The sequence below is a fragment of the Paenibacillus nanensis genome, assembly GCF_003583765.1.
Classification (GTDB): Bacteria; Bacillota; Bacilli; order Paenibacillales; family Paenibacillaceae; genus Pristimantibacillus; species Pristimantibacillus nanensis.
Map to the genome: position 1 here is coordinate 1 of NZ_QXQA01000025.1, position 57,459 is coordinate 57,459.

Genomic DNA, 57,459 nt, shown 5'->3' on the forward strand with positions numbered 1-57,459 from the left:
GTCTTACAGGCAGGTTACCTACGTGTTACTCACCCGTCCGCCGCTAAGCATCGTGAAAGCAAGCTTTCACTTAGCTCCGCTCGACTTGCATGTATTAGGCACGCCGCCAGCGTTCGTCCTGAGCCAGGATCAAACTCTCCATAAAAGTGTTTGATTGCTCATTACGTTTGTTGCTTGAAGCTTTTCGCATCGGCTAAAGCCGAGTACGAAAACTTCTTATATCTATTAACTCGTTACCGAATTAACAGGGCAGTTTCGCTCGTTGTTCAGTTTTCAAAGAACAATCTTTTTCTTCCGTGTCGCCCGTGTCTCAGCGGCGACTTAGATAATATATCACGTTTGCCTATACGAATGCAAGTGTTTTTTTCTTTTTTTTATTTTTACAAACAATGGGGCCATTTATTCCTTCCTTGCGAGGAAAGAATAAATGGCCCGTCCATGTTTTATTTGATGACTTCTTTGATATGAAGATGTCTCTCGATCGTTAAGTTCACAATCGCTCCGCCGACGGACACCCATGGTCGTGTCGGATTTGTGCGGTCTGAGAATATGATTTCACCAATTCTCTCATCGCTCAATCGAACAACGGTTCCGTTATGGAATGCCGTCACTTTCTCGATAAAGATTTGAACGTATGCAGGGTCCAGCTTACCAAACGATTCGCTAAGGAGCTGCTCCAACACCAAATAAGGCGAAGCTGCTTTACGATAAGCTTTATTCAGCGTCATCGAATGGAATATGTCCGCTATGCTTACGATCTTGGCGTATGGATGGATCTTTGTCGAGTCAATGCCGAGCGGATATCCTGTTCCGTCAACCTTTTCATGATGCTGCAAAGCTGCAAGCTTTACCCCTTCATTAAGCGCCGCGACATTTTTGAGGAGCTGATAACCAAAAACGGTATGCCGCTTCATCTCCTCATTTTCTTCCGGCGTCAGCGCATTCGGCTTGGACAAGATACTTTTATCGATCCGAACATTGCCGATATCCTTCAGTAACCCGGCTAGCGCGACTTGCATCCACTCTTTCTGCGGTTGTCCGACCCATTGCGCTATAAGATAGGAGGTCAGGGCGGAAGTTACGCTCTTATGGAGCAGATAGTCGTCTTGCTGGAACACTCTTGGAATAAACGTAAGGATTTTATAGTCGGCTATATGCTGCAGAAGACGTTCTAACTGCACCCGGATATCCATAACGGGCATACCTTGTACGGTAGACGAGTTGAACACTTTCCGCATGAGATCAATCATTTTTTCATACTCGTTCTGCAGATTGGTCGCAGGGAGCTGAACCTTTTTCACTGCAGCCGAGTTTTCTTTCTTCTCTTCCCCGCTCTTCGCTTCGCCCTGCTGGTTCTCTATGGTCACCTCAGCTACGAGGAACGCTTGCAGAATATCAATATCCTTAGGCGTTAAAATCTTACCCTTGTGCATTAATACACTACCAAGCGGGGTGAGGACATCCTCTATAATTTTGTCGCCCAGCTTCACCTTCGATACCGCTACTACACTCATGGAAGTCCCCTCCCTCTGCTTGCTAGTCCGTTATTGGATCCGTTGATGAAGGCTCGTTATCTTGGCCTTCTTCTCCCGTCTCCGCTTCAGCCTCTTCACTGCGTGCCACGCGAGTTACAGTTGCAACCGTATCGTCTTCGCGCGTATTAATCAGCTTCACGCCTTGCGTATTACGGCCCATGGTCGAGATTCCTTCCATGCTTGTCCGAATGAGCGTGCCAAGGGCAGTCATAATCATAAGATCCTCGTCATTCTCAACCACTTTGAGGGAGACGATCGGACCGTTCTTTTCTGTTACGTTAAGCGTCTTGATACCTTTGCCGCCGCGGTTCTGGATCCGGTATTCGCTTACCGGCGTACGCTTGCCATAGCCCTTCGACGTCACGATCAGTACGTCTCTATCCGGAACCACAACATCCATATCGATAACGGTGTCGTCATCGTCCAGGCCGATACCTTTCACGCCGGTTGCCGAGCGTCCCATCGATCGAACATCATGCTCCGAGAAACGAATGGACATGCCTTGCGCCGTGCCCATAATAATTTCTTGGTTGCCGTCCGTTAGCTTGACGCCAATGAGATCGTCGTCCTCACGCAAGGATATCGCGATTAGACCTACCTTACGGATATTGCTGTAATCATCAAGCGGCGTTTTCTTCACGACGCCCTGTCTCGTTGCAAAGAACAGGTACTGCTCGGAATCGAATGCCTGAACCGGAATGACCGCATTGATCGTCTCTCCCTGCTCGATTTGGATCAGGTTGATGATCGGCGTTCCTCTAGCCGTACGGCTTAGGTCCGGAATTTCATAGGCTTTCAGCTTATAAACCTTGCCCTTATTGGTGAAGAAGAGCAAGAAATGATGCGTGTTGGATACAAAAAGATGCTCAACGAAATCATTTTCTTTCGTATCCATGCCGACCACGCCTTTGCCGCCGCGTTTTTGGCTGCGGTAAGTCGTTACCGGCAGACGCTTTATATAGCCGGAATGCGTAATCGAGATGATGACATCCTCGCGAGGAATTAGATCCTCGTCCAAGATTTCTTCGTCGCTCGCCGTAATTTCGGTGCGGCGCTCGTCGCCGAATCTTTCTTTGATCTCATCAAGCTCCTTGCTGATAATATCCAGCACGAGCTGCTCGTCCGCCAAAATCGCTTTGTATTCCGCGATCTTGCGCATAAGCTCCTCGTATTCCGCCTCGATTTTGTCGCGTTCCAAACCTGTCAAGCGCTGGAGACGCATATCGAGAATCGCTTGCGCCTGATCATAAGAAAGCGCAAACCGGGCAATCAAGCCTTCGCGCGCTTCATCCGTCGTTTGCGAAGCACGGATCAAAGCGATTACCTCATCCAAGTTATCAAGCGCAATACGCAAGCCTTCCAGGATATGCGCGCGTGCCTCCGCCTTCTTCAGATCGTATTCTGTACGACGGCGAATAACCTCGATTTGGTGCTGCAAGTAGTGATACAGCATATCGCGCAGATTAAGCGTCTTCGGCTCGCCATTTACAAGCGCGAGCATGTTGATGCCGAAGTTGGATTGAAGCTGCGTCTGCTTGTACAGGTTGTTAAGAACGACGTTCGGATTAACGTCCCTCCGAAGCTCGATAACGACGCGCATGCCGTTGCGATCGGATTCGTCGCGGAGATCGGTGATCCCTTCGATTTTCTTCTCGCGGACCAGCTCGGCGATTTTTTCAACAAGACGCGCCTTAATGACTTGATAAGGCAGCTCGTGAACGATAATGCGAGCTTTGCCGTTATTCTCTTCGATGGTCGCTCTTGCCCGCATCGTTACGGAACCGCGTCCGGTTAAATAAGCCTGACGGATCCCGCTACGGCCCAAGACGAACGCTGCCGTCGGGAAGTCAGGTCCTTTCACATAGTCCATCAGCTCAAGCGATGTAATATCCGGGTTACGGATGAGCGCCTGAGCGCCGTCAATGACCTCATTCAGGTTATGCGGCGGAATATTCGTCGCCATACCTACGGCAATACCGGTCACCCCGTTCACCAGCAGATTCGGGAACCTTGAAGGCAATACGACCGGCTCTTGCTCTTCTCCGTCATAGTTCGGAGCAAAATCTATCGTTTCTTTGTTTATATCGCGAAGAAGCTCCATTGCCATCTTGGACAAACGGGCCTCTGTATAACGCATGGCCGCCGCCATATCACCGTCAACCGAACCGAAGTTGCCGTGTCCTTCAACAAGCATATACCGCATGGAGAAATCCTGCGCCATCCTGACCATCGATTCGTATACCGCCGAATCGCCATGTGGATGGTACTTGCCGATAACTTCGCCAACGATTCTGGCTGATTTCTTAAAAGGCTTGTCCGGTGACATGCCCAGGTCGGACATCGCGTACAGAATACGGCGATGAACCGGCTTCAATCCGTCTCTCACATCAGGCAAAGCGCGGCTTACGATGATGCTCATCGCATAATCCATAAAGGAATCTCGCATCTCTATGCCGATATCACGGTCTGTCACTGACATTCGTTGTTCTTCCGCCATGCTTAACCTCCCTGACGTCATCTATCTGTGACTCAATGACTCTTTCCATATATTACTTTCACAAATGAAGCGCATATAAACCTTGCCTAAAGCAGCGCTTCCGGGTCCAAGGCCCTATTCTAAACGATTCGGTAAAAATAGGCCGACGTTCATCTCCATAAGAAAATATTAGACATAAAGTAAATAGACCCAACTTTTATTATACCATTCATTCCAGTGTCTGTCTTGTCTCTTGCCTCTTACTTACGAGAAAAATTGCTTTCCGTTCGTCAATCCGGAGGCTATATATTCGGGTGTGCTCAAACATCGTTCGACCCTGACTTAGACTAAAAGGAAAGGTGGTTTGACATTGGCGATTCGAAGAGTAAGGAGCAAATGGGCGAAAACAAAGGCCCTGCTGCAATCGCGGGAGCTGCGGCCCTATGTTCCGCTCACCAAACGTTTCAGCCGGACCGCGCTCCATGCCATGCTGGAACAATTCGACATGGTTTATATAAAACCGATTGAAGGCACGTTCGGCAAAGGCGTTATCCGGGTTGAGAGATTTAGTGAGCCTTCTCCAGGCTATCGCTATCAAATTCAGAACAGAGAATACTCCTTTGAAACGTTCGACGAGCTTTACTGGGCACTGCAGGATTACACAGGCAGAAAAGGCTATCTCGTGCAGAAAGGCATTGATTTGCTGACGTACCGCAACAGGCGGTTCGACATCCGAGTCATGATCCAAAAAAACTTAAGCAACCGCTGGGAGACAACCGGATTCATCGGCCGGCTGTCGCATCCGGATCACGTCGTAACCAACTATCACAGCGGGGGAACCCTCCTGCCTCTCGAGCGATTGCTGTCCGAGCATTTAAGCGCGGCCGATGTGGCGACCTACAGAAGAGACCTGAAAACGCTTGGCGTTATGATTGGCCGCCAGCTTAGCAAAGCTTATCCCGGATTGAAGGAGCTTGGCGCGGATATCGCGATCGACACCGATTTCCATCCCTGGATCCTTGAAGTGAATACGAAGCCGCATTTGTATGCCTTCAAGCAGATTGACACAAGTATGCAGCGAAAAGTAACGCGGTACGCCAAGGCCTACGGCGGAATGAAGTAAACTATCCGGCGCAAGAAGCGCAAAAAAAAGAGCAGCCCATTCCGATGAATGGCTGCTCTTCCTCGCTTAAATATCAAGATTGGTTACATATTTCGCGTATTTCTGAATAAACTCCCGACGAGGCTCTACATTATCGCCCATTAGCGTATCAAAAATTGTGTCCGCTTCAATCGCATCCTGGATCGATACTTGCAGCATCGAACGGCTCTCGGGATCCATTGTAGTCTCCCAAAGCTGAGTCGCGTCCATCTCGCCGAGACCTTTGTATCGCTGAATGTTCACCTTGGCGCCCTCGCCGAACTCGGCGATAATGGCGTCCCGCTCCTTTTCCGTCAGCGCGTAACGAACGACCTTATTGCGCTCGATCTTAAAGAGCGGCGGTTGCGCGATATACACAAAGCCGGCTTCGATAATTTGACGCATATAGCGATAGAAGAAGGTCAGCAGCAAGGTGCGGATATGCGCCCCGTCGACGTCGGCGTCCGTCATGATGATGATCTTATGATAACGGGCCTTCGAAATATCAAAGTCATCGCTAATGCCGGTTCCAAGCGCCGTAATAATGGCGCGGATCTCGGCGTTGCCGAGAATACGGTCAAGACGGGCCTTCTCTACGTTCAAAATTTTACCCCGCAGCGGCAGAATCGCTTGGAAGTGGCGATCGCGGCCCTGCTTCGCGGAACCGCCCGCGGAGTCGCCTTCGACGATATACAGCTCGCTGATCGACGCGTCCTTGGAGGAGCAGTCCGCCAGCTTGCCTGGCAGCGATCCGACCTCGAGCGCGCTCTTGCGGCGAGTCAGCTCGCGCGCCTTACGCGCAGCTTCGCGCGCGCGGGCGGCTTGCAAGCCCTTCTCAACAATCTTGCGGGATACCGTCGGGTTCTCATCCATAAATTCCTGGAATTTCTCCGCAAAGAACGACTCCACGATACCGCGCACTTCGCTGTTGCCCAGCTTGGTCTTCGTCTGTCCTTCGAATTGCGGCTCCGGAATTTTGACCGAAATAATCGCCGTAAGCCCTTCACGCACGTCATCGCCGGAGAAGTTGGAGTCATTATCCTTGATCAGACTCGACTTCCGGGCGTAATCGTTAATGATCCGGGTTAACGCGCTCTTAAAGCCGGATTCATGCGTACCGCCCTCATGCGTATTGATATTATTGGCGAAAGAATAAATATTCTCCGAGTAGCTGTCGTTGTACTGAAGCGAAACCTCAACCTGAATATTATCTTTCGCTCCTTCAACGTAAATCGGCGTCTCATGGAGCACTTCGCGGTTACGGTTCAGGAACGTTACGAATTCGTTGATGCCGCCGTCGTATTTGAACGAATTGGAAACACCCGTCCGCTCGTCCGTCAGCGTGATCTCGATTCCCTTGTTCAGGAACGCCAGCTCGCGAATCCGGTTCTGAAGCGTCTCGTAGTCATAGACGGTCGTATCCGTGAAGATCTCGGGGTCTGGCAGGAACGTCGTGCGTGTTCCCGTAGTATCCGTATCGCCTATAACCTTCACATCGTATTGCGGAATGCCTCTGCGGTACTCCTGCTGATAAATCTTGCCGTCGCGGCTAACCTGCACGCGGACATGTTCCGACAAGGCATTCACAACGGAAACGCCGACGCCGTGCAAACCGCCGGACACTTTATAGCCTTCGCCTCCGAATTTGCCGCCTGCGTGAAGAACCGTCATGACGACTTCCAGCGTCGACTTCTGAAGCTTCGCGTTCATACCAACCGGAATGCCGCGGCCGTTATCGATGACGGTAATGCTGTTGTTCTCGTGAACAATAACATCGATCTTGTTGCAATAACCGGCAAGCGCTTCGTCAATACTATTGTCGACGACCTCCCATACCAGATGGTGAAGGCCTTTGCCGCTGGTGGAGCCGATATACATCCCGGGGCGTTTGCGTACCGCCTCTAGTCCTTCCAGAACCTGTATCTGACTCTCGTCATACGTATGCTGTTCCAAAGACATGCAAGTTCACTGCTCCTCTCAACTGCTCTTCCTGTTCGTTATCCATTCGCCGCAAAATGATGCGCTCGCTTCTTCAGCGTAGAGGATGAAATCGGCGAATAGTAAATTTTTCGTTGTGTCACTACGATCGACTTCGGATCTTCCTCGCCAATCGTCTCGACGTCCTTGCGCTTAAGCGCGCCGGCTACGAATTGTTTGGACAGCTTGGAGGATTGCTCGATCGATATATCGAAAATCGCTACCAATTCGGCCGCGCGGATAATCTTCTCTCCGCCCAAGTGAATGTACATCCCGCAAATCACTTCTCCCTTAATCGCCCGATTAGACTGTCACTTTGCCTTCCCGCACATAATAGATGCCGGCATCATGGAGCTTGCTCATGTTGACGCTCTCCAGGCCGGTCGTCGTAATAAAAGTTTGGACTTTGCTCTGAAAGGTTTCTATCAGCTGCGTCTGCCGATTCTGATCAAGCTCGGACAAGACGTCATCCAGCAGAAGCAGAGGGTATTCGCCGATCTCCTCGTTAATCAGCTCGATTTCCGCGAGCTTCAGCGATAGAGCCGTCGTGCGTTGCTGACCTTGCGATCCGAATACCTGGGCTTCCTTGCCGTTAATAAAGAAGGCCAGATCATCGCGATGCGGGCCCGTTAAGCTTACCCCTCTTCGAATCTCCTGATCTCTCACCTGTGTTAACTTTATCATAAATTGCTCAAATAAAACAGATTCATCTTGCTGGGCGTCCGTATCGAAAGAGGGACGATACTCGATCGTCAGCTGCTCCGCGCCGCCCGTAATGCCGGCATGAATTTGCTCCGCGAACGCTTGTAATTTATTTATAAAGTGTTTCCTCTTTTTCATGATTTTAACACCGAACTCCGCCAGCTGCATATTCCATACGTCCAGCATGGCGTTATTGACACTGCCCGGCGAAGCGGTTTTCAAATAATTGTTACGCTGCTGCAGCACCTTGCCGTATTGCGTAAGGGTATGCAAATAACCGGGCTGCACTTGCCCGATTTCCATATCGAGAAATCGGCGGCGAACGCCCGGTGAACCTTTTACAATCTCCAGATCCTCCGGCGCGAACATCACGACGTTCAAGGACCCGATGAAATCGCTAAGCTTGCGCTGCTCCAGTCCATTGATCTTCGCTTTCTTGCCTTGCGAGGAATAGATTAAGTCGAGCTTGACCGTGCCGTACCGCTTGTTAACCTCTCCTCCGACTCTCGCCGAATCGGCCTGCCAGCCGATTAATTCCTTATCCTTCGACGTTCGGTGCGATTTCGACAAGGCCAAGACAAAGATTGCCTCAAGCAGATTCGTCTTGCCCTGCGCGTTCGGCCCTAAGAACACATTCACTTTATTCGGAGTCGCAAGCTTAAGCTCGCTGTAATTCCGATAGTTTTGCAATTCGATGCTGTTTAAAAACACGTTACGAGCCTCCCGGCGGTCCGCCCTCGCTTACTTGCCTGCCGCTACGACGAAAGTGCCGCAGCCTTCAACTTCTACCTTATCCCCAACATAGAGCTTGCGTCCGCGGCGGTTATCAGCCTCACCGTTTATGTGGATAGCTGTCTCCTGGAGAAAAAATTTCGCTTGTCCACCTGTGGATATACAGTCCGCCAGCTTCAAAAACTGTCCGAGCGCAATATATTCCGTCCGAATTTCGATTTCTTTCATGCTTTCGCTTCCTCTCTGGCCTAGCTTGTTGTGCGGTAAGGCAGGATGACATACATGCTGTAGTCATGATCCATCGGCCGAATAATGATCGGTCTCATCGCGCCGGTAAACCCGATGAACAGCTTCTCGCTGTCGAGGACTTTAAGCACATCAAGCATATATTTGGAGTTGAACGCGATGCGAAGCGGCTGGCCGGTCATGCTGGAGGCTTCCAGCTGTTCCGTAACCCGTCCGAGCTCCGTAGAGCTGGAGGAAATCTCGATCATGCCGTCATCCATCGTCGTTAACCGCACAATATTCGTTTTTTCCTCGCGGGACATCAAATAAGCGCGGTCGATCGCGTCCGTTAGATTCTTAGTATCGAGCACAAGCTCCGTTTCGAATACCTGTGGAATAATTTTCGACGTATCCGGATAGGTGCCGTCCAGGATGCGGGTATAGAACAAGATATTATCCACTTTAAAAAGGACCTGGTTGTCGGCCACAACGATATCCACAACCGTGTTTTGGTCCGGAATCAGACGGGACAGCTCGTTGAGCGTTCGAGCGGCAATAACGACATTGCTGAAATTGAAGGAGCTTTCTGCATCTACCTTTGTCGTGCGGCTGGCAAGCCGGTGGCGGTCCGTCGCCACGAACTTCAGTTCGCCGTCATGCAAATTCCAGAGCACGCCTGTTAGAATCGGGGTTTGTTCGCTGGTGGAGGCAGCCAGAATCGTCTGCCGAATCATGGCTTTGATCAGGTCTCCCGGCACCTGGAGCACTTCATTTTGTTCAATGGAAGGCAGCACCGGGAACTCTTCCGGATCGAGGCCAACCATTTGAATTTCGGTGGAGCCGGAACGAATGGTCGTCTGGAAGTTCGCGCCGACTTCAATAACGACTTGGTCGGAAGGCAGCTTCTTGACGATCTCGGCAAAAAATTTGGAAGGAAGAACGACGCTTCCCGGCTTTTCAATCGTTGCAATAACGAGATCTTCTTGTTCTACGGTAATAAAGCTTTGAATAGATATATCAGTATCACTTGCCGTTAGCGTGACGAATTGATGATTTACGTCGATTTTGATACCGCCAAGGATTGGAATGGCCGGTCTTGCGGAGGCTGCTTTAGCGACTTGTTGAATCGCGTCGTTCAACTCGTTTTTGGAAATGGTCAGTTTCATTTCGTCACCCGTTTCTGCTGTTTTTAGAAGATATTTTTTATAAAAATCTTAGTAGACGTAGTAGTAGGGGCCCTGAATATGTGGATAACCCCGTCTAACAGGGATAAAGCAAGCCTATCCACATGTGCATAGCGTGTGCATAGGCTTGCTTGGTTGTTCACATTTGATTTTTTATTTTCTCAGTCAGGTTTTGAATGATTTTGAACAGCTCTTGGTCTTCCTTCAGCTGCTGCGAGATTTTCTCATGGGCATGAATGACGGTCGTATGGTCCCTTCCGCCGAACGCCTCGCCGATCTTCGGCAGGGAGTAGTCTGTCAGCTCCCTGGACAAGTACATCGCGATTTGTCTTGGATAAGCGACCGCTTTCGTGCGCTTCCGCGCCTTAAATTCCTCAAGTCGAAGCCCGTAGAACTCGCCGACTTTCGCTTGAATATCGCTGATCGTGATCATTCTCGGGCGCCCTGACGGTATGATGTCCTTGAGCGCTTCCGCCGCAAGATGCGAGGTAATATCGGCGTTTATGAGCGAGGAGTAAGCGACTACCCGGATCAGCGCGCCTTCGAGCTCGCGAATGTTCGTATTGATCTGGTTCGCGATATAGTTCATCGCTTCATTCGGAATGTCCAGATTCTCGGCCTTCGCTTTTTTCCGCAGAATCGCGATTCGCGTCTCGAGGTCCGGCGGCTGGATATCCGTGATGAGTCCCCATTCGAACCGGGAACGCAGCCGATCCTCAAGGGTCGGAATTTCCTTCGGCGGCCGGTCGCTGGAGATGACGATATGCTTGCGTTCCTCGTGCAGCGCGTTGAAGGTATGGAAGAATTCCTCTTGCGTCTGCTCTTTGCCGGCCAGGAACTGAATATCGTCAATCAACAGAACGTCAATATTGCGGTATTTGGTACGGAAGCTTTCGCCTTGATTGTCCCGAATCGCGTTAATGAATTCGTTCGTGAACTTCTCCGAGGAGATATAGAGGACCTTCGTATTCGGATTATGGTCCATAATATAATGCCCGATCGCATGCATGAGGTGCGTCTTGCCGAGTCCAACGCCGCCATATAGGAAGAGCGGGTTATAGACCTTGGCCGGCGCTTCCGCGACCGCAAGCGACGCTGCATGCGCGAACCGGTTATTGGCGCCGACAACGAACGTGTCGAACGTATATTTCGGATTCAGCATATGCGAATGCGTCTCTTCCACAATAACGGGCGCTTTCTGCGGCTTCGGCGGTTGAACGACGCTTGGGTCGGCAGATTTCGGCTCGCCGACAGAGAATTTCACATCAATCTGCCTGCCCAAAAATTCGTAAAGGGTCGACCGAATGAGCTTGGTATAGCGTCCTTCCAGCCACTCTGCGGCAAAGGTTGTGGGCGCGGTTATTTCAAGTACGGAATCATCGACAAACGAAGCCTTTGTTTCCTTAAACCAGGTATCATAACTTGGTTTGCTTAGCTTCGTTTGGATAATTGACAATACTTGCTGCCACAAATCGTAGGTATGGCTGTCCACAGATTGTCACTCCTTATTCATCTTCGCGCAGATCGCGCAGTAAAGCAGAAATATGTCGAAATGGAATCGTTGCTCACGATTTCATCCACATTATGACGGATTAACGTACTTTGAGTTATAAATAGGGGATAAAATTGTTCACAATGTTATCCACAGCCTGTTAATAAATCGGGGGTATAAACCTTTACATCCACAACGAAAACATATCCATCATAGCAAATGACGCCTTATATTTCAACGGAATTGAGCATATTATCCACATCGTCAATAAGTTGTGTATAAAAGTTATCGACAATACTAGATATTGTTTATATCTTGTTAAGATTTCGACAAAGTTTTCATTCGGCCTCGGAAATTTGTCCACATGTTATTAATTTTCTGCCGGAGGTATACACCTTGCATTTTATCCACAGTTTAAATAGGGTATGAATTGCCAGACGGGCTGGGAGCCTCCAAGACATTGACTTTTGGCCGCCGGCGTGCTTTAATAGTAAAAGTGATTTTTGAGGAATGTAGCGGCTTTGGCCGAGTACGCTTTTCATATGTAATATAGGAGGTGCAGCATAAATGAGACCTACATTTAAACCGAATGTAAGCAAACGTGCGAAAGTGCATGGCTTCCGTAAACGGATGAGCACGAAGAACGGTCGTAAAGTTTTGGCGGCTCGTCGTCAAAAAGGCAGAAAAGTACTGAGCGCGTAAGATGAAGACCACGTCCGGTGGTCTTTTTTTTTGCTCAGATTTAGATAAAGGCTTATCTGGTGATACTAGTAAGATGGAGGAAGGGGACGGTGGAAAGCTGTTATGCGCAGAGCATTGCGTCTTCGAAATCGAGAGGATTTCAACCGGATCTACAGGGGCGGCAAATCTTTTGCGAATGGACAGTTCGTGGTCTATTGGTCGAAGCAAAAGGCTGCGGAGCCGTTCCGCCTTGGCGTATCCGCCAGTAAAAAAATCGGAAATGCCGTCATGCGCAATCGAATGCGGCGGATGGTGAAGGAGATTGTGCGCCATTTGGAGGATCGCGTGCTGCCGCACACCGATTTTATTCTCATTGTGCGAAAGCCAGCCACAACGATGGGCTATAAAGAGATGGAGAAGAGCGTTATTCATGTGCTCAAGAAGGCCGGCTTGTTGAAGTAAGGAAGCCGCTTGCCGAATTCGAAGTGATTTTGTATGAAAATGACTTATTCACAGCTCTTTTTTGTACCATATTGGCTGTGGATTGTGATGAAATGCAGCACGTCTGGAAATGAGCCTGTGGACAGGTCCCCGGCTTGTTTCTTTGCGCTGTAAATTATGGTATAGTCTATGGTGGAATAGAATGTTAAAGAAGCTCTCAGAGAGGAGATTGCATGTTGTTTCGGAATTCAAAACGAAAATGGCTTCTTGTAATAGGTTTGATCATGCTTGTGGGTCTGCTTGCAGGTTGCGCGCCCGTTAACCATACGGTGGATACGGAAGACCTTACAGAGGGTAACTTTTGGGAGAAAAACGTTGTTTATTATTTCGCGATAACGCTTGATACGTTCGCCGATTGGATGGGCGGATCGTATGTGCTTGCGATTCTTCTTCTGACGATTGTTGTTCGGACGCTGATCTTGCCGCTGACGATTAAACAATACCGGAGCTCGAAAGCGATGCAAGCGCTTCAGCCGCAAATGGCGGAAATTAAGAAGAAATATAAGGATAATCCGCAGAAGCAGCAGGAAGAGACGATGAAGCTGTTCCAGACGCATCAGGTGAATCCGATGGCGGGCTGTTTGCCGCTGATCGTGCAGATGCCGGTATTCATCGCGCTCTATAACGCGATTTATTGGAATCAGGATATCCGTACCGAGAAATTGTTCGGTATTGTTCTTGGCGAGCCGAGCCCGTGGTACTTCCTTCCTGTCCTTGCTGCGGCTACGACCTTTATTCAATCGAAGATGATGCAGAAGACGCAGACGCAGGCGGCTCCGGGCATGGGGATTATCCTGACGATTTTCCCAGTTCTGATTTTCGTGATGTCGTTATCGTTCCCTGCGGCTCTTCCTATGTATTGGGTATTCAGTAACATCTATACGATCGTTCAAAACTATTTCCTGTACGTACGTTCATCAGACAAGGGTAAGAAGGAGGTCCTTGCGAAATGAAGAAAATCGTTGCATCGGGCAAGACGATAGACGATGCGGTGCGTAATGGATTGGCTACTTGGCAAGTAACGGAAGAACGCGTGAAAATTGTTGTGTTGGAGCAGCCTTCGAGAGGGCTGTTCGGACTGTTCGGCGCCAAGGATGCGAAGGTGGAGCTGGAGCTTATCCCGGATCCGCTGGAGGAAGCCGAGCAGTTTCTACAGGATGTAGCAAGAACAATGGGCTTGTCCGTCAGCGTTGAACGCAAGCTGACGAAAGAAGGCGCTTTGCTGTCCGTATCGGGCGGAGGTGACCTTGGCATGCTGATCGGCCGCCGCGGCGGCACGTTAGACGCTTTGCAGTACTTGGTCAATATTGTAGCTAACCGTTATTCAAACAGTCATCTTCGAATCGTCCTTGATGCAGAGGATTTTCGCGAGCGTCGCCGGAAGACGTTGGAGGAGCTTTCCGAACGTCTGGCAGGGCGCGTCATCCGCACAAGAAAGGAAGTCGTTCTTGAGCCCATGACCTCGCATGAACGCAAGGTTATCCATTCGCAGCTGCAGAATCACCCGAAGGTGAAGACGTTCAGCAAAGGCGACGAGCCGAACCGGAGAGTCGTTATTGCGCTGAAGTGAGCGGCGATATGTTTGGTTGTACGAGCTTATAATTTCAACGCGCAGGGCTGTGCCTTCTGGAGAAGGTCGGCAGCAGCCCCGCGTATGTATGCAGCAATGGCTCCTTCGGTCATTGCTGTTTTTCCATTTATGTTGGCTTGAGAGGTGCTGATAAAGCATGGTGCATGATACGATTGCAGCGATCTCTACTGCGGTAGGGGAAGGCGGAATTGCGATTATCCGGGTAAGCGGCCCGCAAGCCATAAGCGGGATCGACCCGATTTTTAAGTCGAAAATAAGTCTAAAAGACGCCGATACGCATACGGTGCATTACGGGCATATCATAGATCCGTCCTCCGGCGAGAAGGTGGAGGAAGTGCTGGTCACTTTAATGAGAGGGCCGCGTTCGTTCACGGCCGAGGATGTCGTGGAGATTAACGCGCATGGCGGCGTGATCGCCGTGAAGAAGGTGCTGGATGTTGTCCTGCAGCAGGATGGGATTCGAACGGCGGAGCCAGGCGAATTTACGAAGCGCGCTTTCTTGAACGGCCGCATCGATCTGATGCAGGCGGAGGCGGTTATCGATTTGATCCGTTCCAAGTCGGACCGCGCGTTCTCCGTCGCGAGAAAGCAGGCTGAAGGGGCGTTATCGAAGCGGATTAAAGCGCTGCGCCAAACGGTGATCGAGCTGCTTGCGCATATTGAGGTCAATATCGATTATCCGGAGCATGATGTCGAAGAGATGACGAGTGCGTATATTCGCGAGCAGTGCCAGTCCGCCATTGCGGAAATCGATAAGCTGCTAAAAACGGCGAATGAAGGCAAAATATTGCGGGAAGGCATTATGACAGCCATTGTCGGCCGCCCGAATGTAGGCAAATCGTCTCTTATGAATATGTTAACGCAGGAGAACAAAGCGATCGTGACGGATATTCCCGGCACGACGCGGGACGTCATTGAGCAATTCGTGACGCTGAACGGTATTCCGCTGCGGCTGCTCGATACGGCAGGCATTCGCGAAACAAGCGATGTGGTGGAGCGGATCGGCGTGGAACGGTCTAAGGATGCGCTGCAGGATGCCGATTTGATCTTGTTCGTGTTGAACTATAATGAACCGCTGGGCGAGGAAGACCGGCAGCTGCTGGAGCAGCTGAAGGACCGTTCGGTGATCGTTATTATTAACAAAATGGATCTTCCGGCCCGGTTGGATTTGGAAGAAGTCAAGCGGTTCGTGTCGAAGGACTCTATCGTAAAAATGTCGGTGCTGCAGGAGCAAGGACTCGATGCGCTGGAATCGACAATTAGCGAGATGTTTTTCGAGGGGCAGCTGGAGGCTAACGACCTGACTTATGTCAGCAATGTTAGACATATTTCGCTGCTGAAGAGGGCAAGGCAATCGCTTACCGACGCGATTGAAGCGACGCACGCCGGCATTCCGATTGATGTAATTCAGATTGATGCAAGATCAGCGTGGGAGTCCCTTGGCGAAATTTTAGGGGATGAAGCGGGAGATTCGTTGATAGACCAAATATTTTCACAGTTCTGTCTTGGAAAGTAGGGATATGGAATGGGATATGTGGCTGGTGAATTTGATGTCATCGTTATTGGAGCGGGTCACGCAGGCTGCGAAGCCGCGCTTGCTTCAGCCAGAATGGGCTGCGAGACGCTGCTCTTGACGATTAACTTGGATATGGTGGCGTTTATGCCTTGCAATCCGTCGATCGGCGGACCGGCGAAAGGCCATGTCGTACGCGAAATTGACGCGCTTGGCGGGGAAATGGGGCGCAACATAGATAAGACGTTTATCCAAATGCGGATGCTTAATACGGGTAAAGGACCGGCCGTTCACGCGCTGCGCGCGCAAGCGGATAAGTTCTCTTATCAGCATATTATGAAGAAAACGATCGAGGAGACGCCTAATCTGACTTTGCGTCAGGGGATGGCGGAGGAGTTGATCGTAGAGGACGGCAAATGCGTCGGTATCGTGACCAAGACGGGAGCGGAATATCGCGCCAAGGCTGTCGTGGTGACGACGGGAACGTATTTGCGCGGCAAAATTATTATGGGCGAGCTCATGTACGAGAGCGGACCGAACAACCAGCAGCCGTCTGTCCGGTTGTCCGCATCCCTTAAAGAGCACGGCCTCGAGCTGATCCGCTTTAAAACGGGTACTCCGCCGCGCGTGCATAAGGATACGATTGATTTCTCCAAAACGGAGATTCAGCCGGGCGACGAGAAGCCGAAGTTCTTCTCTTACGAAACCGAGTCTTCGGATAATGAGCAGCTGCCTTGCTGGCTGACGTATACGTCGGAGAAGACGCATCAGATTATTAACGATAACCTGCACCGCGCGCCGATGTTCTCCGGAGCGATCGAAGGGACGGGTCCGCGTTATTGCCCGTCGATCGAGGATAAAATCGTCCGCTTCGCGGATAAGCCGAAGCATCAAATTTTCCTGGAGCCGGAAGGCAAAAACACATCCGAATATTACGTGCAAGGATTGTCCACAAGCATGCCGGAGGACGTCCAACTCGATATTTTACGTTCAATTCCAGGATTGGAAAAAGTTGAGATGATGCGTACAGGCTACGCGATTGAATATGATGCAGTTATCCCCACCCAGCTGTGGCCGTCCTTGGAGACGAAGAAGATCGACAGCTTATTCACAGCTGGACAAATTAACGGCACCTCGGGCTACGAAGAGGCAGCGGGACAAGGCATTATGGCCGGTATCAATGCGGCGCGTAAAGTGCAGGGCAAAGAGCCGGTCATTATCGGGCGTTCCCAAGGCTATATCGGGGTAATGATTGATGATCTCGTAACGAAAGGAACGAATGACCCGTACCGGCTGCTGACATCCCGCGCGGAATACCGGTTGCTGCTCCGCCATGACAATGCGGATCTTCGCCTTACGCCGATTGGTTATGAGATCGGATTGATTCCAGAGGAACGTTACCAGCGCTTCCTGCGTAAGAAAGAGCTGGTGGAGATGGAGGTAGAGCGGCTAAGCACGACGAAGATCAAGCCTGACGATGTAGCGGAGATGCTGGCGTCCGCAGGATCCGCACCGCTTACGCAGGGCGGAGATATTTTGTCATTGCTGAGAAGACCGGAAGTGACGTATGCGCATCTTGAATCGGTTTCGCCTTCTCCTTTTGAATTGACGGACGAGATGAAGGAACAGGTCGAAATTCAAATCAAGTATGCGGGCTATATAGAAAAGCAGCTGCTGCAGGTAGAGCGTCTGAATAAGATGGAGAAGAAGCTTATCCCGGACGATATTAATTATGCAGAAGTAAACGGGCTTGCTTCCGAAGCGAAGCAGAAGCTTAGTGTCATTCGTCCGCTGTCGATTGGCCAGGCATCTCGTGTTGCCGGCGTTACGCCTGCTGATATTTCAATCCTGCTCGTGTATTTGGAGCATTATAACCGCGTGAAGGCGGCAAGAGGATAGAGGATGGATAAGACGACGCAATGGTTTGTTGCCGCGCTGGAGGAGAAAGGGATTTCTCTTTCTCCCCGCCAGCTCGAGCAATTCGAGACGTATTTCACGATGCTGGTTGATTGGAACGATAGAATGAATTTGACGGGAATTACCGAACGTGACGCTGTCTATGAGAAGCATTTTTACGATTCGGTTTCTCTCTCCTTCTTTGTAGACCTTAACCAAGTTGGCAGCATCGCTGATATTGGCTCTGGAGCGGGCTTTCCAAGCATTCCGCTTAAAATTTGTTTCCCTCACCTTAAGGTACTTATCGTAGATTCCTTAAATAAGCGAATCGGTTTTCTAAAGGCGCTTTCTGAGGCGCTCGGCCTGGAACAGGTTGAATGCGTTCATGGCCGCGCGGAGGATATTGCAAGAATGCCGGAATATAGAGACCGGTTCGATTTGGCGACTGCTCGAGCGGTTGCCAGATTAAATGTATTGAATGAGTTTTGCTTACCTTTTGTGAAGCCGGGCGGTTTCTTCGCGGCAATGAAGGGCTCTCAGTCTGATGAAGAGGTGAAGGAGGCTGCAGTTAGCCTGCGCGAGCTGAAAGGACGTTTGAAATCCGAGTTTGGATTCAGCCTGCCACATGAGCAAGCGGAACGTCACATTGTACTCGTTGAGAAGAAAGAACCGACGCCGCGCAAATATCCAAGAAAAGCAGGTACACCTTTGAAGCAGCCTTTGATTTAATACGTAAAAGGTAAAATGTTTCACGTGAAACATTTATATCGTCAGTTTATGGATGATGCCGGTAGTGCCAGAACGATTTGCCGATCTAGGATTAAGGCAGAGTGATGGACAAGCTCCTGACTTTGAGAGGTTTTTGACAGAAAATCAGCTCAATCCAAAGGAAGACGTTTCCGAGCCTTCATTGTTTAAACGAAAAGATCTATTGTCAGGACTTGTCTAAAAAGCTTAAGCGGCAATACTTTAAGCAAGTTGTGACAAAATTTTGTTTGGAAATATATTTAAAGTGAAAATCGCGCATCAAATCACTCTGTCAAGCAGGAGATTACTCGAAGAGAGTCGAATTTAACTATTTGACGGAATTTCCTCTCAACAATGAGCGGGTCTTTCTCTTCGAAACATACCTAAGTGTCGATGCTATGCTACATAAGTATGTGCGGCTTAGGATATACCACATAAGACTTTATAGGCTTCCGGACAGACGGAACGCTAATCTCTTATTGGCGATAATACCTGCCTCTATGCTTGCGAATCGAGTTTGTTACGCGAATTCATTCGATAGAGGTTTACTCATCACATAATTGGGTGGTAGTAATCGATATGAAAGAACAATTCTCTCGTTTGTTCGGTTTGAGTGAACAACGCTCGGGTCAAGAAGAAGTGAGACAAATACCGGTTGGCGACATTGATACGAGTCCTTTTCAGCCTCGTACGGTGTTCGATGATGAACGGATAGACGAGCTGTGTCAGACTATTAAGACACATGGCGTCATCCAACCGATCGTTGTTCGTGTCCGCAATAATCGGTATGAGATTATTGCAGGGGAGAGACGTTGGCGCGCAGTCACGAAGCTTGGATATGAAACCATTCCGGCGATTGTGCGTGAATTCAATGATTCGCAGACAGCCTCCATCGCTCTAATAGAGAATCTTCAGCGGGAAGGTCTAACTGCCGTTGAAGAAGCGGTCGCTTATCAGAAGCTGATCGAGCTCCATCATTTAACGCAGGAGAGTCTTGCACAGCGTCTGGGCAAAAGTCAGTCAACGATTGCGAATAAACTTCGTTTGCTTGCGCTGCCGGAATCGGTCAAGCTTGCTCTAATGGAACGTAAAATAACGGAACGTCATGCGCGCGCTCTGCTTTCGCTTGATTCCGAGGAGCTTCAATTGAAGGTTCTTGAGGAAATTTTGACGAAAGAATTGAATGTGAAGCAGACAGAGGTCCGCATTGCTTTTCTGAAGGAAGCGGCAAAAGCAAAAAAAGTGAAACGCATCTCGTTTACCAAAGATGTACGTTTGGCATTAAATACGATTAGACAATCGATCGAAATGGTGTCCGGCTCTGGTCTTCAAATTAAGACAAATGAGAAGGATCATGAGGATCATTACGAAATCGTCATTCAAATTCCAAAACGTTAACCCTTATTGACCTCATTAAACTTCATTTTCATCCATTCCAAGTGCCGCCTTCACTGAAGGCGGCGATGCCATTTGTACAAAAGTTTCACTTATGAGGTGAGTTAGATTGTCGAAAATTATTGCAATTGCCAATCAGAAAGGCGGTGTCGGTAAAACGACCACGTCTGTTAACTTAGCGGCGTGTCTCGCGTCTCTGGGCAAAAAAGTGCTGCTTGTTGATATCGATCCGCAAGGGAATACGACGAGCGGCTTGGGCATAAATAAAGCAGATGTTTCGAATTGTATTTATGATGTTCTAATTAATGAAGTCCATCCGAACGAAGCGATGGTTGAAACGAGTGTGCCAGGCCTTAAAGTGATTCCTGCCACCATTCAGCTGGCTGGCGCGGAAATTGAATTGGTTCCGACCATATCACGCGAGCTTCGTTTGAAAAAGTCTCTTCATATGGTTAAAAACCAATTCGATTATATTTTGATTGATTGTCCGCCTTCTCTCGGCATTTTAACAATCAATTCTTTGACTGCTGCAGATTCCGTCCTAATCCCCATCCAATGCGAATATTATGCTTTGGAAGGCTTAAGCCAATTGTTAAACACGGTTCGTCTGGTGCAGAAGCACCTGAACACAACGTTGCAAATTGAGGGAGTCCTGCTGACGATGCTTGATGCGAGGACCAACCTTGGCATACAGGTTATTGAGGAAGTAAAGAAATATTTTCAACAGAAGGTTTATCAAACGATTATTCCCCGTAATGTGCGGTTAAGCGAAGCGCCATCCCACGGGCAGGCTATTATCACATACGATCCAAGGTCGAAGGGTGCAGAAGTTTATCTAGAACTTGCGAAGGAAGTGATCATGTATGAGCAAGCGGCTAGGTAGAGGACTTGACGCATTAATTCCATCGTTGTCTGTTAACGATGATGATAAGGTCATTGAAGTTCCTCTAACACAGCTACGGCCCAACCCGTATCAACCGCGTAAAACATTTGATGAAGACTCCATCAAAGAATTGGCAGAATCCATTAAGCAGCATGGCGTCATTCAGCCTATTATCGTAAGAACGGTGCTAAAGGGTTACGAAATTATTGCGGGCGAGCGACGCTTCCGTGCTTCGCAATATTGCGGCAACACAACGATTCCGGCAGTTGTGCGAACCTTTTCCGACCAACAGGTCATGGAAATTGCTCTAATTGAAAACTTACAGCGTGAAGATTTGAATGCATTAGAAGTTGCAATCGCCTATCAAGCGTTAATGGATAAGTTCAATCTTACGCAGGAAGAGTTAAGCTTGAAGGTGGGGAAATCCCGTTCACACATCGCTAACTTCGTAAGACTGCTAAGCTTGCCTGCTGAGATCAAGGAATATGTTTCACGTGGAACAATTTCGATGGGACATGCAAGAGCGCTTGCGGGCATTAAGGAGCAATCCGTTCAGAAGGAGCTGGCGGAACAAACGGTTAGCCAAGAGTGGAGTGTACGTGAGCTGGAAGATGCCATTCAGAAGCTTGATACGAGGCAGGTTCCGGAGCAAAAAACACAGAAACAAAAGAAAAGAGATCCATATATCGAATCGTTAGAGGAAACGCTGCGCGAGCGTTTCAAAACGACAGTAAAAATAAAGCAGCAGAAGGATAAAGGGAAAATCGAGCTACAATACTATAATAAGCAAGACTTGGAGCGCTTGTTGGAGCTGCTTCAGAGGCTGGCTTAGAACAGGGTAAAGCAGTGGCATATCGAAGTTGTAATCTTTCCCATGAAGGATTAAACTAAGATATGCCATTATTGTTTAGGTGGAAAATTGAAAAAAATAAGCAGTGTAGTTGGGATGGAGATTGGGGAGGGAGTAAGGGTGATGGCAGAGAGAACATTGATTTATTTGGACCATGCAGCCACTTCATGGCCGAAGCCCCCAGAGGTTACGGATGCAGTTATGAAAGCCATGCTTCATGACGCGGCGAATCCTGGGAGAGGCAGTCATGCGATGGCCGTAAGAGCGAGCCGGATCTTATTTGATACGCGAAAACAGCTTGCGAAGCTGTTTAATATAAGAAACCCTAATGACATCGCATTTACCTCGAATACAACAATGGCGCTGAATATGGCGATCAAAGGTTTCGTAAAACCCGGCGACCATGTCATTGCGACTAGCGTTGAACATAACTCCGTTCGACGACCTCTCCATTACCTGGAACAGCAGATGAAGCTAGAAGTTACCTACATGGAGTCTGATACGACGGGTAGAATAAGGGTGGAAGCGATTGAGGATGCCATTCAGCCCAATACTTCGCTTATGATTGTCAATCACAGTTCGAATCTGCTGGGAACGATTCTGCCAGTAGCTGATATCGGTGCAATTGCAAAAAAACACGGCGTTAAGCTGCTGGTTGATGCAGCTCAGAGCGCCGGAATCCTGCCGGTGGATGTTCAGGCAATGGGAATCCACATGCTTGCTTTTCCAGGCCATAAAGGTCTTCTTGGACCGCAAGGCACAGGAGGGCTCTATATTGCCCCAGAGCTTGAGTTAGAGCCGCTGCTGCACGGAGGGACGGGGAGCCAGTCTGAGGCGCCGCATCAGCCTCTCGTTCGCCCTGACCGATACGAAGCAGGAACGCAAAATACACCTGGCTTAGCGGGCTTGCAGGCTGGTGTCAGACATGTTCTGAGTGAAACTGTCGAGCGGATCTACGCCCATGAATGGGAGCTGACCCAACGGCTAATCGAAGGGCTGAATGGGGTGGAAGGTATTCATGTAATGGGTCCTTCATTAGGGGAAGCGAGAACAGGCATCGTTGCATTTTATTTAGATGGAATTGATCCTTCAGAGTTGTCGTTTATTCTGGATCAGCATTATCACATTGCGGTTAGGGCAGGGTTTCATTGCACGCCGCTTGCGCATGCTGCCGCGGGAACTTCTTCAACAGGAGCAGTACGGGCAAGCGTGGGGTATTCTACAACAGTCGATGAAGTCGATGCATGCATTCAAGCTGTAAAAGAGATTAGAGAGCAATATCGCATATAGGGGATGGGTCAGAAATGGACGAATGGTACTTGGAACCGGTATTTATGATTACCGTTGGAATTGCTGCTGTTGTTATACTGCTTATCATTTGGTTATCGGTTCTAGGTTCAAGGTTGAAAAAGCTTAGGAAGCAATATGTCGCCGTAATGGGGAATACAGGCGTAACAAATATCGAAGATGTTGTCGTTGAAATGAAGAACATGCTTCAGTCACAGAGGGAGCAGATCGAATCTCTGCAAAATCAGCTCAAATCGGTACAGCAAGCCGTGCCGAAAATGAAAAGTAAGCTCGGTATTATCCGTTATAATGCATTTTCCGATTCGGGCAGCGACTTGAGCTTTTCCCTTGCCATTGTGAATGAAGAGAAGGACGGCGCTGTATTCTCGGGCTTGCATAGCCGTGATAACTCTTACGTCTATGCGAAGCCTCTCGAAAAGGGCGAATCCAACTATACGCTGACGCCGGAAGAACGAAAGGCGATTGAAGCGGCCAAATAATAACCGAACGCAAATTATGAGAGATCAGCGGCTGCCGTTTGATCGCGGACGGAAGATGGAATATGCATGTGATTCGCAATGGCCGTAAATAGGCTGATCGCAATAATGTCGGACATGCGCATAACCAGGTGTAATCGTGTATTTTGCAGGACGAAATACTCCATAAAACCGCCGACGTTCACAATGCCGGTCACATGAATATCGCCAACGGGAGGAAGCTCTTTGTTAACGCCGGCGCCTGGTCTAACCGGTCCTTCGCCGACTTGAATACAGCCGACGCTGGACACTTGGCCTAAACATGCGTCAATGCCGATGATGAAAGGATGTGCGAACTTGCGGTTAATTTCCGCAAGCGTTTCTTCCAAATTCATCGCATGAACGGGCTCCTCCAGCGTGCCATAAAGATGAAAGTGCTGACTCCTATACTTCAGTAAGGCAGTGCCGATGAGCGGGCCGAGCGCATCTCCGGTTGAACGGTCTGTTCCGATGCAGACGATGACGATCGGGCGATTCTTAGGAACCTCCATCAGGAAGCCGGACAAACGGTTAACCAATAAGCCGACAATGTTAGAGGACGTATAAGGTACTTTAAATGGCGCATCCTTCATAAATGGTAGTTTCATAGAATCCCTCCCGCAACGCTTATATGATACTAGTATATGGATGGGACAACCATTTTATACGTAGAGGCATCATGGAAATATGGAAAGGAAGAGACATGGCCGATGATGCTTATTGCATTTGATTCGACGCAGCAGGCCCTTCGGGCGGAGATGCTGCTGGAATACGCGGAGATTGAGATAGACATCTGTCCGACTCCGAAAGAAATAACGGCAGGCTGCGCGCTGTCGATTCATTTTCCGGAGGATGATCTGAATATGGTAAAGCAGGTCATTGAGCAGGAGTCCGTGGAAATAAGGGGGATCTTCAAACCAAGTTCGAACGGCTACGACGAAGTCGAGCTTTAACTTCGCTGTAAATGGAGATGATGGATGATGGAGGAATGGTATAATAACCTGAAGACGCAGTTTAAGACCGGGGATTTATGGAATGAAATCGGTTTTACCCTGTTGCGGATCATGATCATACTGGTCATATGCCGGCTCATTATGTGGGTGCTGCATAAGACCATTGACCGTATCGTGCTGGAGAGGGCCAACAAGCATTCCGCCAATCAAGCACGGCGAATGACGACAGTCGGCAAGCTCTTAAAGAACGTCATAACGTACATGATTTATTTTATCTCGTTTATGTTGATTTTATCGGAATTCGGCATTGATCTAGGACCGCTGCTTGCCGGTGCGGGAGTCGTCGGGATCGCCATCGGTTTTGGCGCGCAGAGCCTGGTGAAGGATATCCTCACCGGATTCTTTATTATTCTCGAGGACCAATTCGCGGTGGGTGATGTTATACAGATCGGGCAATTTAAAGGCACCGTTGAAGTCATCGGGCTTCGTACCACGAAGATCTTAAGCTGGACGGGGGAAGTACATATTGTGCCGAACGGGATGATCAATGAGGTTACGAACTTTTCGGTTAACAACTCGCTTGCGGTTGTCGATGTGATGGTGGCGTATGAAGCCGATGTGGAAAAAGCGATGGGCATAATTACACACACGATGAAGGAGCTGCAGCACGACGATCTCGTGAAGGAGCCGGAGGTGCTGGGCGTGCAGCTGATGTCGGCTACGGCTGTTACGATCCGTGTCATCGCCGAATGTAGGCCGAATACACACCACGCGATTGCGAGATTAATGAATAAAGAAATGAAGGAGGCCTTCGATCGGAACGGGATCGAAATTCCGTATCCGAGGATGGTGACATATCAACGAGGCTTCAAGGAGGGGTAGAGGATGGAACGGAAATCGTTTGAGCTTGGGGATATCGTGCAAATGAAGAAACAGCACCCCTGTGGAACAAATGAGATGGAAATTATCCGCATGGGGATGGATATTCGCATTAAGTGTGTAGGCTGCAAGCACAGCGTTCTTATACCGCGGGCGAAGTTCGAGAAAAACATGAAAAAGGTGCTTCGTTCCAAAGCCAGCGAGGAAGGGCAGCAGGAAGAACAAGGAACCTAAAAAAATGTACAGGTTTACAAATTAAGTACTTGCAAAAGTACAGGCCTTATGATATATTATTTATTACATGCGGAGAGGTACCCAAGAGGCCCAAGGGGGCTGACTCGAAATCAGCTAGGCGTGTCAAAGCGTGCGTGGGTTCGAATCCCACCCTCTCCGCCATAACTTATACCATGAACAGCGATCTCATATGAGGTCGCTTTTTTAATTTTTACAGATGGCTAGTGACCTGTGATGGGCCTCTTGATGCGTTTGAATTGATACGCATCAAGAGGCTTTTTTTATTGATAGAAGAAGGGACCACTGCGGGATCGAATGTTCGTAAAATGCAAAGTTGCAGGTATCCCCTTAATAGATGATCCAGCTCTGATCAGTAGAATCAGCAGAAGAGGGGACAGGAAACAAAACCCAATAAAAGTGGAATTATTCCCAACGATCGTCCCCTTACGAGCAATTACTTCCAAAACTATACTGTAAATGTTAGCGGTTTCATCTATTAAAAGGAGGACAAGGAAAATGAAACGCTTTATTTCCACAGTTTTATCAGTCTTCATGTTGGCTTCCGTTGTTGCAGCGTGCAGCGGCGGTAACTCGGCCGGCACCACTAACAACACGAACAACACAAACACGAATACCGAAAGCGCAAGTCCAGGCAATTCGGGGGGAAGCAGCACAGAGAAAATTAAAATTAATCTGTGGGCGTTTACGGATGAGATTCCGAACATGACAACCAAGTATCTGGAGCTCCATCCTGAAGCAAATGTCGAGTTCAATACGACGGTCATCGCGACTACCGACGGCGCGTACCAGCCGGCGCTTGACCAGGCGTTAGCAGGCGGCGGCAAAGATGCTCCGGACATCTTTACGGCTGAAGCGGCGTTTGTCCTGAAGTACACACAAGGTGACGCATCCAGCTTTGCAGCCAATTATGCGGATCTGGGTCTCACAGATGATAAGGTGAAGGCTGCTGAGATTGCCCAGTATACTGTCGACATCGGCAGCAAGGATGGTCAACTGAAGGGTCTTGCTTATCAAGCGACCGGCGGAGCTTTCATTTATCGTCGTTCCATTGCCAAGGACGTATTCGGCACAGATGATCCTGCGACGATCAAAAACGAAGTCGGACCTGGCTGGGATAAGTTCTTCGCGGCGGCCGAAAAGCTGAAAGCTAAGGGTTACGGTATCGTATCCGGCGACGGCGATATTTGGCACGCGATCGAGAACAGCTCCGATAAGGGCTGGATTGTAGACGGCAAGCTGCATATCGATCCGAAGCGCGAGGCGTTCCTTGACCAATCCAAAAAGCTGAAAGACAACGACTATCACAACGATACGCAAGACTGGCAGGAAGCTTGGTTCGCTGACATGTCTGGTACGGGCGCTAAACCAATCTTTGGCTTCTTCGGCCCTGCATGGCTCATTAACTACACGATGAAAGACAATGTAAAAGATACATTCGGCGACTGGGCGATTACGGAACCGCCAACCGGCTTCTTCTGGGGCGGCACGTGGCTGCTTGCGAACAAAGAGGTTACGAAAGACGAAGCGAAAAAGAAAGCGGTTGCTGATTTTATCGAGTGGTTAACGCTGGATACTTCCGAGACAGGTCTCCAATATCTATGGGCGAACGGCATCATGAAGGAAGGCGAGCAAGGCACGAAAGACGCCGTTGCATCCGCTGTTGTAATGGCGAAGTCCAATGGCGAAGTGCCGCTGCTGGGCGGACAAAATATGTTCGACGTATTTGTTCCGGCGAATGAAAACGCTACTGGCAAAAACCTCACCCAGTATGACGAAACGATCAACAGACTATGGCGCGACCAAGTGCGCGAGTACACGGCCGGCAACAAGAGCCGCGATCAAGCGCTTGCCGACTTCAAACAGCAGGTGAAGGATCAGCTGCAAATCGATAGCGAGTAATGAAAGCGGGTAAGGGGCGGGTACAATGCCTGCCCCTTTCACATATCTCTAATGGATTGGAGGGGTTCGAGCTATGCGCCGCAAGGGCCGCAAGGGTGTCAGTTACGCGAAGTACGGCTATCTGTTCAGCCTTCCTTTTATCATTGCCTTTCTAATTTTTTCATTGTATCCGACGTTGTATACCGCGTTTATCGGCTTTACGAATATGAAGGGACTTATCCATGGTCCGGTTGAAATATTAGACAATCCTTTTAAAAACTTCATTGATCTTCTCACTGACAACCCTACGTTCAGAAAATCGCTTGTGAACACCGGGCTAATTTGGATTCTGAACTTTGTTCCTCAAATCCTGCTCGCGCTGTTATTGGCGGCTTGGTTCACCAATCAGCGCCTTAAAATACGGGGACAGGGGACATTTAAGGTTCTGCTCTATATGCCGAATATTATCACGGCGGGTACGATCGCTGTGCTTTTTAATGCTTTATTTTCGTATCCGATGGGTCCTGTGAACAGCTTTTTGGAGATGATGGGGTGGATTGACGAACCGGTCTTCTTCCTTCAGGATAGTTCAACAGCACAGGGACTCGTCGCGTTTATCCAGTTCTGGATGTGGTACGGGAACACGATGATCGTCCTTATTGCAGGTATTGCAGGCATCAACCCCGCGCTATTCGAGTCTGCACAGATTGACGGTGCGAATGGGTTCCAAATCTTCATGCGCATTACGCTGCCAAGTCTTCGAACGATTATGCTGTTCGTGCTTATTACGTCGATGATCGGCGGCTTGCAAATGTTCGATATCCCGCAGTTATTCCTCTTGGGCGGACCGGATAACGCGACGCTCACGACATCGGTGTTTATCTACAGGCAAGCGTTCAGCGGCAGCTATTTGTACAACAGTGCGGCGGCGGCCAGCATGATCATGTTCGTGATTGCGGCAGTATTAGCGGCCATTCTGTTCTATGTCATGCGTGACCGCGACGCTGCTAGGCTTAGAAAAGCACAGAAGCAAATGTTGAAATCCGCGAGAGCGGGCCAGACGATGGAAAGGGGGATGTAACGATGAACACGATAAAAGAAAGCTCGAAAGCCTCCCTTACCGTCAATCGAACGATTGCTTACATCGTCTGTATTTTGCTCGCGCTGCTAAGCATATTGCCATTCTGGGTGATGTTCGTCAACGCGACACGCTCAACGCCGGAAATTCAAGCGGGCATTTCCCTGCTGCCATCGTCCCATTTGATGACGAATCTGGATGTGCTGCTGAGCAAAAGCTTTGATCCGATTCGGGGTTTCATTAACTCGTTTATTGTCTCGGGCTCTACGACGATTCTGGCTGTCTATTTCTCATCCTTGACTGCCTATGCGATCGTAGCCTATAACTGGAAAATGCGACAGCCCTTCTTCACCTTCATCATGGCTGTAATGTTGATTCCAACTCAAGCAAGCGCGATCGGTTTCTATCAGTTCATGTATCAGCTCGAATGGACGAATAGCTTCCTGCCGCTCATACTGCCTGCGATCGCGTCGCCGGCCATCGTGTTCTTCATGCGGCAGTATTTGCTCGGAACTCTGTCCATGGAGATGGTGGAGGCGTCCCGCATTGACGGAGCCGGTGAATTCTTCACCTTCAACCGCATCGTATTGCCGATTATGCTGCCGGCTATGGCGGTGCAGGCGATCTTCACCTTTGTGGGAAGCTGGAATAACCTGTTCATGCCGCTTATTCTCCTTACTCAAAAGGAGAACTATACGCTGCCGATCATGGTCAGCTTGCTGAGAGGGGATATATACAGGACGGAGTTCGGTTCGATTTATTTGGGTCTGTCACTAACTATTTTGCCGCTCATTGTGGTGTACTTCCTGTTGTCGAGGTATATCATCTCAGGTGTTGCTCTTGGCGGAATAAAAGAATAAATAACGAAAAGCGATCTCGGTTGAGGTCGCTTTTTTCACTGGAATAAGAGAAGAGGACTCTTGCGAGTCCTCTTCCTTGACGGTGTTCTGGATTGGTATTCGTATTCTCGCACTTACTTCAGAAACAATTGAGATGACTCTCGCGTTTCCTTGCGGTGTTACCTAAAGATTTCTTTAGCACAACGCCTCGCTTTACATGAAGTGGATGAAATACTATCTGATCCTTGTCCCAATAGGTCCAATGGAACCACACCTCTCTTCCACCGTCACCTATAGATTGGCCGTTTTACGAAATGTTTATACAGGAGTGCGAAAAAAATTATTTCGGCATCCGGATCCACTTGCGCTCATGATTCGTGTTTTGCGGGAAACGCTCGCCCTTTCGGAGCTTTACCTTCTTCGGATCCTCGATTCCCATGTGGTAATCGTTGACGCCTGTCTCAATATACGTGCCGCTGTTTGGAGCTCTGTCGCCTTGGTTAAATACTGTCCACTCGCCCATTGCAAAGCACCTCCGGTTCGATTATGGACAAGCAGCGGCATAGGCGCGCTGACTTGCCCACTTGTTAGTATGGCGCATGACGTAACGGGCATAACTGACAGATAACGGATGCGTGCCGGCACTTGTCATGTCATGTATAATTTGATATAGTATTGAGATGCGAGCCTATGCTCGTTCCTTGCTCCGCTTGCGGGGCCGTTAGTCCAAAAGGAGGTGAAACACAATGCGCAAATATGAAGTGATGTACATCATTCGTCCAGACGTAGAGCAAGAAAACGTTCAAGCTCTGGTTGATAAATTTAATGGCATCATCTCCAACGGCGGTGAGGTTACGAAAACTGAAGTAATCGGCAAACGCCGTCTTGCGTATGAGATCAACAAGCTTCGTGATGGGTACTTTGTACTGGTCCATTTCAACGCAACGACTGAAGTTGTGAATGAACTTGACCGTATCATGAAGATTACGGATGAAGTTATCCGTTCGTTGATCGTCAGAGACGTAGCTTAGTCAACGCAAGATTTGTTAGTGGGGAGGTCATGACATGTTGAACCGTGTAATATTGATTGGCAGATTGACGAGGGACCCTGAGCTCCGTTATACGCCTGCTGGAGTTGCGGTAACGCAGTTTACGCTTGCAGTTGACCGTCCGTTTAGCGGCGGTGAAGGACGCGAGCGTGAAGCGGACTTTATTCCAGTGGTCACATGGCGCCAGCTTGCGGAGACGTGTGCCAACTACTTGCGCAAAGGCCGCTTAACGGCGGTTGAAGGACGCATTCAAGTGCGGAACTACGAGAACAACGAGGGCAAGCGTGTGTATGTAACGGAAGTTATTGCAGACAACGTCCGGTTCCTGGAGTCCAATCGCGAAGGCGGAGGACAGCGTGAAGAGGGCGGCGGTTTCAGTGGCGGCGGCAATAGTGGAGGCTACAGCAGTGGAGGAGGCAACTCTTCATACGGCGGTGGCGGCGGGTATGGCGGCAATCGTCCGAATCAATCACGGAACGACAATGATCCGTTCAAGGATGACGGACGCCCGATTGACATCTCCGAAGATGATTTACCATTTTAATTTTCAACGAAAGGATGGATCCCGATGAGCTTCAAGCAAAGAGAAGGCGGCGACGAGCGTCCAGAGCGCAAATTCGGCGGCCGTAAAGGCGGACGTAACAAGCGTCGTAAAGTTTGTTACTTCACTGTGAACAAAATCTCTCACATTGATTATAAAGATACAGACCTGCTCAAGAAGTTTATTAGCGAGCGCGGCAAAATTTTGCCTCGCCGCGTAACGGGCACAAGCGCGAAATACCAACGCTTGCTGACAATCGCGATTAAGCGTTCCCGCCAAATCGCATTGCTGCCTTACACGACTGAATAGTCGTCGTATCAATGATCGGAAAGTACCCGGATGCTCGCTAAGAGTCTCCGGGTCTTTTTGTTAGAGGAGATGAAGTTGTTGCTTCACCAAAGTCCGCAGCCGGCGCTTGCAACAGGAGAGCCCTTGCAGGAATTATCATTTCGCCGAGGCGTTATCGACTGCATTCCGACGCTGCTCGGTTATTTAAGCATTGGATTCGCATGCGGTGTAGTCGGCAAGACGGCAGGGTTGTCCGTCATCGAGATTGCGTTATTGTCCTTATTCCTTTATGCGGGCTCCGCCCAATTTATTGTCGCCGGCATGATAGCGGCCGGAAGTCCGGCGATTCCGATTATCGTCACGATATTGTTCGTAAACCTGCGGCATCTGTTGATGAGCGCGGCGATGGTGCCTTTTTTTCGGCAGTACTCGCTATGGAAAAACGTTGGTCTCGGCGCACAGCTAACGGACGAGACGTTCGGCGTCGCGATCGGCAAGCTGCAGGAAAATCAGAAGCATGCGGATAGGTGGATGCTGGGTCTTAATATGACGGCTCATGCGAATTGGATTGCCGCCAATGTGGCTGGCGCGATCATGGGAGCATGGATTATGGATCCGCAAGCGTTCGGACTCGATTACGCGCTGCCCGCCATGTTCGTAGGGCTGCTAGTGATGCAAGTCGGAAGCCGAAATCCGCTTCGGACGGACTTGATCGTCGCGGCCTGTTCAATCGGCGTATTTATTGGGCTTGCCCATTATATATCCGGCAGTATTGCCATGATTGTCGCGGCTGTTCTCGCCGCTGGATTGGGGGTTCTGATCGAGCATGACAATCGGGACTGAATTTATTTGGATACTGATCGGTACGGCGCTCGTGACGCTCCTGCCCCGAGTGCTGCCGCTTTCGATTCTGAGCCGCGTGCAGATGCCGAGCATCCTGCTGAAGTATTTGCGGCATATCCCGGTTGCGGTTATGGCGGCGCTTCTTGCGCAGGCGCTTCTCACATCCGAAGAAGGCTTTATACCGATTCAAGACAATCCAAGGCTGCTTGCTCTTCTGCCGACGCTTGCGGCGGCGCTGTGGAGCCGCAGCTTGCTCACGACAGTAATCGTCGGGGTTCTATCGATGATGCTGATTCGGCAGTTTTTTGGATAGGTTGGGCTATTGGGATTTCAGGGACCTCCGATGGAGGTTCTTTTTTTGTGCGCGCAGGAATACATACCGATAAATAATAACTTGAGAAACAATGAGGTTCGTATTACAATAAAACCGACTAATCGTTCTATTTTGTGATGAGAGAGAGGGTAGCCCATGTCGTTGTATACGTTTAAAAGATTGAACGAATGCACGCTGGATGAGGCGGTGCAGGCTTGGAATCTTGGGTTTGCCGAATATTATGTGGACTTGACGATGACGACGCAGCGTTTCATTCAGCGTTTTGTACAGGATGAGTTATCCGTAGACCTGTCTTTTATCGCGATGAAGAACGATGTTCCGGTCGGGATTGTCTTGAACGGGGTTCGGAATGTTGCAGGGCGCAAGGTCGCTTGGAACGGCGGAACCGGGGTATCTGTACCTTACCGCGGCATGGGGATCGGGAAGGTCTTGATTGATCAAGCGCTGAAGATTTACCGGGAAGAGAAGGTGGAGACGGCGACGCTGGAAGCGATCAAGGCGAATGAGCGAGCCATCGGGTTGTATAAGAGCAAGGGCTACGAGCTCGTCGATGATCTGTATCAGATGTCCTGTGACACGCCTCTCTCCGTCCTGGAAGACTGTGCAAAGAGCAATAGCAAGGAGTTGTACACGTTCCGGCATGGGGCTCCTCACGAGCTGCGCCCTTACGAAGAATTGATGCTGTGGCAGGCGCAGTGGGCGAATTTCCGCAGGGACGGCGAAGTCCTGTTCGCTTATGACAAGGAAAGCCGCGTCTCAGGGTATGCGCTGTATCGAATAATTTTTGATGCGGAGGGGAATGAGGCCGGCGTATCGATCGGGCAATGCCGGCTTATGGCTGAAAGCGAGGATAAGCGGGAGCTGTTATACGCTTTGTTGTCCCGTATTGTTCGGCCGGAGCGGGATGGTTATAGGCGTATGGTGCTGGTTCTTGGATCGAATGCATGCCTGATCGAAGCTTTGAGGGAGCTTGGTTTTCAACAAACGGCTTCGCAGGTCTATATGATACGAACAATGGAAGAGATGCCGCAGAAGGAGTTGATCGGATGAAAGTGTTAATGCTCGGAGGAACTCGCTTTCTTGGGAAAAATATTGTGGAGGCGGCCATTGCGCGAGGGCATGAGGTTACGCTGTTCAACCGCGGGAATAACCGCGATTTGTTTCCTCATCTTGAGCAGCTGATCGGAGACCGGGACGGCGGACTGGACGCTTTAAACAATCGCAGCTGGGATGCCGTCATCGATACTTCGGGCTACGTGCCTCGTATCGTGAACCAATCCTTGCAGGCTTTGAAGGACCGCACCCAGCATTACACCTTCATTTCGACGATTGATGTGTACGACGAATCTGTTCCCGGGGAAATTAGCGAAAGTCATCCCGTCCATACATTAAAGGATGAGAGCATCGAGGATGTCCAGAAGGCCTACGGCCCGATGAAGGCTCGCTGCGAACAGCTGGTGCGGGAGCAGATGGAAGACAAAGCATTGATTGTCCGCTGCGGATTAATCGCGGGACCGGGGGATCATACGGACCGGCTGACCTACTGGCCAAGACGTATAGCCCGTGGAGGCGAGGTGCTGGCGCCGGGCAACCTGAATGCGCCGATTCAATTCATCGACGTTAGAGACGTTTCGGAATGGATTGTGCGCAAAGTCGAAGAGCGTCACGCGGGTCTCTATACCGCGACGGGACCTGGCGAACCGATTACGGTAGGCGGCTTCATAGAGGCTTGCGCACGAGCGTTGGAGAGCGACGCGCGCCTAACATGGGTCTCGGATTCTTTCCTGAAGGAGCAGGAGGTGGGGTCATGGATCGAAATGCCGCTTTGGATCCCGGAGGAAGCCAAGCTCCATGCCTTGATGAGCGTAAATGTCAGCCGCGCGAAGGAAGCGGGACTGACATACCGTCCACTCGAGACGACGATAAAGGACACGCTAATATGGGATCGTTCCAGACCGGAGGGGACCGAGCCCAAAGCCGGGCTCGCGGAAGAGAAGGAAAAGAAGCTGCTTGCTCTTTGGAATAGCCGTTTATCCGAAGGAAGCGGGGAGTAACGGCATGCTGTGGGGAGAGACGGTAAGGCTTTATTTATACGTGCCGGATATGGAGCGGGACTTGGACGCGCATGCGGAGATGATGAAAGATGAAGGAGTGGGTCGCTGGCTGCCGAAAGGGGCCGGATATACCCGGGAAGAGACTGAAAGGTTCATCCGGTATTTTATGAAGCATTGGCAGGAGTTCGGGTATGGAGCTTGGGCGGTCTATTCAAAGCAAACCGGGCAATTCCTTGGACATTGCGGCTTGAACGTTGTACAGGATATGGGAGTTACCGAAGTTTTATACGCGTTCTCCAAAGAAGCGAGAGGAAAAGGCTATTGTACGGAGGCGGCCTCCGCGGCTCTTGATTGGGCGTTCGGGGATCTTGGGCTGGATACGGTAATCGGATTAGCCAAGCAAGGCAATGAGCCTTCTACGGCCGTTATGAAAAGGTTAGGCATGACGTACCAGTCCAGCTTCGAGTGGAGAGGCATGCATGCGGTCCGTTATGAAATTAACCGGACGACTTATACGCAGAAGTAACAAAAAAGGAGACAGCCGTAACCAAACGGGCTGTCTCCTTATTCTTTGGGCAGCGCTTCCGGGTTCTTCAGCAAATAGCGCAGCACCATGTCTTCCATGTCATCAACCATGGCCGCATATCGGTCATCCTGGCCGTCCAGCAGAAAATGAAACGCGAGTCCGTCACGTACGGACCAGAATAGATAGGAAGCGGATGTCGAATCTAGCTCCTCCCGGAACTCTCCCGATTGTATGCCGTCTTGGATCAGCTCGCCGATCAGCGTGATGGCCTTATCCATATAACGGTTATGCAATTCAATTAACTCAGGATGACGGGAGGCGTACAGCATAAATTCCATGTGAAAGGACATCCATTTCCGCAGCTCCTGGAGAGGCTGCGCTTTGATCCGGCCGAACAAATAAGATATTCGGTCTGCTGCATGGGGCAAGTCCTTGAACTTGGCGCCGAGCGACGCTACCATTTCGTCCATCCGTTTATTGGCCATTTGAATGTACATATCTTCTTTGCTTGAGAAATAGCCGTAGAGACCGCCTTTACTAATCCCAAGATGCTTCACGATGTCGTCAATCGTAGTCGCTTGAAATCCTTTCGAAACAAAGCATTCCAGGGCGCCGGCCAGTATGGCGGCCCGCCTCTCATCCCTGTAACGCTGGGTTACTTTAGGCATATCCGTAAATCTCCTCCGTTCATCATGACATGACTATACCATAACCCCGGAATAAATTGAACGCGAGGCGGCATCAGAAGGAGGGGACGGTATAACCCCGATTAAAAGCCGCATGCTAAGGAAGCGGGTATGCCTTGAGCAACGGCGATTATGGGTGAAAATCCGATAAAATGAAAGAAAAACAGAGAAAATCGAAGCATTTCTAAAGATAATTTACATAATTGACGGTTTGTCAGCATGAATTGTGAAATATCTCTGTGTATAATAAGTGGCATTGGACAAACGGCCCCGACCTTTCTGAGAGTGGAAGGTCACCCCTTATCATACACAAGAAAGAGAGGAACTTTTATTTTGCTGACAAAACTGAAAAACACCTGGTTCTTCAACGTGCGGGGAGACGTGCTGGCGGGCATTACCGTGGCGCTTGCGTTAATTCCGGAGGCGATCGCTTTCTCCATCATCGCGGGTGTCGATCCGATGGTGGGCTTGCACGCGTCATTCTGTATCGCCTTTATTATTTCGATTGTGGGCGGCCGTCCGGGGATGATCTCAGCAGCGACAGGCGCAATGGCCGTGCTGATGGTGACGCTTGTAGCGGATCACGGGCTGGAATATTTGTACGCGGCCACGATTTTGACAGGACTTATTCAAATCGTGATTGGGCTCCTAAAGCTGGGCCGATTTATAACCTTTGTTCCGCACTCGGTCGTTATCGGATTCGTGAACGCGCTCGCCATTCTGATCTTTATGGCGCAGCTGGTGCAATTCGAGGGCGCGACATGGGTCATGTATGCGCTTTTGGCGGCAACGCTGCTCATTATCTACGGGCTGCCGAGAATAACGAAGGCCGTGCCTTCCGCGCTTGTTGCGATTATCGTGATGACCTGCGTAACGGTATTTGGCGGCATAGAAGTGAACACCGTAGGGGATATGGGCAATATTACACGGTCCCTGCCGATTTTCCATATTCCAGACGTTTTGTTGAATTGGGACACACTTGCGATTATTTTCCCGGTATCGCTCACAATGGCGATTGTCGGCTTGCTGGAATCGCTGATGACGGCGACGATTCTGGATGAAGCGACGAATACGAAAAGCGATAAAAACAAAGAAGTGCGCGGGCAAGGGATTGCCAATACGGTTACCGGCTTCTTCGGCGGCATGGCAGGCTGCGCAATGATTGGCCAATCCGTCATTAACGTGAAGTCGGGCGGACGCGGCCGGTTATCGACAATGGTAGCGGGTGTCGTGCTGCTATTCCTGATCATGGTGCTTGGCGATGTCGTGAAGCAGATTCCGATGGCTGCTCTGGTTGGCGTAATGATTATGGTCTCGATCGGCACGTTCGATTGGAGATCGATTCTCGACATTCGAAAAGTTCCGCTTGCAGACTCGCTTGTTATGATCACAACGGTTGTCGTTGTCGTATACACGCACGACTTGGCCCGCGGCGTCATTGTCGGCGTCATTATGAGCGCTCTGATCTTCGGTTGGAGAATGGCGCGGCTGAAGGCGGAGACGAAGGTCACAGAAGCCGGCGTCAAACATTACGCGATCAGAGGGCAAATGTTTTTCGGCACGATGAGCCATTTCGCCGACTTGTTCGACCCCCAGCATGATCCGGATCAGATCGTCATTGATTTCACGGGTTCTCATGTATGGGACCATTCCGCTGTGACCGCTATCGCGAAGGTCATAGCCAAATACGAAGCTCAGCATAAGAAAGTAAGCATCGTCGGGCTAAATGACGAAAGCAAAAAACTCGTTGACCGGGTGGGACTGGCCGCATCCGGCGGACATTAACAAGAGAAGGGCTCATGGAGCGCACCTGTTATAGGAACGTTCCGTGAGCCCTTTTTTACGAATACGGATGGTTTCTCTTCGGGTGGAAGGGGAGATCGGTTGTTTCCTGCACAGCAAAAAGCCCCGCGGCAGCAAAAGCTCGCCGCAGGGCATGTGGATTAGCCGATTAAAACGTGGTCTTCCGGATAACCGATTTTGGATGTCTGCTTCTTCTGAGCAAGCGCATAGGCCAGCGTAAGAGGACCTAGACGGCCTAGATACATCGTAATGGTGATGATGATTTTACCGGCGGTCGAGAGGTCCCCAGTCAGCCCCATCGATAATCCTGTTGTACTGAAGGCGGAAGTCGCTTCGAACAGCACCTCGAGAAAATGATCCTCTAACATATCCTCCGTTATCGTTAAAAGAATCGTGATGAAAAGAACGAAGGTCAAAGAGCTGATAACGACAGCCAGCGCGCGCATAACCGCGTCTTGCGAAATTTTGCGGTTGAAAGCGTGAACTTGTCCGCCCCCGCGGAAGGTATTAATGGTGGCTAGAATAAGCACGACGATCGTATTAATTTTGACGCCGCCGCCTGTTCCGCCTGACGCTGCGCCGATAAACATCAAGATGATCAGTATAAATTGGGAGACGGCCAGCATACTTCCAATATCAAGCGTATTGAACCCCGCGCTCCTCGGCGTCATGCTTTGGAAGGCGGAGGCGAGAAGACGCTCGCCGACCGATAGATGCCCGTATGTCGCGCTGTTCCAGCTCTCGAGCAGGAAGAGCAGCAGGAAACCGATCAGAAACAGGGTGAATGTCGACACGATCACGATTTTGGAATGGAGCGACAGCTTCCTCCATGAACGTTTGCGTAATATATCAATGACAACGATATAGCCAAGCCCGCCGACGATAAATAAGATCAGAATCGTGACGTTAACGGTAGGATCGCCGACATAACGGCTGAGTCCGTCCGGCCACAGCGCGAACCCCGCATTGTTGAAGGCGGAGATCGAGTGGAATAACGCGTAGTATGCGGCTTTGCCAAGTCCCATTTCCGATTCCCAGCGGAGGGTAAGCACGAGCGTGGCGATCGATTCGAATGAGAAGACGATCAGAACCATGTATAGCGATAGCCGGACCAGGCCGCGCGCTGAAGTGGACTGTGTCGTCTGTTGTATAATAAGCCGCTGCTTTAGGCCGATTTTCTTGCCGAGTAGAATCGCCACCATAACGCCTAGGGTCATGAAGCCGAGTCCGCCGATTTGAATAAGAATCATAATAATGACTTGTCCCGGCACCGAGAAGGCCGATCCCGTATCGAGAACGATGAGTCCATTCACGCAAACCGCCGAGACAGAGGTAAACAGTGCGTTGAGAAACCCGACCGATTCCCCGTTACTTGAGGAGAAAGGCATGCTCAGCAATATAGCGCCGATTGCGATAAGGCAAAAGAATACCGCGGTAATTAACTGCGGCGGGCTCATGTTATTTTTTAAATGGTTGACGATACGCTCCAGAACGGTCAAATCCGTGCGCTTTGAGGCGTTAAGAACGGCCATAATCATTCTCCAGTTCCCGTATATCATCGTTGCTGCCGATAATAAGCAGCACGTCGCCAGTCCGTATCGCGTCCTCAGCCCTTGGGGAAACGTTAATTTTGTCTCCCGTCTTAATGGCCATAATCGTACAGCCGTAACGAGCCCGAATATCCAATTCCTTCAGGGATAATCCGTTCATTGCCGGCGGTGCCAGCATTTCGGCGAGATTGTAATCAGGCGAAAGCTCGATGTAATCGATCAAATTGTCCGAGCTGAGCTGGTTGCCGAGGCGGATGCCCATATCGCGCTCCGGATAAATGACATGGTCGGCCCCGATTTTGCTCAGCACCTTGCCGTGCATTTCATTGCGCGCTTTCGCGGTAACCTTCGGAACCTGCAGCTCCTTCAGCAGCAAAGTGGCCAGGATACTGGCTTGAATATCGTCGCCGATCGCCACGATGCCGTGCGTGAAGTTGCTGGCGCCCAGCTCGCGGAGCACCGATTCATCGGTACAATCCGCAACAAGGGCGTGCGTAGCGATAGAAGCCATGTCCTGCACGAGCTGCTCGTTCTTGTCGAGCGCGAGCACCTCGTGTCCGTTTTCAATTAGTGTTTTTGTCAGACTGGAACCGAAACGACCCAAGCCGATGACCATAAACTGTTTTCTCATAGCATGTTTCACATCCTAACAAATTGGGATGAAGGGAAGCGCATATATTGGAAAAGAGATTTGCTGTGTAACATGATAGGAGACCGCCCGTTATTTGTCAAAGGTTAATCGGCCTTATTGACGTCCGCAAGCTCAATAATACGAATATACTCTCTAGGGAGATACGGCGTAAAAGAGTAGCGAGCCGTATTCGGCTCAACATCGTTATAAATGCGGTATTCGCCCTCTGTAACAACCTGACGCGTGTAATAAGGATAACGCTCCTTCTTCATGCCGTTATGGAGAATCGCTCCCGCAGCCACAAGAACAAGACATAGGAGGGCGCAGACAACGATTTTGGTTCGTAACATGGAAATCACTCCTTTACTTATGAGTAATCCCCTGTGGACCTGCCTTTCATTCTGTGCGAGCGGATTTTCTTTGACAATCGCTTGGTTAGCGGGCTATAATTAGTTTTGATTTTATGACGATTGCAACGCATACAATTCCATAGGATTTAATAGGAGGAGCCTGCCAACAGCGGGCTCTTTTTGCGTTTTTTCAGGTTTACGCGCGGAGATCCGGCCCTGTTTGTCCTAAAGTTGGCATGGCAATACTGTTTAAATGCTTATGATGCGGTTTTCTTTTGAAGGTTTGGAGGGATATAGGTGCTTTTGCTTCATTTCGCTATTATTCTGCCTTTTCTATTCGCGTTCATAGGTCCGCTGCTGCAGAAGGCGCTGCCGCGCGTGCATACGGGATGGCTCATGCTTCCCGCGCCGGTGTTCCTATTCATCTATATGATGAGTTTGATACCGGTCAACCGTGAGCGGGGACCGCTGCAGGGCAAGCTTTCTTGGATGCCGTCGTTGGGCGTTGATTTTGACGTGTACGCGGATGGGCTCGGCCTGCTGTTCGCTCTGATCATTACGGGCATCGGTTCGCTCGTTGTGTTGTACTCCATCTACTATTTGGACAAAAACAAAGAGAAGCTGACGCATTTCTATGTCTATCTGATGCTGTTCATGGGCGCGATGCTGGGGCTTGTGCTCTCGGACAATGCCATGGTGCTGTACGGCTTTTGGGAGCTGACGAGTATTTCATCGTTTCTGTTAATCGCCTTCTGGCATAAGCGCGAACGGTCCAGATACGGCGCCCTGAAGTCTATGGTGATTACGGTGTTCGGCGGGCTTGCGATGTTTGCGGGTTTTCTGCTTCTGTACACCGTAACGGGAACGTTCAGTATTCGGGAATGGATTGCTGAAGCGCCTTCTATGGCGAATGACGCATTGTTCCTGCCGGCGATGCTGCTCGTTCTGCTGGGGGCGTTCACGAAGTCGGCGCAGTTCCCGTTCCATATTTGGCTGCCGGACGCGATGGAAGCGCCGACGCCGGTCAGCGCCTATCTTCATTCGGCAACGATGGTGAAGGCCGGGATTTATCTTGTCGCGAGGATGAGTCCGGTGTTCGCCGGCCAGCAGGCGTGGCTGTGGCTCGTCTCAGGCTTCGGGGTCGCGACGCTAATCTACGGCTCTTACCGGGCGATGAAGCAGACCGACTTGAAGGCGCTGCTGGCATTCTCAACGATCAGCCAGCTGGGGCTGGTCATGAGCTTGTTCGGATTAGGCTCCGCCGCCGCCTTTTATACAGGGACGGAGCAGGCTTTGTTTTACAGTAAGGCAACGATGGCCGCCGTGTTCCATCTGATCAATCACGCGATTTTTAAAGGCGCGTTATTCATGACGGCGGGCATCGTTGACCATGAGACCGGTACGCGGGATATTCGCAGGCTCGGCGGCTTGATGGCTGTCATGCCGATCTCATTCACCATTGCGGTGATCGGCGCCTTCTCCATGGCGGGTATTCCGCCGTTCAACGGATTCTTGAGCAAAGAAATGTTCTTCACCTCCGTGTTAAATATCCGAGAAGCGGAGCTGCTTGGTTTGCACGCGTGGGGCGCGCTTATTCCTGTTATCGCCTGGGTAGCGAGCGTCTTCACGTTCGTCTACAGCATGCTGTTCGTCTTCCGGACCTTTGGCGGCAAGAAATCATTCGAGAAGCTGGAGAAGAAGCCGCATGAAGCGCCGCTGGGCATGCTGCTGCCTCCCGTCACGCTGGCATCGCTTGCGATTGTGTTCGGCTTATTCCCGAACCTGCTGTCTTATTCCTTGATCGAGCCGGCTATGGCGGCCGTTCATCCGAATCTGCTGGAGCCAGGAAAGCAGTTCATGGTGTCGATTCATCTGTGGCACGGCTTTACAGCAGAGCTATATATGACGGCAGGAGTTGTTGCGCTGGGAATCGTGCTGTTTCTGCTCCATAGACGGACAGCAGTTCTTCATGCGCCGCTATTCGAGCGGGTTAGCTTAAACCGTGTCTATGACAGCGGACTAAAGCTGCTAGACCGGTTTTCCGGCTCCGTGACCAAGCTGTATATGACAGGATCGATCCGCCAATATCTGATCTATATTTTCGTCTTTATCATTGCCGCGCTAGGCGCGACTTTGGTTTCGGAAGGCGCCGTCCAATTGGATACGTCGGGCTTCGCCGATATGTCGTTCTACGAAGCGGTCATAATTATCGCGTTGATCCTGTCGGCCATCGCCGTACCGTTCGCGAACTCGCGGCTGATGGCCATTATTTTGACGGGCGTTTCAGGCTATATGGTGACGCTGTTCTTCGTTATTTTCCGCGCGCCGGATTTGGCGCTGACGCAGATGATCGTGGAGACGGTGTCGGTCGCTCTGTTCCTGCTGTGCTTCTATCATCTGCCGAAGCTGAAGAAAGAGGTCGTGAAGCTGCGGTTCAAGCTGTGGAACCTTCTTATTGCGGTAGGGGTCGGAACGGTTATGACGCTGGTTGCGCTCAGCGCGAGCGGGGGCTCGTCCTTCGAGTCCATCTCTCATTATTTCCTGGAAAATAGTTATACGCTCGCAGGCGGCAAAAATGTCGTCAATGTAATCCTTGTCGACTTCCGCGGCTTTGACACGATGCTGGAAATCGTTGTGCTCGGCATCGCCTCCTACGGCATTTACGCGTTAATTCGCGTGAAGCTGAAGGGTGATCAGGAGGAGGGAGCGATTGAGACACGCGATCCCAAGCTATCGCTTAACGTCTATGGTCCTCGAAGCAATGACGTCATTCTGCGGACGGTTGCCAAGCTGGCCATTGTGATCATCGTGTGCTTTTCGCTTTATTTGTTCTACATGGGCCACCATCATCCGGGAGGCGGCTTTATCGGCGCGCTGATGGCGTCCGCGGCGCTTCTGCTGATGGCGATGTCGTTCGGCATGGATGCCGTGAACCGAATCGTGAAGTTCAATTTCCGCAAGCTGACGGCGGTCGGCATCCTCGTCGCGATGTTGACGGGCATCGGCTCCTTCGCGTTCGATGCGCCGTTCCTCAGCCATGCGTTCGACTATTTCCATATCCCGCTTATCGGGGAATTGGAGCTGGCTACGGCGACGCTGTTCGATTTGGGCGTGTACTTGACGGTCATTGGCGTCACCATGACGATTCTATTTACGATCGGGAGGGATCAATAAGATGGAGCTGTATATGTCCTTGGCGATCGGCGTGTTATTTACGGTCGGGGTATACCTGGTTCTGTCCAAAAGCCTGCTTCGCATCATATTGGGCACCTCCTTCCTGACGCATGGCGTTCATCTGCTGCTGCTGACGATGTCGCGTCTCAAGACCGGCGCGGCGCCGCTGCTTGGAGAGAAGGCGGACGCTTATGTCGATCCGCTTCCGCAGGCGCTTATTTTGACGTCGATCGTTATCAGCTTCGGAGTGACTTCGTTCTTTTTCGTATTGGCTTATAAGGCTTATCAAAAGCTCGGGACCGACGACATGGAGCAGTTAAGGGGGAGCGACGATGAATAACACCTTAGTGCTTCCTTTGCTCATCCCGCTTTGCACGGCGGTGCTGCTTGTTTTTCTGAAGGGGAGGATCATGGCGCAGCGGTGGGTCAGCGGGCTAAGCGGCCTCTTGAATGCCGGCGTCGCCGCGCTGATTCTTTATCAAGTGAAGACGGAAGGGATTCAGACGCTGTACATGAGCGGGTGGGTGCCGCCATACGGCATCACATTCGTGGCGGATATGATGGCGGCGCTGTTAGTGCTGACGACCTCCGTCATCGGATGGTTCTGCCTGATCTTCTCCTTCCGAAGCATCGGGGAGGAGCGGGAAAGCCATTATTATTATCCGCTGTTTCAGTTCTTGCTCGTCGGGGTTAGCGGTTCGTTTCTGACGGGCGATATATTCAACTTGTTCGTCTGCTTTGAGGTGATGCTGATCTCGTCCTATGCACTGATCGTGCTGGGCGGGACGAAGCTGCAGCTGAGAGAATCGATCAAATATATGCTGATTAACATTTTGTCATCCGCCTTGTTTGTCGCGGCTGTCGCCTATCTGTACGGCGTGACGGGGGCGCTTAATATGGCCGATCTGTCCGTTCGCGTGGCGGAAGCGGGGCAGGGCGGCGTGCTGAATGTGATCGCGATTCTGTTTATGATTGTTTTCGCCTTGAAGGCGGGACTCTTCCTGTTCTTCTGGCTGCCCGGCTCGTACGGCGCGCCCCCGACGGCGATTACGGCGATTTTTGCCGCGCTGCTTACGAAGGTGGGCCTGTACGCGCTGGTTCGCGTGTTCACGCTGATCTTCTATCATGACCACGCCGTGACGCATGGCTGGATCGGATGGATGGCAGGGGCGACGATGGCGCTTGGAGCTTTCGGAGCGCTGGCCTATAAGGATATCCCGCGTATCTTGAACTACAACATCATCATTAGCGTCGGCTTTATCGCTTTTGGTCTGGCGTCGGCGAACAAAGACGCGTTGGATGGGGCGGTCTTCTACCTGCTGCATGACATGATTGCGAAGGCGCTCCTCTTTATTCTAGGGGGCATGGTAATCTCGGCCGCGGGCACGAACAAGCTGTCCGAGATGGGCGGCCTAATCCGGAGACACCCTGTGCTAGGATGGATGTTCTTCGCCACGGCGCTGGCGATTGCGGGCATTCCGCCGCTCAGCGGCTTCGCTGGCAAGCTGCTGATTGTGCGCGGCGGCTTCGAGGCGGAGCAATATGTGCTGGCGGCATTGGCCGTCGCCTCAAGCTTTATCGTCCTGTATTCGCTTATTCGTATGTTTATGGCGGCTTTCTGGGGAGAGGAGCGAACGAAGGCCTCCGCTTCTGTGGAAGATACAGGAGAAACGAGTTCAACGCATGCCTCCGGCGGTTATCGTCTTCGCTTGCTATCCGGAGCAGGGCTGCTTGTTCTTGTGATCGCAATGGGAATTGGCGCAGAGTGGGTCCTGGGCTTTGTAACGGAAGCGGGCGAGACGTTAACGCAGCCGGCCATCTACATTGACGCGGTGCTAAAGGAGTAGATGAGATGCTCGTATTGAAACGTTCATGGGCGGTGATCAAGCTGTTCATTATATTTAACAGGGAGCTGTTCCTCTCCAGTATCGCCGTACTGCTGCATATTGTTCGGCCCCGGCTCGCGATTAGGCCAGGCATTGTCGAGATGAAGACGGAGCTGAAATCGAGCTTCGAAATTACGCTGCTGTCTTGCCTCATCTGTCTAACGCCGGGGACGCTTACGCTGGACGTCTCGAACGACGGGGAGACGCTGTATATCCACGCGATGGATATCAAGGATGCGGAGGAGCTGAAGGAGCAGATCAAAAGCACGTTCGAAAAGGCGATTATGGAGGTGACGAGGGCATGCTGAACGGATTTTTGCTCGTATCGCTTATTTTACTGTCACTGGCCATTCTCGGCAGTATGTTCCGGTTATTAGCCGGGCCTTCCATTCCCGACCGCATTGCCGCTTTGGATACGATCGGCATTCTGCTGCTTGCGATGATTGCGGTGATCGGGATGCTGAACGGGACGGCGGCTTATTTGGATATCATTCTGGTGATCGGTATTTTAACTTTTATTGGCACAACCGCATTCGCCAGATACATGGAGAGGGGTGTAGTCCTTGAATCCGGAGACGATCAGACACATCGTTGAATTCGTTATCGGGATCGTCGTGCTGCTGGGAGCGCTGGTCAGCGTCATTAGCGTCTTCGGCATCATCCGGCTGCCCGACGTTTATCTTCGCTCCCATGCCGCAACCAAAAGCGCGACGCTCGGCGTGCTGCTTATTCTGCTTGGCGGCTTCTTGTACTTCTGGATTTTCGAGCATCACATCAGCATTAAGCTGCTGCTCGGCATCGTTTTTGTGTTCATCACGTCACCTGTAGCCGGGCACCTGAACGCGCGAGCTGCCTATCGGTCCGGCGTCTCGCTGTGGAAGGGCAGCGTCCGCGACGATCTGAAGGAGGATCTGAAGCGGGAGAGGCAGGAGAGCAGGGGCGTTTAGCTAGGGGAACGGCCGCCGAGTGTTCGGCGGCTGTACTCAAACCAACGAAGAGATGAACATAGGAGTGGCTCCATCCTCCTTGGAGAACCCGCACTTTTGATAAAAATCTACCGCGCTCTCATATGAAATAAGCACTTTTGTTTTACAGCCTTTATAGCGGTCAAGCATGATGTCCATCATGGCCTTGCCTATTCCTTTGCCCTGATAATCCGGATGGATCAGCATATAGTGGAAATAGACGGTTAAAACGCCGTCGGACAAAGCGTTGATTAGACCGACAAGCCGGTCCCCATCCCAAGCCGCTGCAATCGAATGAGATCCTTGAATCGCCTGGACAAGCTCGTCCGGGTGTTTTCCGGATTCCCACTCGACCGAAAGAAACAACGCTTGAAGCGCCTCTCTCGTGATGTCCTCGATATTTGATGCGTAACGGATATTCATCGCCATACCAGCTTTCAAAGGAATTGTTCTCTCTGGATTCCAAGTCAGTATATCGTGAAACAACTCTGCAAGTAATGGAGGGATTGAAGAAGTTCTTGCATTCCTATGCATATGCCAGCAAAAAAAGGGGCCCGCATCGCTGCGGGCCTAAGTCGTTCTATATGAAAGTGGGGTTGTTGAACCTTATTATAGGGGCGGATGCTTAAACGAACCTGAAATGAGGATTACAGGTGTATGAATTATTAATTAACCAGATGTGTTTATTTAATTGTGGTCTTCCTTTCATTTTTCGTCCTAATCCAGTATTTACAGGTTCCCTTATCAATACCAGCTAAGGCTCCATCGTTGCTCTCAATAATTTTTCGAGATGCAGCATTATCCTCGTTACAGGTTAGCAGCACATCGTGTATTCCTAAGCGGGAGGCTTCTTTCAGCAGGTTATGCAGCATTAGTTTTCCGTATCCTTTCCCTCTGCAAGAGGGTCTTACAACATATCCAATATGCCCGCCGTGTCTCTTAAGGTTTTCATTTAAGTAATGTCTTAATTTCCCGTATCCTACGGGATATCCGGCGATATATAGCCAGTACGTTGTCTGGGGGACATGCTGAGGCGCTAGATTTACACCTTCGGACATTTCAAAATACTTTCTCAATATTAATCTAAAGTCGCTGTAATTGTCCGAAAGCAATCCGTTAACAAATCCGTTCTCTCCAGGTCCGATTTCAAGCGCCATTTGGTAAACGTCTTCGCCATCATCTAATGTTAATTTTCTTAATTCAACCTCCATAGGACACCTCCTATGAATTAATCAGTCCTTAACAGCTTTACGGAAAACTGATGCAAAGCGCTCGGCAGTCCTTTAAAGGCCAGGATTCCTTGGTTAACTAAGATCCAAATTCGATAGGTTAGAAAAGAATACCCCACAAGCTGCTGTGAAGTATCAAGCACTCTGCCGACGACGATTCCTGCCTTAATAAATCCATCCCGATCTTGCTCTTGTTCCAGTTCAATGACTGACTTAACAATGACCGCATCCAGCGCAGACTCATCATTGCCTCTAACCTTACCGTCTTCCCACAAACGGAGCACATGGTCTTCTCCAGCTAGTGTAAACCATTCTGATTCATATCTGCTTCTTTGATTCGCGTCAAGAGGAGTGCCTTCATAACATTCATTTACGATTACCTGAAAATGATCCTGATCGATTAAGCCGCTGGCATAGGAAAAACCCCCATCTTTGTTGGAAAGCCCCATTGCATGGAATCGTTCCGTCACATTGACAATATGCACCGGCTGCTCCCGTTCTTTCAACAAATACAACGCGAAGCGTAAACCTGTTTGATCATGAGCGTTATTTGCGCACCAAATGACGATCGTTTTATGTTCGGGAATGCTTCTAACCGCGTTCACCATTTGCTCAAGCTGATGTTCTCGATTTGAGTTGTGGCTCAGAATGTAGTCCCTGTCGTGTTCCATCATCCAAAGGAGTCTATTCTGTTGTCCAGCTGTTGTTTCTAAGCGAGATAAAGGCCCTACAGAAAATAACTCGTTGAAGGCCAAAACTTGGCATACATTTCGTTTTCCAATTTTGCCGAGAGCCACCTTTAACGATCCCGCATCAGAGAGGCTAAAAACAAGATGGACATATTGCTCGTTCTTGTACGTTTGTAATTGATGGTCTCGAACGGCATCTATATGATCTTGAATGATCTTTACAAATCCTTCGGCTAAATGTTTATCTTCGATGCTTCCATCCTCGTAATAGCGGTCCAATGTTTTCAATAAATGGAAGTAGAGCATACGCAGTTCTTTTTCACCGAAGTGATGAAGACTTTCGTAGAGCTTGTCCAATAAATATCCTCCCCACAGGCACTTTCCAAGTCTAATTAACGCCGCGCCAACTCATCCTTACGCAGGATAAATATAGGGATTTCTTTTTCCTCATTGCGGCATTGGCCAAGAGTGAATACATAGTGCACATCGGATTCGTCCATACGGATCGTTTTACATTGAAAAATTCTTTTCCCTTGTTCAGAACTCATCCCGTCTCTTGTGTTGTCAACCGTCCATTCGATCTCTCTGCCATTCGAATGAACATCATGGATCCAGTGACTCCGATGCATGAAAGTCTCTCATGTACGAGACGCTCGAAACCATCTATTTGTTGTAAAAAAAACGGGTACCGCGTCTAGCGCCTTCGCAGCACTTGATCTCGCGTTACCCGTTTTTATTTAGAATCCGCCAACCTGGCTATCGGCCCAATCGCCAATGAGCGGAAGCTTGAACTTCTTGCCTTGCAGCGCGAGCAGCATTAACGCAATCCACAAAATAAAGCTCAGCGGGGTTAGAATGATGGACACCAGCCAGCCGACGAACGGGATAAAGCCTAGGATGAGGTTGATGACGATGAGCACGACGGAAATGGCAATCGACTGCAGGGCGTGGAACTTCACGAACCGGCTTTGCTTCTCAAGGGCTAGGAACACGATGCCTGTAATGAAGCCGAGCAGATAGCAGAGAAGTCCTGCAACTTTGGGGTCGAGTCCTGTAGATGAAGGGTCTGGATTCACTTGTATCGGCTGCATAAGGGAATAATCATCCTCTCCGAGTCATAGTTATGCATAGAGTGTATTCGCCGGGGACGAGCAATAAACCTCTTTGAATTTGAAAATATTTGTTAAAATACCCAACAACAAATTGTAACAGGTTTGTAACCCGTCGACATGATTCTTCGTCTAAAATGTAAAAGGATCGCAAGTCTTATCATTTCATGGAAGAATCATTGTGATTGGGGAGAACAAAACCTATGAAAAAATATAAAAGAGCCTATATTATAAGCGCGGTAGCCGTTGTTGTGCTCGCGGCTGCTTTCATGAACAGGAGCGCGCTGGCGATGCTCGGCTTCGACTGGTTCGTGCAGGGAGCGGTCGCCGATAGAATAAAGGATACGTATAAGCCGGTTGATAGACAGCCTAAGCCGGTTCCGGTCAGCGAGGAGAAGAACGAGGAGGAGCCTTTCTCCGTCTTGCTGCTCGGGGTTGATCAGCGGGGCAAAGAGATTGGGCGGGCAGATACGATGATTTATACGGTTGTGCGGCCAAGCGACGGCAACATGCTGCTCGTCTCAATTCCAAGAGACACGTATGTGGAAATTGTGGGTAAGGATTATAGCGACAAAATCAACCATTCCTACGCCTTCGGGGGAGCGGGTATGACGATGGATACCGTCGAGAAGTTGTTCGACGCGCCGGTCGACCACTACGCCTCGATAAATTTCCAGGGCTTCCGGGACGCGATCGACGCGATGGGAGGCATTTCGCTGCCGATCGAAGAGGACATGATCAATGATGATTACGGTCATGAGAAATTTATCATAAAAGGCGGTCAGGACTTATATAACGGGAAGGACGCGCTTAACTATGTGCGGTACCGGGAAGATGCCGGCGGCGATATGAGCAGGACGGAGCGGCATCAGGAGTTTCTTTCTGCTATGATAGAGAAGGCGACGGAAATGAAGCAATGGAGCAAAATCCCCGAGCTGATGGACATTATGGGTGAAAACTTCAGCACCGATATCCCGCCGAACGAGCTGATTGATCTGGCTCAAGGGCTGCTTCAAGCGGACAACCGCACAATGTATAACCATACGCTGCTCGGACATGGCGGACGGTTAGTAGAGGGCGGAACCTATTTATATTTCGTGGATGAGGCGGATCTGGCATCGGTACAAACCATGATCAAAAACTGGCTCAATGCCGATACGAATGCAGCGAGCCTTGTTCTTCCGTCCAAATACGGGGAGCAGCCCGAGAAGGAAGTGGAGTCGCTCTCGGGATCGTCATCAGCGAACGAAACGGAGTGATGAACGATGAATATCGCTTTTTTCTTGCTGCCAAAGCAAGAGGTCGCCTACCTGTCGCATGACGCGACGCTTAGGCAAGCGCTCGAGCGGATGGAATACCACCGCTATACGGCGGTGCCGATCATTAATGCGGAAGGCGGCTATGTCGGAACGGTCACAGAAGGCGATCTGCTGTGGTTTATGAAGAGCAGGCCCGATCTGACATTTGAGGGCACTAACAAAGTGAGGCTGAGCGAAGTGCCGCTCAGGCTGAACAATAAGACGGTAAATATTGATGCGAACATGGATGATATGATCGCCCTGGCGAAAGTGCAAAACTTTGTGCCGGTAGTGGATGACCGCAATCATTTTATAGGTATTGTTAGAAGAAGCGAAATTATCGATTATTGCATGAAGGGACTGTCCGAGCGGATCTAGCGGGTTCGAGGGGAAAGTCCCTTTTCCCTTATGTTCCAGCCGGTTCGGCTGCACGAAACGCATCGACATTGCGTACGGGTGAATTCTTTTGTGCTATAATGGGGAATGAATGTCTGATTATTATACGTACTTAGAATCGCTTAAGAGGTGAACCGATTGAAGGCTGGGCTCAAACCCATATTATGGAGCGCTGCGGCATTTCTGGCTTTAGTGCTGCTTGCTGTTCCGTTACTGAACTTTCCCGCATCTTTATTATTAACGGTAAGTTACGTTGTCTTGTATGCGACGCTCTCAAGAGGAGCTTTCATCCTGCATTTGCTGCCCGTATGGATCTTAGCGGCAGTAGTCGCCGGACCGAGCTTATTAATCATCGGATTGTTTTTCTTGGTGCCATCCATTGTTATGGGCCATCTGTACCAAAAAGGCGTCTCAGCCGCGAAGGTGATAAGGACGGTCGGCATCGTGTTTTTGGCGCAGCTCATGCTGGAGCTTTTGCTGTTCGAGATGGTGTTCGATCTGTCGCTCCTGAGTGAGTTCAGTGAAATCGTACGGACGACGATGAACGGCATGATGACGCCAGAGCTGGCGGCGGCCGGCTGGAACGAGGAAATGACGGAGCAGCTCATCCAGACGGTCATGAACATCATTCCGCTCATTTTTATTCTTTTTTCGTTTATCTATGCGGTTCTGGCTCACTTCTTTGCCCGTCGGGCCGTTCAGCGCAGCGGAATCGAGGTTCCCGCGTTCCCGAAAGCCAAGGATTGGCGGCTGCCGCGCGTGCTTGTCATTTATTATTTGATCGCCTACGTGGCGGACTTGTTTTTACGTAACGGGGACGATTCGTTCCTGAACGTAGCGGTCATGAACCTGGTTCCGCTGCTAAGCTTTTTGTTCACCATCCAGGCTATCGGGTTTTTCTTCTTCATCGCGCATGAGCGGGGATGGAGTAAGGCGGTTCCGATACTCATAGCCATACCTGTGCTGCTTATCCCGCCGCTTAGCTTGATCGGCGTCCTGGATACCGCCTTTCCGATTCGGAAATCATTTGTTAAACCACAATAGCACGGGAGCGAATGGGAAATGCCTAAGTTTTTAGTTACGAGATGGCACGGCATGCATCATATTGCGGCGCTTGCGGTCTTGCTGATCCTATCGGCGGTGCTCGCTTGGTTCGAGCTGCTTGCCGGATTAGCGGGATTCGTGCTTACGATTGGAGTCGGGGTTTATTCGTTTTTAGCGGAACGGGCTTTTCGCAAGGATTTGAAGACATACCTTGGCACGTTGTCCTATCGGGTCAAAAAAGGCGGCAATGATGTGATTAGCGAGCTGCCGTTCGGTATTATTCTTTATAACGAAGAACGAACGGTAGAATGGCATAATCCGTACATTTCACAGCTGCTGGAGCGGGAATCGCTTATCGGCGTGCCGCTCACGGAGATGTTTCCGACACTCCAGCACGCGAAGGATCGCGAAGGAACGGTGGAAGCCGCGGTTGGTTCGCATATGTACCAGCTGATTTTCCGTCCGAAGGAACGCATTTTATACGTAAAAAATGTGACCGACCTCTGGCAGCTTAGCCGCAAATACGAGGATGAAAAGCTGTCGCTTGGCGTTGTAATGATCGATAACCTGGAGGAAGTTACGCAGGGTCTCGACGATCACCAGCGCGGAACGCTGCTGTCTAAGGTGACGACCGAAATTACGGAGTGGGCGCAAAAGTATAAAATCTACATCAAGCGCCTTACATCCGACCGGTTCCTGCTTATTACCGACCATAAAACGCTGCGTCAGCTCGAGCAGTCGCGGTTCGACATCCTCGATGAGGTGCGCGAGATGACGGGCGAGCAGAAAATTCCGGTTACACTCAGCATCGGCTTTGCGGCCGGCGCGGAGCACATTATCGAAATTGGCCAATGGGCGCATTCAAGCCTAGACATCGCGCTTGGCCGCGGCGGCGACCAGGCAGCAGTGAAGGTCGGCAGCAGGCAGTCCTTCTACGGCGGGAAGACGAACGCGGTGGAGAAGCGGACCCGAGTCCGGGCCCGCGTTGTCGCTCATGCGCTGCGCGACCTTCTGAAGGAAAGCCACAACGTGATGATTATGGGCCACAAGCTGCCGGATATGGACGCCGTCGGCTCGGCGATCGGCGTGCTGAAGGCAGCTCAAGTACTGGGCAAAGAGGCGTATATCGTGCTCGAAGGCATCAATCCGTCCATCGAGAAGATGATGGAGCTGATTCGCGAGGACGAGAAGCTGTCGAAGCGATTCATCCTGCCCGAGCAGGCGCTGGCGCTTATGACGCCCCAGACATTAGCCATCGTTGTCGATACGCATAAAGCGTCGATGGTGAAGGAGCCGAAGCTTCTTACGCTGACAGACCGTATCGTTGTCATTGACCATCACCGCCGCGGCGAAGAATTTATCTCGAACGCAATCCTTGTTTACTTGGAACCGTACGCTTCGTCGACGTGCGAGCTCGTGACCGAGCTGCTGCAATATATCCATGAGCGCATATCGCTTGATGTGAGGGAAGCAACATCGCTTTTGGCCGGTATTACCGTGGACACGAAAAGCTTCTCGAACCGAACGGGCGCGAGGACGTTCGAAGCGGCGTCCTTCCTGCGCCGGTGCGGCGCGGATACGGTGCTGATCCAGCGCATGATGCAGGAGGATCTCGACGAATACGTCAGCAAAGCCGAAATTATTAAGCATGCTCAAGTCGTGTATGACCATGTCGCGATTGCCGTTGCCGAGAGAGGAAAGAAAAATCCGCAGCTGCTTATCGCGCAATCGGCCGATACTTTGCTCCATATGACGGACATTTTGGCCTCCTTCGTCATCAGCGAACGGCCGGACGGTCTAATCGGCGTAAGCGCCCGCTCGCTTGGCGGTATGAACGTGCAGGTCGTCATGGAACGGCTCGGCGGCGGCGGCCATTTAACGAACGCGGCTGCTCAGCTGGAGGGCACTGTAGAAGAGGTAGCGGCCAAGCTGAAGGTCGTGCTTGAACAAATTGAATCGGAAGAGGGGTTATTCGAATGAAAGTAATCTTCTTGCAAGACGTAAAGGGACAAGGCAAAAAAGGCGAAGTAAAGGATTTGTCGGAAGGCTATGTACGCAACTTCTTGCTGCCCAAAGGGCTCGCGAAGCTGGCTTCCGAGGGCAATCTGAAGACGCTGGAGGTACAGAACGCGTCAGAAGTGAAGCGGAAGCAGAAGGAGAAAGAAGACGCGCAGGCACTGGCTAAGCGTCTGGAGGAGCTGACGGTTATCGTCAAAGCGAAATCCGGCGAAGGCGGCCGCCTGTTCGGCGCTGTCACAAGCAAACAAATCGCCGACGCCCTTGCGGGCCAAGGCATCAAAATCGACAAACGCAAAATCGAGCTGGACGACCCAATCCGCACGCTCGGCGTCACGCAAGTCATCGTCAAGCTGCACCCTGAAGTCAAAGCCAAAATGAGCGTCCAAACAGCCGAAGAATAATATATCTTTTATTTTTTATAAAAAGGGTTGTGCGAAGAGCAGCGACCTACGACGAAGCGGTATGACGCATGAGGCGTCATGAGCGGAGAGAAGGAATGTTCTGGAGAAACGATAGTGTTCGCCTTTGAAGTTGGATTCTAACCTTGGACTAGTTGTTCATTGAGAATTCAACTTCAACAGCGATCGGAGGAATATTCCTTCTCGCAGCGGGCGAAGCCGTATCATGCAGTACAACTACAACGGAGGGGAGAGCGCACGATGAGCACAATGAGTACGGAGCTGATGTTCGACCGTGTTCCGCCGCAAAACATTGAAGCGGAGCAGGCGGTCATAGGGGCGATTCTGCTGCAGCCGGAGGCATTGATCACGGCGATGGAGCGGGTTCGAAGCGAGGATTTCTACAGCAGCGGACATCAACGCATCTACGAAGCGATGATCGAGCTGGGCGAGGGCAATCAACCAATCGATCTCATCACGCTTACGGCGCATCTTCAAGACCAAGGCCTGCTTGAGGAGATCGGAGGCGTCAGCTACTTAGCGAAGCTGGCGAACGCGGTACCGACAGCGGCCAACGTCGACTATTACGCACAGATCGTTGAAGAGAAATCAATGCTGCGCCGGTTAATCCGGACAGCTACTAATATCGTAACAGATGGGTATGCTAATGCAGAGGATGTCAGCGTGCTGCTCAGCGATGCGGAGAAGAAGATTCTCGAAATCTCCAACCGCCGCTCCAGCAGCGGATTCGTCTCCATCCGCGACGTCCTGATGGAAGTGTTCGAGAAGGTCGAGCACTTGTATTCGAACCGTGGAGGCACGACGGGAATTCCATCGGGCTTCGTCGACCTTGACCGGATGACCGCAGGCTTCCAGCGAAGCGATTTGATTATCGTGGCGGCGCGTCCTTCCGTCGGTAAAACCGCCTTTGCGCTGAACGTTGCCCAGAACGTAGGGGTGCGGGCGAAAGAGACGGTCGCGATCTTCTCGCTGGAGATGTCCGCGGCGCAGCTGGTACAGCGTATCATATGCGCCGAAGCGAACGTCGATGCGACTCGAATGCGAACAGGCACCCTGGAAGCCGATGACTGGGAGAAGCTGACGATGGCGATCGGCGCCTTATCCGAAGCGGAAATCTACATCGACGACACGCCGGGCATCACCGTGGCCGATATTCGCGCGAAATGCCGCCGCTTGAAGAAGGAACGCGGGCTGGGCATGATCTTGATCGACTACCTGCAGCTCATTCAAGGCCGGGGCAAAGCCGGCGAGAACCGGCAGCAGGAAGTATCGGAAATATCCCGTACGCTTAAGATGATTGCGAGGGAGCTGGAAGTGCCGGTTATCGCCCTTTCTCAGCTCAGCCGGGGCGTCGAGCAGCGTCAGGACAAGCGTCCGATGATGTCCGACTTGCGGGAATCGGGATCGATCGAGCAGGATGCCGACATCGTAGCGTTCCTTTACCGGGACGATTACTACGATAAGGAATCGGAGAAGAAGAACATCATCGAGATCATTATAGCCAAACAGCGGAATGGTCCGGTGGGCACCGTCGAGCTGGTGTTCCTGAAGCATTACAATAAATTCGTAAGTCTAGACCGCAATCATATGGATCCTTCACAAGCTTCTTAAATTTCCGAACAATTGTATGGGTGACTATACAATTGTTCGTTTTTTGTTTGACTTCCAATAGGGAGACTGCTACACTAATAATGCTGTCTTCTGGCTGTTGCCGCGTTAAAGAAACGGGGCTGTCGCGCGAGATGACATTAATTTTCGATGTTTACGGATATCGGACGGGGGTATGATTATGTCTACGGTAGTTGTAGTCGGCACGCAATGGGGAGACGAAGGAAAAGGCAAAATTACGGACTTCCTGGCAGAGGGAGCTGACGTTGTTGCCCGTTACCAAGGCGGAAACAACGCCGGGCACACCATTCTCATCGATAACAAAAAGTATAAGCTGACGATGATCCCATCGGGCATCTTTAACCATAACAAAACTTGCGTCATCGGCAACGGCATGGTTATTAATCCACAGGCGCTGATCGACGAAATTAACTATATTCATGACAACGGCTTCTCGACGTCGAACCTGAAAATCAGTGACCGCGCGCATGTCATCATGCCGTATCACTTGGTGCTGGACGCGCTCGAAGAGGACCGTAAGGGCGATAACAAAATCGGCACGACGCGCAAAGGCATCGGTCCTTGCTATATGGACAAGGCTGCGCGCAACGGCATCCGCATCAGCGATCTGATGGACGCAGAGGAGTTCGAAGCCCGCGTTCGCAGCATTATGGTGGAGAAAAACAATCTGATTCAACAGGTGTACGGCGGCGAGCCGCTGGATACCGATCAAATTGTGAAGGACTATTTGGGCTATGCGGAAATTTTGCGTCCTTATGTGACGGATACTTCCGTTGTGCTTAACGACGCGATTGATGAAGGAAAAAAAGTGCTGTTCGAAGGCGCGCAAGGCGTCATGCTTGATATCGACCAAGGCACGTATCCGTTTGTAACCTCCTCTAATCCGTCGGCAGGCGGCGTATGTATCGGTTCCGGCGTAGGACCTTCGAAAATTAAGCAGGTGATCGGCGTTGCCAAGGCGTATACAACCCGCGTAGGCGACGGTCCATTCCCGACGGAGCAGGACAACGAAATCGGACAGCTGATCCGCGACAAAGGCCATGAGTACGGCACCGTTACAGGCCGTCCGCGCCGCGTCGGCTGGTTCGACACGGTCGTCGTTCGCCATGCCCGCCGCGTCAGCGGCATTACAGGCTTGTCCCTGAACTCGCTGGACGTTCTGACAGGACTCGAGACTGTAAAGATCTGCACGGGCTACAAGTACCGCGGCGAAATCATCGAGCATTATCCGGCAAGCCTGAAAATGCTGGCGGAGTGCGAAGCGGTATACGAGGAGCTGCCGGGCTGGTCCGAGGATATTTCCAGCGCGAAGAAGCTGGAGGATCTTCCGGAGAATACGCGCAACTACGTGAACCGCGTATCCGAGCTGACGGGTATTCCAATTGCGATCTTCTCGGTAGGACGCAACCGTGAGCAGACGAATCCGGTACGTCCGATTTACGAATAAAAAGCTGCATTGCAACAGGGGCTGACTGAAGTCGCATGACTTCGGCCAGCCCCTTGCTTTGTCTCGCCCCTACTGAGAAGTTGCATGGGTACTGCCAGTATTGCTGGTATTTCCGGAGCCTCCTGAGTCGCTGGGGCTGCTGTCATTTCCGGAGCTGTCAGAATTGCCGGAATTACCGTCATTGCTGGCATCGCCCGTATTTCCGCTATTCTCGGTGTCTCCACTATTTTTCGTATTGTTAGTATTGTCGACGCTGCCGGATGCCTCGGAACTGCTGGAACCCCCCGAACCCCCC

59 protein-coding genes, 1 tRNA gene, 1 rRNA gene and 1 pseudogene are annotated in these 57,459 nt (G+C 50.6%); 43 read left to right on the forward strand and 19 right to left on the reverse strand.

Going from position 1 to position 57,459, the window contains the following annotated elements; all coding sequences use genetic code 11:
* The 3 genes from D3P08_RS25565 to gyrA all read right to left on the reverse strand — a co-directional run.
* Window positions 1–145, reverse strand: a 16S ribosomal RNA gene (locus D3P08_RS25565); the annotation flags it as partial.
* Between the two features lie 298 nt (window positions 146–443).
* Window positions 444–1,514, reverse strand: a complete 1,071-nt coding sequence (locus D3P08_RS25570) for an HD-GYP domain-containing protein (protein WP_119602967.1) — start codon at window positions 1,512–1,514, stop codon at window positions 444–446.
* A gap of 22 nt (window positions 1,515–1,536) precedes the next feature.
* Complete coding sequence (gene gyrA / locus D3P08_RS25575) at window positions 1,537–4,032, reverse strand: DNA gyrase subunit A (RefSeq protein WP_119602968.1); 2,496 nt, start codon at window positions 4,030–4,032, stop codon at window positions 1,537–1,539.
* 349 nt (window positions 4,033–4,381) lie between these two features.
* Between gyrA and D3P08_RS25580 the strand changes: the two genes are divergently transcribed.
* Window positions 4,382–5,134 carry a YheC/YheD family protein gene (locus tag D3P08_RS25580; RefSeq protein ID WP_119602969.1) on the forward strand — a complete coding sequence of 251 codons (753 nt, stop codon included), beginning with the start codon at window positions 4,382–4,384 and terminating at the stop codon, window positions 5,132–5,134.
* Between the two features lie 66 nt (window positions 5,135–5,200).
* Here D3P08_RS25580 and gyrB read toward each other — a convergent pair whose 3' ends face one another.
* The 6 genes from gyrB to dnaA form a co-directional block, all read right to left on the reverse strand.
* On the reverse strand, window positions 5,201–7,111 hold the full coding sequence (gene gyrB, locus D3P08_RS25585) for a DNA topoisomerase (ATP-hydrolyzing) subunit B (protein ID WP_119602970.1): 1,911 nt from the start codon (window positions 7,109–7,111) through the stop codon (window positions 5,201–5,203).
* Window positions 7,112–7,149: 38 nt separating this feature from the next.
* On the reverse strand, window positions 7,150–7,401 hold the full coding sequence (remB, locus tag D3P08_RS25590) for an extracellular matrix regulator RemB (protein ID WP_119602971.1): 252 nt from the start codon (window positions 7,399–7,401) through the stop codon (window positions 7,150–7,152).
* A gap of 31 nt (window positions 7,402–7,432) precedes the next feature.
* The gene (gene recF / locus D3P08_RS25595; protein WP_119602972.1) at window positions 7,433–8,542 is read right to left on the reverse strand and encodes a DNA replication/repair protein RecF; all 1,110 of its coding nucleotides are present in this window, start codon (window positions 8,540–8,542) and stop codon (window positions 7,433–7,435) included.
* 30 nt (window positions 8,543–8,572) lie between these two features.
* On the reverse strand, window positions 8,573–8,791 hold the full coding sequence (gene yaaA / locus D3P08_RS25600) for a S4 domain-containing protein YaaA (RefSeq protein WP_119602973.1): 219 nt from the start codon (window positions 8,789–8,791) through the stop codon (window positions 8,573–8,575).
* 20 nt (window positions 8,792–8,811) lie between these two features.
* A complete protein-coding gene (gene dnaN, locus D3P08_RS25605; protein ID WP_119602974.1) occupies window positions 8,812–9,954 on the reverse strand; it encodes a DNA polymerase III subunit beta in 1,143 nt (380 codons plus the stop codon).
* A gap of 157 nt (window positions 9,955–10,111) precedes the next feature.
* Window positions 10,112–11,464 (reverse strand): chromosomal replication initiator protein DnaA, encoded by a 1,353-nt coding sequence (dnaA, locus tag D3P08_RS25610; protein WP_119602975.1) that lies wholly within the window; start codon window positions 11,462–11,464, stop codon window positions 10,112–10,114.
* Between the two features lie 567 nt (window positions 11,465–12,031).
* Between dnaA and rpmH the strand changes: the two genes are divergently transcribed.
* The 12 genes from rpmH (at window position 12,032) to D3P08_RS25670 (ending at window position 23,308) form a co-directional block, all read left to right on the forward strand.
* Complete coding sequence (gene rpmH, locus D3P08_RS25615; RefSeq protein WP_087572533.1) at window positions 12,032–12,166, forward strand: 50S ribosomal protein L34; 135 nt, start codon at window positions 12,032–12,034, stop codon at window positions 12,164–12,166.
* A 102-nt stretch (window positions 12,167–12,268) separates the two neighbouring features.
* Window positions 12,269–12,607 (forward strand): ribonuclease P protein component, encoded by a 339-nt coding sequence (gene rnpA / locus D3P08_RS25620; RefSeq protein ID WP_119602976.1) that lies wholly within the window; start codon window positions 12,269–12,271, stop codon window positions 12,605–12,607.
* A gap of 212 nt (window positions 12,608–12,819) precedes the next feature.
* Entirely contained in the window at window positions 12,820–13,599 is a 780-nt protein-coding gene (locus D3P08_RS25625; protein WP_119602977.1) for a YidC/Oxa1 family membrane protein insertase, read from the forward strand.
* Complete coding sequence (gene jag, locus D3P08_RS25630) at window positions 13,596–14,216, forward strand: RNA-binding cell elongation regulator Jag/EloR (protein WP_119602978.1); 621 nt, start codon at window positions 13,596–13,598, stop codon at window positions 14,214–14,216. Before D3P08_RS25625 ends, jag begins: the two co-directional genes overlap by 4 nt.
* A 157-nt stretch (window positions 14,217–14,373) precedes the next feature.
* The gene (mnmE, locus tag D3P08_RS25635) at window positions 14,374–15,753 is read left to right on the forward strand and encodes a tRNA uridine-5-carboxymethylaminomethyl(34) synthesis GTPase MnmE (protein ID WP_119602979.1); all 1,380 of its coding nucleotides are present in this window, start codon (window positions 14,374–14,376) and stop codon (window positions 15,751–15,753) included.
* A 9-nt stretch (window positions 15,754–15,762) separates the two neighbouring features.
* A complete protein-coding gene (gene mnmG, locus D3P08_RS25640; protein WP_119602980.1) occupies window positions 15,763–17,649 on the forward strand; it encodes a tRNA uridine-5-carboxymethylaminomethyl(34) synthesis enzyme MnmG in 1,887 nt (628 codons plus the stop codon).
* Window positions 17,650–17,652: 3 nt separating this feature from the next.
* Window positions 17,653–18,375 carry a 16S rRNA (guanine(527)-N(7))-methyltransferase RsmG gene (gene rsmG / locus D3P08_RS25645; protein WP_119602981.1) on the forward strand — a complete coding sequence of 241 codons (723 nt, stop codon included), beginning with the start codon at window positions 17,653–17,655 and terminating at the stop codon, window positions 18,373–18,375.
* Window positions 18,376–18,972: 597 nt separating this feature from the next.
* Complete coding sequence (gene noc / locus D3P08_RS25650; protein ID WP_119602982.1) at window positions 18,973–19,791, forward strand: nucleoid occlusion protein; 819 nt, start codon at window positions 18,973–18,975, stop codon at window positions 19,789–19,791.
* A 106-nt stretch (window positions 19,792–19,897) separates the two neighbouring features.
* Entirely contained in the window at window positions 19,898–20,671 is a 774-nt protein-coding gene (locus D3P08_RS25655) for a ParA family protein (RefSeq protein WP_119602983.1), read from the forward strand.
* Window positions 20,652–21,503 carry a ParB/RepB/Spo0J family partition protein gene (locus D3P08_RS25660; RefSeq protein ID WP_119602984.1) on the forward strand — a complete coding sequence of 284 codons (852 nt, stop codon included), beginning with the start codon at window positions 20,652–20,654 and terminating at the stop codon, window positions 21,501–21,503. Before D3P08_RS25655 ends, D3P08_RS25660 begins: the two co-directional genes overlap by 20 nt.
* 141 nt (window positions 21,504–21,644) lie before the next feature.
* Complete coding sequence (locus D3P08_RS25665) at window positions 21,645–22,811, forward strand: aminotransferase class V-fold PLP-dependent enzyme (RefSeq protein ID WP_119602985.1); 1,167 nt, start codon at window positions 21,645–21,647, stop codon at window positions 22,809–22,811.
* 14 nt (window positions 22,812–22,825) lie between these two features.
* The gene (locus D3P08_RS25670) at window positions 22,826–23,308 is read left to right on the forward strand and encodes a DUF4446 family protein (RefSeq protein WP_119602986.1); all 483 of its coding nucleotides are present in this window, start codon (window positions 22,826–22,828) and stop codon (window positions 23,306–23,308) included.
* A 14-nt stretch (window positions 23,309–23,322) separates the two neighbouring features.
* On the opposite strand, the gene yyaC is transcribed toward D3P08_RS25670, so the two are convergent.
* Window positions 23,323–23,931 (reverse strand): spore protease YyaC, encoded by a 609-nt coding sequence (gene yyaC / locus D3P08_RS25675; protein ID WP_119602987.1) that lies wholly within the window; start codon window positions 23,929–23,931, stop codon window positions 23,323–23,325.
* Between the two features lie 102 nt (window positions 23,932–24,033).
* Between yyaC and D3P08_RS25680 the strand changes: the two genes are divergently transcribed.
* The 7 genes from D3P08_RS25680 (at window position 24,034) to D3P08_RS25710 (ending at window position 29,226) form a co-directional block, all read left to right on the forward strand.
* A complete protein-coding gene (locus tag D3P08_RS25680) occupies window positions 24,034–24,276 on the forward strand; it encodes a putative Se/S carrier protein (RefSeq protein WP_119602988.1) in 243 nt (80 codons plus the stop codon).
* A 24-nt stretch (window positions 24,277–24,300) separates the two neighbouring features.
* Window positions 24,301–25,158: a mechanosensitive ion channel family protein gene (locus tag D3P08_RS25685; protein ID WP_119602989.1), complete on the forward strand. Its 858-nt coding sequence runs from the start codon at window positions 24,301–24,303 to the stop codon at window positions 25,156–25,158.
* A 3-nt stretch (window positions 25,159–25,161) separates the two neighbouring features.
* A complete protein-coding gene (locus tag D3P08_RS25690) occupies window positions 25,162–25,389 on the forward strand; it encodes a DUF951 domain-containing protein (RefSeq protein ID WP_119602990.1) in 228 nt (75 codons plus the stop codon).
* A gap of 71 nt (window positions 25,390–25,460) precedes the next feature.
* Window positions 25,461–25,551, forward strand: a tRNA-Ser gene (locus D3P08_RS25695).
* 354 nt (window positions 25,552–25,905) lie between these two features.
* Window positions 25,906–27,309 (forward strand): ABC transporter substrate-binding protein, encoded by a 1,404-nt coding sequence (locus tag D3P08_RS25700; RefSeq protein ID WP_119602991.1) that lies wholly within the window; start codon window positions 25,906–25,908, stop codon window positions 27,307–27,309.
* Between the two features lie 73 nt (window positions 27,310–27,382).
* On the forward strand, window positions 27,383–28,369 hold the full coding sequence (locus tag D3P08_RS25705) for a carbohydrate ABC transporter permease (RefSeq protein ID WP_119602992.1): 987 nt from the start codon (window positions 27,383–27,385) through the stop codon (window positions 28,367–28,369).
* A 2-nt stretch (window positions 28,370–28,371) separates the two neighbouring features.
* A complete protein-coding gene (locus tag D3P08_RS25710) occupies window positions 28,372–29,226 on the forward strand; it encodes a carbohydrate ABC transporter permease (protein WP_119602993.1) in 855 nt (284 codons plus the stop codon).
* A 319-nt stretch (window positions 29,227–29,545) separates the two neighbouring features.
* Here the strand turns inward: D3P08_RS25710 and D3P08_RS25715 are convergent, their stop codons facing one another.
* A complete protein-coding gene (locus D3P08_RS25715) occupies window positions 29,546–29,728 on the reverse strand; it encodes a YjzC family protein (RefSeq protein WP_119602994.1) in 183 nt (60 codons plus the stop codon).
* A gap of 223 nt (window positions 29,729–29,951) precedes the next feature.
* Between D3P08_RS25715 and rpsF the strand changes: the two genes are divergently transcribed.
* From rpsF to D3P08_RS25755, 8 genes are all read left to right on the forward strand, one after another.
* On the forward strand, window positions 29,952–30,236 hold the full coding sequence (gene rpsF, locus D3P08_RS25720; protein ID WP_119602995.1) for a 30S ribosomal protein S6: 285 nt from the start codon (window positions 29,952–29,954) through the stop codon (window positions 30,234–30,236).
* 34 nt (window positions 30,237–30,270) lie between these two features.
* A complete protein-coding gene (gene ssb / locus D3P08_RS25725; protein WP_119602996.1) occupies window positions 30,271–30,798 on the forward strand; it encodes a single-stranded DNA-binding protein in 528 nt (175 codons plus the stop codon).
* Between the two features lie 24 nt (window positions 30,799–30,822).
* The gene (gene rpsR, locus D3P08_RS25730; protein ID WP_119602997.1) at window positions 30,823–31,104 is read left to right on the forward strand and encodes a 30S ribosomal protein S18; all 282 of its coding nucleotides are present in this window, start codon (window positions 30,823–30,825) and stop codon (window positions 31,102–31,104) included.
* Window positions 31,105–31,182: 78 nt separating this feature from the next.
* Window positions 31,183–31,926 carry an AzlC family ABC transporter permease gene (locus D3P08_RS25735; protein WP_240647748.1) on the forward strand — a complete coding sequence of 248 codons (744 nt, stop codon included), beginning with the start codon at window positions 31,183–31,185 and terminating at the stop codon, window positions 31,924–31,926.
* Complete coding sequence (locus tag D3P08_RS25740) at window positions 31,910–32,239, forward strand: AzlD domain-containing protein (RefSeq protein WP_119602998.1); 330 nt, start codon at window positions 31,910–31,912, stop codon at window positions 32,237–32,239. The genes D3P08_RS25735 and D3P08_RS25740 overlap by 17 nt, the downstream gene beginning before the upstream one ends.
* A 156-nt stretch (window positions 32,240–32,395) precedes the next feature.
* Window positions 32,396–33,310 carry a GNAT family N-acetyltransferase gene (locus D3P08_RS25745; protein WP_119602999.1) on the forward strand — a complete coding sequence of 305 codons (915 nt, stop codon included), beginning with the start codon at window positions 32,396–32,398 and terminating at the stop codon, window positions 33,308–33,310.
* Window positions 33,307–34,314: an NAD-dependent epimerase/dehydratase family protein gene (locus D3P08_RS25750; RefSeq protein ID WP_119603000.1), complete on the forward strand. Its 1,008-nt coding sequence runs from the start codon at window positions 33,307–33,309 to the stop codon at window positions 34,312–34,314. The genes D3P08_RS25745 and D3P08_RS25750 overlap by 4 nt, the downstream gene beginning before the upstream one ends.
* Window positions 34,271–34,840 (forward strand): GNAT family N-acetyltransferase, encoded by a 570-nt coding sequence (locus tag D3P08_RS25755; protein ID WP_147381854.1) that lies wholly within the window; start codon window positions 34,271–34,273, stop codon window positions 34,838–34,840. The genes D3P08_RS25750 and D3P08_RS25755 overlap by 44 nt, the downstream gene beginning before the upstream one ends.
* A 38-nt stretch (window positions 34,841–34,878) precedes the next feature.
* Here D3P08_RS25755 and D3P08_RS25760 read toward each other — a convergent pair whose 3' ends face one another.
* Window positions 34,879–35,508: a TetR/AcrR family transcriptional regulator gene (locus tag D3P08_RS25760; protein ID WP_119603002.1), complete on the reverse strand. Its 630-nt coding sequence runs from the start codon at window positions 35,506–35,508 to the stop codon at window positions 34,879–34,881.
* Window positions 35,509–35,859: 351 nt separating this feature from the next.
* Here D3P08_RS25760 and D3P08_RS25765 point away from each other — a divergent pair, with 351 nt between their 5' ends.
* Complete coding sequence (locus D3P08_RS25765; protein WP_119603003.1) at window positions 35,860–37,311, forward strand: SulP family inorganic anion transporter; 1,452 nt, start codon at window positions 35,860–35,862, stop codon at window positions 37,309–37,311.
* A 158-nt stretch (window positions 37,312–37,469) separates the two neighbouring features.
* Here the strand turns inward: D3P08_RS25765 and D3P08_RS25770 are convergent, their stop codons facing one another.
* The 3 genes from D3P08_RS25770 to D3P08_RS25780 all read right to left on the reverse strand — a co-directional run bounded on the left by D3P08_RS25770 (window position 37,470) and on the right by D3P08_RS25780 (window position 39,860).
* Window positions 37,470–38,786, reverse strand: coding sequence for a TrkH family potassium uptake protein (locus D3P08_RS25770; protein WP_240647751.1), 1,317 nt, complete (start codon window positions 38,784–38,786; stop codon window positions 37,470–37,472).
* 61 nt (window positions 38,787–38,847) lie between these two features.
* On the reverse strand, window positions 38,848–39,510 hold the full coding sequence (locus D3P08_RS25775) for a potassium channel family protein (protein ID WP_119603005.1): 663 nt from the start codon (window positions 39,508–39,510) through the stop codon (window positions 38,848–38,850).
* Between the two features lie 104 nt (window positions 39,511–39,614).
* Window positions 39,615–39,860 (reverse strand): hypothetical protein, encoded by a 246-nt coding sequence (locus tag D3P08_RS25780; protein WP_119603006.1) that lies wholly within the window; start codon window positions 39,858–39,860, stop codon window positions 39,615–39,617.
* Window positions 39,861–40,157: 297 nt separating this feature from the next.
* On the opposite strand from D3P08_RS25780, the gene D3P08_RS25785 reads away from it, so the two are divergent.
* From D3P08_RS25785 to mnhG, 6 genes and pseudogenes are all read left to right on the forward strand, one after another.
* Window positions 40,158–43,034 carry a Na+/H+ antiporter subunit A gene (locus D3P08_RS25785; RefSeq protein WP_119603007.1) on the forward strand — a complete coding sequence of 959 codons (2,877 nt, stop codon included), beginning with the start codon at window positions 40,158–40,160 and terminating at the stop codon, window positions 43,032–43,034.
* A 1-nt stretch (window position 43,035) separates the two neighbouring features.
* Window positions 43,036–43,374 carry a Na(+)/H(+) antiporter subunit C gene (locus D3P08_RS25790; RefSeq protein ID WP_119603008.1) on the forward strand — a complete coding sequence of 113 codons (339 nt, stop codon included), beginning with the start codon at window positions 43,036–43,038 and terminating at the stop codon, window positions 43,372–43,374.
* Window positions 43,367–44,881, forward strand: coding sequence for a Na+/H+ antiporter subunit D (locus tag D3P08_RS25795; protein ID WP_119603009.1), 1,515 nt, complete (start codon window positions 43,367–43,369; stop codon window positions 44,879–44,881). The genes D3P08_RS25790 and D3P08_RS25795 overlap by 8 nt, the downstream gene beginning before the upstream one ends.
* A gap of 17 nt (window positions 44,882–44,898) precedes the next feature.
* A pseudogene (locus D3P08_RS25800) lies at window positions 44,899–45,228 on the forward strand (Na+/H+ antiporter subunit E); the annotation flags it as partial.
* Window positions 45,222–45,515, forward strand: coding sequence for a Na(+)/H(+) antiporter subunit F1 (locus D3P08_RS25805; protein WP_119603011.1), 294 nt, complete (start codon window positions 45,222–45,224; stop codon window positions 45,513–45,515). The pseudogene D3P08_RS25800 and the gene D3P08_RS25805, both read left to right, overlap by 7 nt.
* Complete coding sequence (mnhG, locus tag D3P08_RS25810) at window positions 45,484–45,867, forward strand: monovalent cation/H(+) antiporter subunit G (protein ID WP_240647749.1); 384 nt, start codon at window positions 45,484–45,486, stop codon at window positions 45,865–45,867. The genes D3P08_RS25805 and mnhG overlap by 32 nt, the downstream gene beginning before the upstream one ends.
* Before the next feature lie 36 nt (window positions 45,868–45,903).
* On the opposite strand, the gene D3P08_RS25815 is transcribed toward mnhG, so the two are convergent.
* From D3P08_RS25815 to D3P08_RS25835, 4 genes are all read right to left on the reverse strand, one after another.
* Complete coding sequence (locus D3P08_RS25815; protein ID WP_240647750.1) at window positions 45,904–46,326, reverse strand: GNAT family N-acetyltransferase; 423 nt, start codon at window positions 46,324–46,326, stop codon at window positions 45,904–45,906.
* Window positions 46,327–46,568: 242 nt separating this feature from the next.
* Window positions 46,569–47,096, reverse strand: coding sequence for a GNAT family N-acetyltransferase (locus D3P08_RS25820; protein WP_119603012.1), 528 nt, complete (start codon window positions 47,094–47,096; stop codon window positions 46,569–46,571).
* Between the two features lie 17 nt (window positions 47,097–47,113).
* Window positions 47,114–48,160, reverse strand: a complete 1,047-nt coding sequence (locus D3P08_RS25825; RefSeq protein WP_119603013.1) for a DUF1835 domain-containing protein — start codon at window positions 48,158–48,160, stop codon at window positions 47,114–47,116.
* Between the two features lie 380 nt (window positions 48,161–48,540).
* Window positions 48,541–48,894, reverse strand: coding sequence for a DUF4870 domain-containing protein (locus D3P08_RS25835; RefSeq protein ID WP_119603015.1), 354 nt, complete (start codon window positions 48,892–48,894; stop codon window positions 48,541–48,543).
* 221 nt (window positions 48,895–49,115) lie between these two features.
* Here D3P08_RS25835 and D3P08_RS25840 point away from each other — a divergent pair, with 221 nt between their 5' ends.
* From D3P08_RS25840 to D3P08_RS27550, 8 genes are all read left to right on the forward strand, one after another.
* Entirely contained in the window at window positions 49,116–50,171 is a 1,056-nt protein-coding gene (locus tag D3P08_RS25840; protein ID WP_119603016.1) for an LCP family protein, read from the forward strand.
* A gap of 6 nt (window positions 50,172–50,177) precedes the next feature.
* Window positions 50,178–50,588 (forward strand): CBS domain-containing protein, encoded by a 411-nt coding sequence (locus D3P08_RS25845; RefSeq protein ID WP_119603017.1) that lies wholly within the window; start codon window positions 50,178–50,180, stop codon window positions 50,586–50,588.
* Between the two features lie 156 nt (window positions 50,589–50,744).
* Entirely contained in the window at window positions 50,745–51,650 is a 906-nt protein-coding gene (locus D3P08_RS25850; RefSeq protein WP_420819059.1) for a DUF2232 domain-containing protein, read from the forward strand.
* An 18-nt stretch (window positions 51,651–51,668) separates the two neighbouring features.
* Window positions 51,669–53,630: a DHH family phosphoesterase gene (locus tag D3P08_RS25855; protein WP_119603019.1), complete on the forward strand. Its 1,962-nt coding sequence runs from the start codon at window positions 51,669–51,671 to the stop codon at window positions 53,628–53,630.
* A complete protein-coding gene (gene rplI, locus D3P08_RS25860; RefSeq protein WP_119603020.1) occupies window positions 53,627–54,070 on the forward strand; it encodes a 50S ribosomal protein L9 in 444 nt (147 codons plus the stop codon). Before D3P08_RS25855 ends, rplI begins: the two co-directional genes overlap by 4 nt.
* A gap of 267 nt (window positions 54,071–54,337) precedes the next feature.
* A complete protein-coding gene (gene dnaB / locus D3P08_RS25865) occupies window positions 54,338–55,699 on the forward strand; it encodes a replicative DNA helicase (RefSeq protein WP_119603025.1) in 1,362 nt (453 codons plus the stop codon).
* A gap of 178 nt (window positions 55,700–55,877) precedes the next feature.
* A complete protein-coding gene (locus tag D3P08_RS25870) occupies window positions 55,878–57,164 on the forward strand; it encodes an adenylosuccinate synthase (RefSeq protein WP_119603021.1) in 1,287 nt (428 codons plus the stop codon).
* 100 nt (window positions 57,165–57,264) lie between these two features.
* Window positions 57,265–57,459: hypothetical protein (locus tag D3P08_RS27550; RefSeq protein ID WP_206099010.1), on the forward strand; the 195-nt coding region annotated here is incomplete at its 3' end.

Coding starts and splice junctions, on each gene's coding strand:
- D3P08_RS25700 (WP_119602991.1), top strand. CDS start 25,906: ATGAAACGCTTTATTTCCACAGTTTTATCAGTCTTCATGTTGGCTTCC.
- gyrB (WP_119602970.1), bottom strand. CDS start 7,111: ATGTCTTTGGAACAGCATACGTATGACGAGAGTCAGATACAGGTTCTG.
- D3P08_RS25845 (WP_119603017.1), top strand. CDS start 50,178: ATGAATATCGCTTTTTTCTTGCTGCCAAAGCAAGAGGTCGCCTACCTG.
- remB (WP_119602971.1), bottom strand. CDS start 7,401: ATGTACATTCACTTGGGCGGAGAGAAGATTATCCGCGCGGCCGAATTG.
- D3P08_RS25805 (WP_119603011.1), top strand. CDS start 45,222: ATGCTGAACGGATTTTTGCTCGTATCGCTTATTTTACTGTCACTGGCC.
- D3P08_RS25775 (WP_119603005.1), bottom strand. CDS start 39,510: ATGAGAAAACAGTTTATGGTCATCGGCTTGGGTCGTTTCGGTTCCAGT.
- yyaC (WP_119602987.1), bottom strand. CDS start 23,931: ATGAAACTACCATTTATGAAGGATGCGCCATTTAAAGTACCTTATACG.
- rnpA (WP_119602976.1), top strand. CDS start 12,269: ATGCGCAGAGCATTGCGTCTTCGAAATCGAGAGGATTTCAACCGGATC.
- rplI (WP_119603020.1), top strand. CDS start 53,627: ATGAAAGTAATCTTCTTGCAAGACGTAAAGGGACAAGGCAAAAAAGGC.
- rpmH (WP_087572533.1), top strand. CDS start 12,032: ATGAGACCTACATTTAAACCGAATGTAAGCAAACGTGCGAAAGTGCAT.
- rpsR (WP_119602997.1), top strand. CDS start 30,823: ATGAGCTTCAAGCAAAGAGAAGGCGGCGACGAGCGTCCAGAGCGCAAA.
- D3P08_RS25795 (WP_119603009.1), top strand. CDS start 43,367: ATGAATAACACCTTAGTGCTTCCTTTGCTCATCCCGCTTTGCACGGCG.
- rpsF (WP_119602995.1), top strand. CDS start 29,952: ATGCGCAAATATGAAGTGATGTACATCATTCGTCCAGACGTAGAGCAA.
- D3P08_RS25740 (WP_119602998.1), top strand. CDS start 31,910: ATGACAATCGGGACTGAATTTATTTGGATACTGATCGGTACGGCGCTC.
- D3P08_RS25705 (WP_119602992.1), top strand. CDS start 27,383: ATGCGCCGCAAGGGCCGCAAGGGTGTCAGTTACGCGAAGTACGGCTAT.
- D3P08_RS25780 (WP_119603006.1), bottom strand. CDS start 39,860: ATGTTACGAACCAAAATCGTTGTCTGCGCCCTCCTATGTCTTGTTCTT.
- D3P08_RS25660 (WP_119602984.1), top strand. CDS start 20,652: ATGAGCAAGCGGCTAGGTAGAGGACTTGACGCATTAATTCCATCGTTG.
- D3P08_RS25685 (WP_119602989.1), top strand. CDS start 24,301: ATGATGGAGGAATGGTATAATAACCTGAAGACGCAGTTTAAGACCGGG.
- jag (WP_119602978.1), top strand. CDS start 13,596: ATGAAGAAAATCGTTGCATCGGGCAAGACGATAGACGATGCGGTGCGT.
- D3P08_RS25760 (WP_119603002.1), bottom strand. CDS start 35,508: ATGCCTAAAGTAACCCAGCGTTACAGGGATGAGAGGCGGGCCGCCATA.
- D3P08_RS25840 (WP_119603016.1), top strand. CDS start 49,116: ATGAAAAAATATAAAAGAGCCTATATTATAAGCGCGGTAGCCGTTGTT.
- D3P08_RS25855 (WP_119603019.1), top strand. CDS start 51,669: ATGCCTAAGTTTTTAGTTACGAGATGGCACGGCATGCATCATATTGCG.
- gyrA (WP_119602968.1), bottom strand. CDS start 4,032: ATGGCGGAAGAACAACGAATGTCAGTGACAGACCGTGATATCGGCATA.
- D3P08_RS25570 (WP_119602967.1), bottom strand. CDS start 1,514: ATGAGTGTAGTAGCGGTATCGAAGGTGAAGCTGGGCGACAAAATTATA.
- dnaN (WP_119602974.1), bottom strand. CDS start 9,954: ATGAAACTGACCATTTCCAAAAACGAGTTGAACGACGCGATTCAACAA.
- mnmE (WP_119602979.1), top strand. CDS start 14,374: ATGGTGCATGATACGATTGCAGCGATCTCTACTGCGGTAGGGGAAGGC.
- dnaB (WP_119603025.1), top strand. CDS start 54,338: ATGAGTACGGAGCTGATGTTCGACCGTGTTCCGCCGCAAAACATTGAA.
- noc (WP_119602982.1), top strand. CDS start 18,973: ATGAAAGAACAATTCTCTCGTTTGTTCGGTTTGAGTGAACAACGCTCG.
- D3P08_RS25715 (WP_119602994.1), bottom strand. CDS start 29,728: ATGGGCGAGTGGACAGTATTTAACCAAGGCGACAGAGCTCCAAACAGC.
- yaaA (WP_119602973.1), bottom strand. CDS start 8,791: ATGAAAGAAATCGAAATTCGGACGGAATATATTGCGCTCGGACAGTTT.
- D3P08_RS25680 (WP_119602988.1), top strand. CDS start 24,034: ATGATGCTTATTGCATTTGATTCGACGCAGCAGGCCCTTCGGGCGGAG.
- rsmG (WP_119602981.1), top strand. CDS start 17,653: ATGGATAAGACGACGCAATGGTTTGTTGCCGCGCTGGAGGAGAAAGGG.
- D3P08_RS25670 (WP_119602986.1), top strand. CDS start 22,826: ATGGACGAATGGTACTTGGAACCGGTATTTATGATTACCGTTGGAATT.
- D3P08_RS25625 (WP_119602977.1), top strand. CDS start 12,820: ATGTTGTTTCGGAATTCAAAACGAAAATGGCTTCTTGTAATAGGTTTG.
- D3P08_RS25820 (WP_119603012.1), bottom strand. CDS start 47,096: ATGGAGGTTGAATTAAGAAAATTAACATTAGATGATGGCGAAGACGTT.
- D3P08_RS25745 (WP_119602999.1), top strand. CDS start 32,396: ATGTCGTTGTATACGTTTAAAAGATTGAACGAATGCACGCTGGATGAG.
- D3P08_RS25710 (WP_119602993.1), top strand. CDS start 28,372: ATGAACACGATAAAAGAAAGCTCGAAAGCCTCCCTTACCGTCAATCGA.
- D3P08_RS25790 (WP_119603008.1), top strand. CDS start 43,036: ATGGAGCTGTATATGTCCTTGGCGATCGGCGTGTTATTTACGGTCGGG.
- D3P08_RS25690 (WP_119602990.1), top strand. CDS start 25,162: ATGGAACGGAAATCGTTTGAGCTTGGGGATATCGTGCAAATGAAGAAA.
- D3P08_RS25750 (WP_119603000.1), top strand. CDS start 33,307: ATGAAAGTGTTAATGCTCGGAGGAACTCGCTTTCTTGGGAAAAATATT.
- D3P08_RS25770 (WP_240647751.1), bottom strand. CDS start 38,786: ATGAGCCCGCCGCAGTTAATTACCGCGGTATTCTTTTGCCTTATCGCA.
- ssb (WP_119602996.1), top strand. CDS start 30,271: ATGTTGAACCGTGTAATATTGATTGGCAGATTGACGAGGGACCCTGAG.
- D3P08_RS25835 (WP_119603015.1), bottom strand. CDS start 48,894: ATGCAGCCGATACAAGTGAATCCAGACCCTTCATCTACAGGACTCGAC.
- D3P08_RS25665 (WP_119602985.1), top strand. CDS start 21,645: ATGGCAGAGAGAACATTGATTTATTTGGACCATGCAGCCACTTCATGG.
- D3P08_RS25870 (WP_119603021.1), top strand. CDS start 55,878: ATGTCTACGGTAGTTGTAGTCGGCACGCAATGGGGAGACGAAGGAAAA.
- mnmG (WP_119602980.1), top strand. CDS start 15,763: ATGGGATATGTGGCTGGTGAATTTGATGTCATCGTTATTGGAGCGGGT.